The 43,650-nt window shown below is 66.5% G+C and carries 35 protein-coding genes (1 of these 35 only partly in view); 20 read left to right on the top strand and 15 right to left on the bottom strand.

Features of this window, described 5'->3' with window-relative positions:
- Positions 1–129 precede the first annotated feature (129 nt).
- Both ING98_14635 and ING98_14630 read right to left on the bottom strand, forming a co-directional pair.
- Positions 130–1,158: a restriction endonuclease subunit S gene (locus ING98_14635; protein MCA3103100.1), complete on the bottom strand. Its 1,029-nt coding sequence runs from the start codon at positions 1,156–1,158 to the stop codon at positions 130–132.
- Positions 1,155–2,609, bottom strand: a complete 1,455-nt coding sequence (locus ING98_14630) for an N-6 DNA methylase (protein MCA3103099.1) — start codon at positions 2,607–2,609, stop codon at positions 1,155–1,157. The genes ING98_14635 and ING98_14630 overlap by 4 nt, the downstream gene beginning before the upstream one ends.
- Before the next feature lie 996 nt (positions 2,610–3,605).
- On the opposite strand from ING98_14630, the gene ING98_14625 reads away from it, so the two are divergent.
- Positions 3,606–3,830, top strand: coding sequence for an AlpA family transcriptional regulator (locus ING98_14625; GenBank protein ID MCA3103098.1), 225 nt, complete (start codon positions 3,606–3,608; stop codon positions 3,828–3,830).
- Positions 3,831–3,840: 10 nt separating this feature from the next.
- Entirely contained in the window at positions 3,841–6,339 is a 2,499-nt protein-coding gene (locus ING98_14620; protein ID MCA3103097.1) for a DUF3987 domain-containing protein, read from the top strand.
- A 414-nt stretch (positions 6,340–6,753) separates the two neighbouring features.
- Here ING98_14620 and ING98_14615 read toward each other — a convergent pair whose 3' ends face one another.
- From ING98_14615 to ING98_14605, 3 genes are read right to left on the bottom strand one after another with little or no spacing between them, the layout of a single operon-like run.
- The gene (locus tag ING98_14615) at positions 6,754–7,581 is read right to left on the bottom strand and encodes an ImmA/IrrE family metallo-endopeptidase (protein MCA3103096.1); all 828 of its coding nucleotides are present in this window, start codon (positions 7,579–7,581) and stop codon (positions 6,754–6,756) included.
- On the bottom strand, positions 7,578–7,988 hold the full coding sequence (locus tag ING98_14610; GenBank protein MCA3103095.1) for a hypothetical protein: 411 nt from the start codon (positions 7,986–7,988) through the stop codon (positions 7,578–7,580). The genes ING98_14615 and ING98_14610 overlap by 4 nt, the downstream gene beginning before the upstream one ends.
- On the bottom strand, positions 7,985–8,578 hold the full coding sequence (locus tag ING98_14605) for a hypothetical protein (GenBank protein ID MCA3103094.1): 594 nt from the start codon (positions 8,576–8,578) through the stop codon (positions 7,985–7,987). The genes ING98_14610 and ING98_14605 overlap by 4 nt, the downstream gene beginning before the upstream one ends.
- 128 nt (positions 8,579–8,706) lie before the next feature.
- Between ING98_14605 and ING98_14600 the strand changes: the two genes are divergently transcribed.
- From ING98_14600 to ING98_14590, 3 genes are read left to right on the top strand one after another with little or no spacing between them, the layout of a single operon-like run.
- Entirely contained in the window at positions 8,707–8,979 is a 273-nt protein-coding gene (locus ING98_14600) for a multiubiquitin domain-containing protein (GenBank protein ID MCA3103093.1), read from the top strand.
- Positions 8,954–10,135 carry a ThiF family adenylyltransferase gene (locus ING98_14595; protein ID MCA3103092.1) on the top strand — a complete coding sequence of 394 codons (1,182 nt, stop codon included), beginning with the start codon at positions 8,954–8,956 and terminating at the stop codon, positions 10,133–10,135. The genes ING98_14600 and ING98_14595 overlap by 26 nt, the downstream gene beginning before the upstream one ends.
- A 35-nt stretch (positions 10,136–10,170) precedes the next feature.
- A complete protein-coding gene (locus ING98_14590) occupies positions 10,171–10,581 on the top strand; it encodes a hypothetical protein (GenBank protein ID MCA3103091.1) in 411 nt (136 codons plus the stop codon).
- Positions 10,582–10,597: 16 nt separating this feature from the next.
- Here the strand turns inward: ING98_14590 and ING98_14585 are convergent, their stop codons facing one another.
- Entirely contained in the window at positions 10,598–11,215 is a 618-nt protein-coding gene (locus ING98_14585) for an MGMT family protein (protein MCA3103090.1), read from the bottom strand.
- A 374-nt stretch (positions 11,216–11,589) separates the two neighbouring features.
- Between ING98_14585 and ING98_14580 the strand changes: the two genes are divergently transcribed.
- Positions 11,590–12,711, top strand: coding sequence for a hypothetical protein (locus ING98_14580; GenBank protein ID MCA3103089.1), 1,122 nt, complete (start codon positions 11,590–11,592; stop codon positions 12,709–12,711).
- Positions 12,712–12,822: 111 nt separating this feature from the next.
- On the opposite strand, the gene ING98_14575 is transcribed toward ING98_14580, so the two are convergent.
- The 6 genes from ING98_14575 to rpmH form a co-directional block, all read right to left on the bottom strand.
- The gene (locus ING98_14575; protein MCA3103088.1) at positions 12,823–14,028 is read right to left on the bottom strand and encodes a tyrosine-type recombinase/integrase; all 1,206 of its coding nucleotides are present in this window, start codon (positions 14,026–14,028) and stop codon (positions 12,823–12,825) included.
- 183 nt (positions 14,029–14,211) lie between these two features.
- Positions 14,212–15,573, bottom strand: a complete 1,362-nt coding sequence (gene mnmE / locus ING98_14570; GenBank protein ID MCA3103087.1) for a tRNA uridine-5-carboxymethylaminomethyl(34) synthesis GTPase MnmE — start codon at positions 15,571–15,573, stop codon at positions 14,212–14,214.
- Positions 15,557–17,263 carry a membrane protein insertase YidC gene (gene yidC / locus ING98_14565; GenBank protein ID MCA3103086.1) on the bottom strand — a complete coding sequence of 569 codons (1,707 nt, stop codon included), beginning with the start codon at positions 17,261–17,263 and terminating at the stop codon, positions 15,557–15,559. The genes mnmE and yidC overlap by 17 nt, the downstream gene beginning before the upstream one ends.
- A gap of 17 nt (positions 17,264–17,280) precedes the next feature.
- Positions 17,281–17,580 carry a membrane protein insertion efficiency factor YidD gene (gene yidD / locus ING98_14560; GenBank protein ID MCA3103085.1) on the bottom strand — a complete coding sequence of 100 codons (300 nt, stop codon included), beginning with the start codon at positions 17,578–17,580 and terminating at the stop codon, positions 17,281–17,283.
- Complete coding sequence (gene rnpA / locus ING98_14555) at positions 17,532–17,909, bottom strand: ribonuclease P protein component (protein MCA3103084.1); 378 nt, start codon at positions 17,907–17,909, stop codon at positions 17,532–17,534. Before rnpA ends, yidD begins: the two co-directional genes overlap by 49 nt.
- A 90-nt stretch (positions 17,910–17,999) precedes the next feature.
- Positions 18,000–18,134 carry a 50S ribosomal protein L34 gene (gene rpmH, locus ING98_14550; protein ID MCA3103083.1) on the bottom strand — a complete coding sequence of 45 codons (135 nt, stop codon included), beginning with the start codon at positions 18,132–18,134 and terminating at the stop codon, positions 18,000–18,002.
- Positions 18,135–18,356: 222 nt separating this feature from the next.
- Here rpmH and dnaA point away from each other — a divergent pair, with 222 nt between their 5' ends.
- The 3 genes from dnaA (at position 18,357) to gyrB (ending at position 23,647) form a co-directional block, all read left to right on the top strand.
- Positions 18,357–19,853 carry a chromosomal replication initiator protein DnaA gene (dnaA, locus tag ING98_14545; GenBank protein ID MCA3103082.1) on the top strand — a complete coding sequence of 499 codons (1,497 nt, stop codon included), beginning with the start codon at positions 18,357–18,359 and terminating at the stop codon, positions 19,851–19,853.
- A gap of 199 nt (positions 19,854–20,052) precedes the next feature.
- Entirely contained in the window at positions 20,053–21,165 is a 1,113-nt protein-coding gene (locus ING98_14540) for a DNA polymerase III subunit beta (protein ID MCA3103081.1), read from the top strand.
- Positions 21,166–21,223: 58 nt separating this feature from the next.
- The gene (gyrB, locus tag ING98_14535) at positions 21,224–23,647 is read left to right on the top strand and encodes a DNA topoisomerase (ATP-hydrolyzing) subunit B (GenBank protein ID MCA3103080.1); all 2,424 of its coding nucleotides are present in this window, start codon (positions 21,224–21,226) and stop codon (positions 23,645–23,647) included.
- Positions 23,648–23,659: 12 nt separating this feature from the next.
- On the opposite strand, the gene ING98_14530 is transcribed toward gyrB, so the two are convergent.
- From ING98_14530 to ING98_14520, 3 genes are all read right to left on the bottom strand, one after another.
- The gene (locus ING98_14530) at positions 23,660–26,440 is read right to left on the bottom strand and encodes a DNA topoisomerase III (protein ID MCA3103079.1); all 2,781 of its coding nucleotides are present in this window, start codon (positions 26,438–26,440) and stop codon (positions 23,660–23,662) included.
- Between the two features lie 100 nt (positions 26,441–26,540).
- Entirely contained in the window at positions 26,541–27,767 is a 1,227-nt protein-coding gene (gene dprA, locus ING98_14525; protein ID MCA3103078.1) for a DNA-protecting protein DprA, read from the bottom strand.
- Positions 27,768–27,866: 99 nt separating this feature from the next.
- Positions 27,867–29,192: a LysM peptidoglycan-binding domain-containing protein gene (locus ING98_14520; protein ID MCA3103077.1), complete on the bottom strand. Its 1,326-nt coding sequence runs from the start codon at positions 29,190–29,192 to the stop codon at positions 27,867–27,869.
- 208 nt (positions 29,193–29,400) lie between these two features.
- Here ING98_14520 and ING98_14515 point away from each other — a divergent pair, with 208 nt between their 5' ends.
- From ING98_14515 to ING98_14465, 11 genes are all read left to right on the top strand, one after another.
- Positions 29,401–29,907 (top strand): peptide deformylase, encoded by a 507-nt coding sequence (locus ING98_14515; protein MCA3103076.1) that lies wholly within the window; start codon positions 29,401–29,403, stop codon positions 29,905–29,907.
- Between the two features lie 75 nt (positions 29,908–29,982).
- Complete coding sequence (locus ING98_14510) at positions 29,983–30,996, top strand: methionyl-tRNA formyltransferase (GenBank protein ID MCA3103075.1); 1,014 nt, start codon at positions 29,983–29,985, stop codon at positions 30,994–30,996.
- Positions 30,996–32,420 carry a 16S rRNA (cytosine(967)-C(5))-methyltransferase RsmB gene (rsmB, locus tag ING98_14505; GenBank protein ID MCA3103074.1) on the top strand — a complete coding sequence of 475 codons (1,425 nt, stop codon included), beginning with the start codon at positions 30,996–30,998 and terminating at the stop codon, positions 32,418–32,420. Before ING98_14510 ends, rsmB begins: the two co-directional genes overlap by 1 nt.
- Positions 32,421–32,457: 37 nt before the next feature.
- Complete coding sequence (locus ING98_14500) at positions 32,458–32,997, top strand: DUF4390 domain-containing protein (protein ID MCA3103073.1); 540 nt, start codon at positions 32,458–32,460, stop codon at positions 32,995–32,997.
- Positions 32,994–35,243 (top strand): HAMP domain-containing protein, encoded by a 2,250-nt coding sequence (locus tag ING98_14495; protein ID MCA3103072.1) that lies wholly within the window; start codon positions 32,994–32,996, stop codon positions 35,241–35,243. The genes ING98_14500 and ING98_14495 overlap by 4 nt, the downstream gene beginning before the upstream one ends.
- 89 nt (positions 35,244–35,332) lie before the next feature.
- Positions 35,333–36,607: a sigma-54-dependent Fis family transcriptional regulator gene (locus ING98_14490; protein ID MCA3103071.1), complete on the top strand. Its 1,275-nt coding sequence runs from the start codon at positions 35,333–35,335 to the stop codon at positions 36,605–36,607.
- Positions 36,608–36,715: 108 nt separating this feature from the next.
- Complete coding sequence (gene tkt, locus ING98_14485; GenBank protein MCA3103070.1) at positions 36,716–38,740, top strand: transketolase; 2,025 nt, start codon at positions 36,716–36,718, stop codon at positions 38,738–38,740.
- A gap of 170 nt (positions 38,741–38,910) precedes the next feature.
- Complete coding sequence (gene gap, locus ING98_14480) at positions 38,911–39,924, top strand: type I glyceraldehyde-3-phosphate dehydrogenase (protein ID MCA3103069.1); 1,014 nt, start codon at positions 38,911–38,913, stop codon at positions 39,922–39,924.
- Between the two features lie 32 nt (positions 39,925–39,956).
- A complete protein-coding gene (locus ING98_14475; GenBank protein ID MCA3103068.1) occupies positions 39,957–41,141 on the top strand; it encodes a phosphoglycerate kinase in 1,185 nt (394 codons plus the stop codon).
- A gap of 51 nt (positions 41,142–41,192) precedes the next feature.
- Positions 41,193–42,629 carry a pyruvate kinase gene (gene pyk / locus ING98_14470; GenBank protein ID MCA3103067.1) on the top strand — a complete coding sequence of 479 codons (1,437 nt, stop codon included), beginning with the start codon at positions 41,193–41,195 and terminating at the stop codon, positions 42,627–42,629.
- A 46-nt stretch (positions 42,630–42,675) separates the two neighbouring features.
- Positions 42,676–43,650, top strand: partial view of a fructose-bisphosphate aldolase class I gene (locus ING98_14465; GenBank protein MCA3103066.1) — the 5' portion only. The gene runs 54 nt beyond the window's last position; only the first 975 of its 1,029 coding nucleotides appear in the window; its start codon is at positions 42,676–42,678; its stop codon lies beyond the right edge, outside the window.

Here is a 43,650-nt window from a genome sequence, read left to right as displayed (position 1 = left end):
TCAGTTTGCCATCGCGTACGGGGATCGGTTTACCGGCAGTGTTGCGTGAAAATCGGGGATCGACTTTCCGTGCCAAGCGGCGTTCGCCGCTCGGCAGAAAAGTCGCCCAAAAGCCTCACACACAAAAATTCAGACACGCCCGGCACCGTTTCCGCCATCGACCAGTTGCCGACGTATCCTTCCCGACTTCAAGAAGTGGCAAACGTACGCGGGGCGAATACACTTATCCATCAAACGCATCTTGATAGTGAAACCCGAGTGCGTAGTTTGCTCACCAACTGGCCCAACGAGAAGGCAACGCCCGATCAACGCCGGATTGCCATTGGAGCGAACAAAAACGATATCACCCTCGTTGAGTTGGTCAGCCTCATGAAGAGGGCCATCCAAGGTAACCCGGTCCAATGAATCCAAGGGCGCCCAAAACTTGCTTTGAAAGTCCTTTACCCCAATGACGAGCACTTCTTGGCCGCGACTCTCCTTGGTGTAGTTGACACCGTTCCGGAAACGCGCCACCTCCGCCAATCGCACTTGTCTTACGCCACCTGCCCGGAGCTCTCCAAAGCAGGCGTCCTTCAAGACTTCGACAACCTCCGCCGCATTCCGCAGATTCCTCTCGGCATGGTCCTTGGCGGTGGCAATGCCCTCGAAGGCTTCGTCGAGGATGGCGACGATGCGGCGCTGTTCGCTACGCGAAGGGAGCGGGACCGGATAGGCCTCAATGAACTCCTTAGCTACGCGCTTGTGCCCCACAGCGCCCGTCATCGACCGAGCACCTTCTTCGAGGAAACTCGGGCGAGCGAGGTAGTAGTAGAGAAACTCGGCTTCGAGCTCCGGACCCGGGCGCAACACAATGAACTCGCTGGAACCGAAGCCGATGCCGTTCACGAGGCCGCGAGCTACACCAAGTTTCCCGTTTTCGAAGCACGGGGTGATCTTCGCGAGCAGGACGTCGCCATCGGCGAAATAGGTGTAGCTCCCGCTGACCTCACCAAGTGATCTAGTGCGAGAGGGAATAAGCGATTTAGCTCCGACGCCCAAGTCCTCCATCGGCACAAAGGACACCGGATCGACATCGCGCAATTTGGATCTCGCCTCGGCCTTGGGCGGCTTGATCGTGCATAGCTCCCCAAGCGGACGAACGTCCCAGCCTTCGCTCACGCCACCAACCCCCGTATCCCCTTCAACACCTCTGCCGCCTCCGCATCCAACGCCTCGATTTCGTCGAGGACTTCCTGCGCCGTGCGCATCACCACCACGCCGCCGCCGTTGGGGTTCTTCACCGACAGATCCCAGGTGGCGATGTCGATGCCGCTCACGTCCACCGACCAGCTCTGCTTCGAGTCCGCAAAGGTCTTTTGCCGGGAGATGAAGTCCGCCAGATCGTCGTCGTTCAGCGGGTTGGTCTTGCCAAGGCTGCGGCCGGGGTCGAGCTGGTAGAACCACACACGGCGCGTGGGCGCGCCCTTCTCGAAGAACAGCACCACGGTCTTCACGCCTGCGCCCTGGAAGGTGCCGCCTGGGCAATCCAGCACCGTGTGCAGGTTGCAGCTCTCCAGCAGCAGCTTGCGCAAGGAGGTGCTCGCGTTGTCAGTGTTGCTCAGGAAGGTGTTCTTGATGACGATCGCCGCACGCCCGCCAGCCTTCAACGCCTTGATGAAGTGCTGCAGGAAGAGGAACGCCGTCTCGCCAGTCTTGATCGGGAAGTTCTGCTGTACCTCCTTGCGTTCCTTGCCGCCGAAGGGCGGGTTGGCGAGAATCACCTCGTAGCGGTCGCGGTCCTGGATGTCGTTGAGATTTTCGCCCAGCGTGTTGGTGTGGACGATGTTCGGCGCCTCGATCCCGTGCAGGATCATGTTCATCACGCCGATCACGTAGGCCAGGCTCTTCTTCTCCTTGCCATAGAAGGTGCGCGTCTGCAGCGTGGCCAGGTCGTCGGTGGTGGCGGCCTTCTGGCTCAGGTACTCGAAGGCCTCGCACAGGAAGCCGGCCGAGCCGCAGGCGGCGTCGTAGATGCGCTCGCCGATCTTCGGGTCCAGCACGCGGATCATGGCGCGGATCAGCGGGCGCGGCGTGTAGTACTCGCCGCCGTTGCGCCCGGCATTGCCCATGTTCTTGATCTTGGCTTCGTACAGGTGCGAGAGCTCATGCTTCTCGGTCTGCGAGCGAAAGCGCAGCTCGTCCACCAGATCGATTACATCGCGCAGGTTGTAGCCGCTCTGGATCTTGTTCTTGATCTCGCCGAACACCTCGCCGATCTTGTATTCGATGGTGTTGGGGCCGCTGGCCCGCTGCTTGAAGCCGGCGAGGTACGGGAAGAGCTGACCATCCACGAAGTCACGCAGGTCGTCACCGGTGACGGCGGCGTTGTGGTCCAGTCGGCCCTCGGCGTTCTTCGGCGCGGCCCAGCGCTCCCAGCGATAGGCCTCGGCCAGGATGTAGCCGTAGCGCCGGCCTTCGAGCTCAGCTTCGGCGGCCCGGTCAGCCTCCAGCGCGTCGAGGTACTTGAGGAACAGCAACCAGGACGACTGCTCGGTGTAGTCAAGCTCGCTGGTGCAACCGGCATCCTTGTGCAGGATGTCGTCGATGTTCTTGAAGGTCTGTTCGAACACGTGTTGTCCGTTTCCTGGGTAACTGCCTATCCGGCGTCGACGGCAGGCATGGTGCCGCCGAACGCCGAAGGGTAACGGTCATTCTCACGGAAAGCATCCCATAGCCGGTCAGCCCTGCCCCGGCCAGCCTGCCGCCGCAGCCTCGTTGGTGTCGTTCATTCAGGTAAGTGTTTCTGTCCGTCCCGATCGCCTGAGCGAATCGGGAACCACTGCGGACGCGGGACACCACTCCCGCTGTTGTGCCGACTTCCTCCTTCCTGGCCTGCCCGGCACGGCCTTGGCCTCGGTGACGCTCGCTGTGGCGAGTCGGTCCACCGATCGAGCCCCTGCCGCGTGAGCGGCGCCCCGGGGCTCGGGGGGTTGCGCCAGGTCGATCAGACCGTTGGGCGCCTGCACGACGAATCCCGCTTGTGGCGGGGTCATCGGGAACAAATTGCCGGGGATACCGGCTGCGGCAGGGAGCCCGTCACTTGGGTCCGTCACTTGCGCCTGCACCCCGCAATCGCTTGCTGGGCGCAGTTCTGGACGCGCCGTCACTACCGGCGCGCCGCGTAGTGACGGCGCGCATCGCTGGCGCAGCGGCTGGCCGCTGAAGGATTGCCGCAGCCGGCCGATGGGCTCGGCGGCTGGCGCAGGGGTCGACGCATTCTCCTGCCTTGCGGCAGCCGGCTCTCGGGAGACTTGCCGGCTCAGGTGCCCGAACTGCGGGCGGGCAATGCGTGACGGGCATCAAGCGGGCTGACTCAGCCAACGGGAATTGCTGCAGAGGCTACCGCCCTCGCCGACCGCGCGCATCCGCAGTGCGGACACCGCCGCCGCCGTGACTCGTGGCTTCCGCCAGCGACCGGCGCGCGCCGCCTGCTGCGATCGTCTGCCGAAAATATTTGCAGGGTACCCCGACACTTCGGCGCGGAAATCCGTATGCCTGAATAGGCCCACCTCTCCGCGACGATGACCGTCCCGGCGGGCCTCCCTCGACTACGGGAGTACACGACCATGAAACACGCAACACCGAGCAGCCCCGTCATCCTTCGTCGGCCGCAGGTCGAAGCGCGCACCGGGCTGTCGCGCAGCACGCTATACCAGTACATCCAGGACGGCCTGTTTCCGCGGCCAGTGTCGCTCGGCGCACGCGCCGTGGGCTGGCTGGAATCCGACGTCACCGCCTGGATCACCGCGCGAACCCGGGTCGCGCGGCCCGGCACGGCCCCCAGCCGCTGAGGGGGGCGCCATGTTCACGCCACTGCCGCCGCAGCGCGGCCTGCCCCCATCGGTGCCCGATGTCGCCCGGGTGCTCGACCAGTTCCGCGCCGCACTGCGCGCCCGCGACATCGTGCCGCCCGAGCCCCTCCTCGCCGACGGTCGACTGCACCGCTGCCATGCCGCCGGCCGGAACGGCCGGGGCGATGCGGCCTATCTGCTGCACCTGGACGGCATCCCCGCTGGCGGACTGGAAAACTGGCGCGACGGGCTCGGCTGGCAGACCTGGCGATGCGAGCTTTCGCGAGCGCTCACTGACGTGGAACGCCAGACTCTGCACGAGCGCAACCGGGCGGCTCAGGCCGAACGAGACCGCGAGACTGCAGACCGCAACGCCGCCGCCCGCGCAACCGCAGCCCGTTTGTGGGCCGCCGCCGCACCAGCACTGGCCGACTACCCTTACCTCGCCCGCAAGGGTGTGCAGCCGTTCGGGCTGCGGGTCTGGCGAGGTGTACTGCTCGTGCCGGTGCGCGACCTGGCCGACGAGCTGCACAGCCTGCAGTTCATCGGCACCGACGGCAGCAAACAGTTCCTGCGCGGCGGTCGGGTCCAGGGGCTGGGGTGCTGGGTCGGCCCGCCACCCGAACCCGGGGACACCCAGTCGCCCATCCTCATCGCCGAAGGCTTCGCCACCGCTGCAAGCCTGCACCACGCCACCGACCAGCCGGTGGCCGTCGCCTTCAACGCCGGCAACCTCGAACCCCTGGCCTGCGCCGTGCGCGACCGGTGGCGCAGCGCGCCGATCATCGTCTGCGCCGACGACGACCACCACACCGCCAGCAACCCGGGGCTCACCCATGCCCGTACCGCCGCGCGGGCCGTCGCCGGCCGGCTGGCCGTGCCCGATTTCGGCGACGCCCGCCCACCGGACGCGACCGACTTCAACGACCTGCACCGGCTCGCCGGGGTGTCCGCAGTGCTGACATCCCTCGCCAATGCTGCACCCCCCGCACCCGACGAGATCATCGCTCCGAAAAATGCTGCACCCTCGTCGCCTGACGACTGGCCCGAGCCCGAACCGCTCACCACGCCGCTCGATCCCTTGCCCTATCCGGTGCACGCGCTGCCGCCCTTGCTGCGCGAAGCCGTCCTTGAGGTACAGGCCTTCGTCCAGGCGCCGGCCGCGCTGGTGGCGTGCTCAGCCCTGTCCACACTGTCGGTGGCCGCGCAGGGACTGGTCAACGTGCGGCGCGACGCGCAGCTGGTCGGCCCGGTGTCGCTATATGTATTAGCGGTGGCCGAGTCCGGCGAGCGCAAGACCACCTGCGACCGCATCCTGGGCGCGGCCCTGCGCGAGTGGGAGCGCGACCGCACCCGGGCCGCCGCCCCGGAACAGGCAGCGCACGCCTCGGCTACCGCCGTGCTGCAAGCCAAGCGCGACGGCCTGCTCGAAGCCATCCGCCGCAAGCGGCGCGATGGGCAGGACACCGCCGAGGACGAGGCCGCCCTGAACGAACTCGCAGCCGACACGCCACAGGCTGCGCCGGTGCCCCGGCTGCTGTACGCCGACGCCACCCCCGAAGCGCTCTCGCACGCCCTGGCCAGCGGCTGGCCCAGCGGCGCGGTGATGTCGGCCGAGGCCGGCGCCGTCTTCGGCGCCCACGGCATGGGCTACGAGACGATCATGCGCAACCTCGCGCTGCTCAACGTGCTGTGGGACGGCGGCGAGATCGCGGTCGACCGCCGCAGCAAACCGTCATTTCGGCTGCGCGACCGTCGGCTTACCTTCGGGCTGATGGTGCAGCCCGAGGCGCTGCGCGGCTTTCTCGAACGCGCGGGTACGCTGCCCCGTGGCAGCGGCTTCATCGCGCGGTTCCTGATCGCGTGGCCGGCGAGCACGCAGGGCACGCGCGGCTATCGGCCCGCACCGGCGACGATGCCGGCGGTAGAGCGGTTCGAGGCGCGTATCCGCGAGCTGCTGGAAGTCCCGCTCTCAACCCACGCCGACGGCGGGCTGCAGCCGGCGGAACTGGCGCTGTCCCTCAAGGCACACGCGGCGTGGGTGCAGGCGCACGACCGCATCGAGCGCGCGCTGGCGTCGGGCGGGGAGCTGGCCGACATCCGCGACGTTGCGGCCAAGGCCGCGGAGAACATCACGCGCCTGGCGGCACTGTTCCATGTGCTGGCCCACGGGCCCGCCGGAGTGATCGACGCGGATAGCGTCGACGCCGCCGAAGCTGTCATCAGCTCGCACCTGCGCGAAGCGCGGCGCATGCTGTCCGCACTCGACACCTCGACCGAACTCGCCGCAGCCATCGGGCTCGACAACTGGCTGATCGCCGAGGCGCGGCGCACGGGCAGCAATCGAATTGTCACGAACCGTGTCTACCGATGCGGGCCATCACCCGTCCGGGACGCGAAAGACATGAGGACCGCGCTGGTGACACTCGCCGAACGCCGGCGTGCGCGGCTAGTCGAGGACGGCCGAAGGAGGTTCGTGGAAGTCAACCCGATGCTTATCGGCGAGTGACCCCTGCAACGGGACCCCAGGTGACGATCACTGCCCCAGCCCTGGGGGCCTTGCGACTGCTGCGACTCCTGCGACCGCTCGACTGCAGATGCTTGGCTCTGAGTCGCAGGAATCGCTGCAGTCGCAAGGGTTGGGGGACTCAACGACCTCTTGAGGAATCGACAGCCACCACTCGAGACTAGTTTCGACCTCGCGCAGCCATTCAAGGTCGCGTTCCGAGTGCCCCCTAAGCAGCGGGATCGGCCGTTCGATACTGCCGGTCTAATGACGGCTCTGGCGCAGACTGCAGCCGCTCACCCAACAACAGCGTCAGTACTTGAAATGCAGCGCTTGCCGCGCTTCGTTGCTGCCGGTCGCAGAGCGCCACGATCGCAGACCTGCGGTCGATTGCTCTGGTTCATCGTCACTTACCCGCTAGCGTCGCTTCACGTACGAGCCACTCTCGTTGTAGCGGCGCGCACCGACGTTCGGATCGAAGCGCGCATCCAGCATCGAGGACGACAGGTACAGCAGCACCAGCACCTCTCCTACCTTGCCAGGAATGCAATCCTCGATGACTTCATAGTTCTCGGCGTCGTCGTTCTCGAACCACACCTCGCCCGGCTGCTTGCGGGCCGATGCGATGCGTGTTCCGGCGGTTAGGAGGCCGTGGGCGAACGAGTCTTCGTCCAGCTGGCTGCGCAGCCACCAGCGAGCCGGCACGTGCTTGGCGCGTTTGCTCCATTTCAGCCCCTGCGCCGAGTAGCAGGCGACGATCACCGGCAGCGTGTCGATGTTGGCCAGGCGGATCACCGTCGCGAGCAGGCTCGTCTCGTACTCGGCCGACAATGCGTCGAGCTCCTTGAATCCCGGCCTTCCCAGACTCTTGACGGCGGGTGCGAAGAAGACGGTCGGCATGAGCAGATGCGCTGAGTACTCGTCGGCCTCGCGCTCGCGCGGCCTGTCGGAGACGAGGTTGCGGTCAGGGTCGTCAGCGCGGCAGGCGAACGACTTGCCGCGGTGCATCTCCCAGTGCCCGAGCTCGTGACCCACGGAGAATCGCTCGCGACCTCGGATGTTCGAGGGCCGTACGGTCGCGATCGCACGGTCGCCGGCACCGACCAGCATGGCCTCGCATCCCTCCAGCGCCTCGTACTCCACAAGCATGCGCGCGTCATAGGCGATCGCGTCGACGTCGATATCGCGTGGGTCGGTGATGCCAAGTTCCGCGATTCGGGCTTCGGCGCGCTCGCCGGGAGTCATTGTGGGTCGTCTTCCGATCGGGCCGGAACGACGCCCAGACGGACAAACTTGTTGTACAGCGCGAGCGCTGCCTGATCCGACAGTTCGTCGAGCTGTCGCGCCGCCATGGTGTATTCGCCGCTGTTCGCCGCTTCACGCAGGAATGCCTTTACGTCAGCGACGCTCAAGTCGCCGGTGCCCGGGGCACGCGGGCCAGCGCGGGACACAGCCAAACTCGCCTTCGCGGCGGAGAGACGACGCTTTGCGGCCTCCTGCTTCGCCGCACTCAGCAGCGTCAGTCCACGCGTCTGGACGGCGGCCGGTCCATTGCCGTCGAGCACCTGCTCATCGCTCATTCCCATCAACTCAGCAAGCAGTGCGTCGAGCAGGACGCTCAGGTCATCCTGCGGCTTCTGAGACGCAGTCATTTCGGTTTCCTCGCAGCAGCATCCGACTTGAGCTTGCGCAGCAAGCGCTGTCGCGCCGCATCAAATTGTTTGGCGTCGAGTCCGGTTTCCTTCCGGGCCTCGGCGCCGCTAATGCCCATGGCCCATGCCATCAGGACCAGCTCGGCCTGATGGTCGCCTTGGACGAGCTGCTCGATTGCCGCCAGTTGTTGGCGCCCTTCCAGGATGTCCTGTGGGCCTAGGTGCTGGACCGCTTGCACCGGCGGCGGACGCCCCTCTTCGGGCGCTTCCTCTTCACCGGTCGACACGACGGTGAACTGGTCGATTGGGGCGTTCTTGACCTTCTTCTTCGCGTTGCTGGCGACGCTGCGCATCGCCACCTTGAGCGTGACCAGCGGATGCACGCCGCGTTGCCACGTCCGATCCTCGCCGAGGAGGTCAGTCAGGGTCTCCTGCAGCAGATCTTCCCAGGTCATGTCCGTCAGCCCGAGTGCCGCCGCCCGCGCCAAGCTCTCGGCGCGGCCCCAGTCGCCGGGCGACATCGCGCCCAGCAACGCCTCGCGCTCGGCCTTGGACAGCGGCTCTTCGTCTGGTGGTTTGGGTTGTTCCATGGTTCGGCTTCCGATCCGTATGACTCCTGGCGCTCGCGATCTGGACGCGCGGCAAATGTTTTTGCAGCCGTCCTCGGCTGGGGCGCTGGGGAGTCCTACTGGGTATGAAACCACAAGGAGTAGACAGTATGAACACGGAAACAGGAGAAACCAACCCGGAGCTCCGCACCTTCGAGATCGTCATCAACGGCGAGCAGCACGTCGTGCTGCGCCGTCGCCTGACCTTCGAGGACATCGTCCGGCTGGCCTTCACCGACGCGATCTTCAACGACGAAATCGTCTACACGATCACCTACAAGCGTGGGCCCGACCAGAACCGGGAAGGCTCCCTAGTCGCCGGCGAGGCGGTGTTCGTCAACCGCGGGATGATCTTCAATGCAAAGCGCACTGATAAGTCGTAGCCCTGACCTGCTCAGGCTGCGCGACGAGGGCTACGAGCTCGAAATACGCTCCGGGCACCTGCTGGTGCACAGCGTCCCCTACGTCAACGCCGCCGGCGTTATCGGCTACGGCACGCTCGTGTCGGACCTGACGCTGGCGGGCGACTCCACCTCGCGGCCCGGTAACCACATGGCGTGGTTCATCGGCGAGCACCCGTGCGACCGCGCCGGGCGCACGATCACCGCGATCCGGCACGGCACGGCGAATTTCGATCTGGCGCATGACATCGCGGCGCAGCACGCCTTCTCGAACAAGCCGCCGACCGGGTACCCGGACTACCACGCCAAGATGACCCGGTACATCGAAATCATCAGCGCGCCGGCGCAGTCGCTGCAGCCGAGCCTGACTGCGCGCACCCACCGCCCAATGGCGGCCGATGAGACCGAGTCCGTGTTCTGCTACATCGACTCCGCCTCGAGCCGCGCCGGCATCACGGCCGTGGCGGGCAAGCTGTCGGGTGCGCGCATCGCCATCATCGGTCTGGGCGGCACGGGCTCGTACCTGCTGGATCTTGTCGCCAAGACGCCTGCCTTGGAGATCCATCTCTACGACGGCGACTTCTTCCTGCAGCACAACGCGTTCAGGGCGCCGTCGGCCGCGTCGCTGGAAGAGCTGCAGTCGATGCCGACGAAAGTGGGCTACTGGGCAGCGCTCTACGGCAAGATGCGCCGCGGCATCGTGCCGCACGAGGTCTTCGTCGACGAGACGAACGTGGGCGAGCTCGTCGGGTACGACTTCGTGTTCCTGTGCATGGATGGCGGGCCGGCCAAGCGTCTGATCATCGAGGCATTGCAGGCCACCAAGCGCTCGTTCATCGACGCCGGCATCGGCGTCGAGCTGCAGCAGGCCAGGCTGCAGCTCTGGGGCATCTGCCGGGTGACGACCAGCACCGCGGATCAGCAGGACCACGTCGCGCAGCGTGTGTCCTGTGCCGCGAACGACGAAGACGACCTCTACGCTCGCAACATCCAGCTCGCCGAGCTGAACGCGCAGTGCGCCGTGATGGCAGTGATCAAGTGGAAGAAGCTTTGCGGCTTCTACGCCGACGACGACCGGGAGCACGACTCGACCTACACGACGAACACCAACCTCCTAACGAGCGACGTGACGCGGTGAAACACCAGATCTACACAGTCCAGTTCGTCGAGTTCATGCCGAAGGTGCTCGACGAGGGCGTTCTCTACGTGTCGATGACCTACGCGACAGCGAGCCACCGATGCTTGTGCGGCTGCGGCATGAAGGTGGTGACACCGCTGTCGCCTACCGACTGGCGGCTCATCTTTGACGGTGACTCAGTGTCGCTTCACCCTTCGATCGGCAACTGGAGCTACCCGTGCCGCTCGCACTACGTCTTGCGCGGCAACCGCGTCATCTGGGCGGGACCGATGTCAGACACGGATGTTCGCGCGGTGCGCGACGCCGATGCTCACGACAAGCGGCGCTACTACCGCCTACGGCTCGATCCGCGACCGGCGCCGGTGCCGTCGGTCAAGTCACCGTCGGCTCCGGGCGATGCGGGCCGCCGACGGGGATGGCGACGCATTCTGGACTGGCTTGAATGAGGTTGGCGGACTTGCCTCAATCGAAGTACTGTTCTACCGCGAATAGCTCGGTGCCGCTCCATCGCGGTCCGGGCAGCGAGGTTGCGGCACTGACGACCCGACTTGAGATGTCGACAGGTAGCCTCGCCAGAACCTTCGGGAACGCCCGGCAGTATGCGTTGGCCACACCCGCCAGCTCGGCGAGCTGTCGGTAGGCGATGTACTGCCCGGCAGGCACCGCGCATGCGACGCCAAGAACCCGCGCCTGCCAATCATCGCTCATGGCAGGCAGGGAGGAACGCACCAGCGACACCTCGTCACCGACGCCGAACGACCCACCTCGCAAGACGCGGGCCAGCATGCCTCGGTGCTTTCCGATGGTCTTGACGGTTCCAGGCTGCCGACGCTCCAAGAGCCCGCAGGGCTCGCATTGGATCGTCAGCCACAGCACGACATCGGAGCCAAGGCGAAGAAGGTCGCCCGAAAGCAGATGTGAGGTAGAGCAGTCGATGCGCAGGTTTTCACGGAGTGTTGCTTCGGGCAGCCCAAACTGATCATAGGCAGCGTTCCCGGCGATTAGTAGCTGCCGTGGCGAGTGTGGGCAAGCGTGCCTGTCGCCGACGATGCCGTGGTTGGCAACTGCGTCGACTCGCAACAGACTCCTTGGCTTGACCCCTTTGGCAGCCCGGCTGTATGCGGCTTGCACGGAGCCAATGGTCTGCCAGACTGTTCGATCTCGCAGCGCTTGCCTGTTCGTCGGGTATGAGGTTGTGAGCAGTAGGCCTTGAATCATACGTCGGGTGTGTAAGTTTCCGCCACAATTGAGGTGGCTTTCCGCGAAGCTTTGCGGGCCACATCCTCGCTGCGAGGACGGTACCCCGCGACAGCCCCTTGAGGCCGCTCAGCGCCGACCACGGTGCCACGGTCAAGCCTAAGCTATGTGGCGATGCGCCGGGATAATCTGGTCTTACTTAAAAAACGCTAGGCAGATCCGCTGCAGCGCAGCAACCGCCTCCAGGAGAGTAAGGGATGGAAGTCGAACGCAGGGTCGGCGCCGCCGGCCGGATCGAGCTCTGGGGCTACGAATGGGATCTCGCACAGAAGCCCGCGAAGAAGACTGCACACAGGTTTCTGGGGTACGAGAAGCCGACTCAGGAACAGGCCCCCGTGGTTCGCGAGGCCATCTGCTGGTCGTATGGCAGGACGCTGGGCAACATTGCTGTGTCGAGCGAAGACCTGCTCGGCCTGTTTCCAGGAAAGGAAGGCGATGACGCACAACTCGACTGCGACATCGTCGGTGCAGGCAAGATGCGCAACGGGGCCGCTCGTTGGTGGTGTCGCACTCACCAGCGCCACTGGGGCACGAAAGGCGACATCGCAGGCGCCGAAGCAAATGGCAAGGTGCAGTGTGCAAATCACGACCAGCCGATGTCATACGTCGTCGACCCCGAGCACATCGACATCCAGAGTTTCGCAGAGGTCGGGATCTGGTGCTCGATGCCCCCAGCCCTAAGCCACAACGGCTCGTCGAAGCCTCGACGACCCAAGATCCACGTCCACATCCGCAAGGCGCCTGGCGAAGCCAAGGTGGTAGATCGCGATTTCAAGGCGCTATCTCTGCACTACAACGCAAACGACAACTTGTTCGGCAGCCACGAGATCACTAGGGTTCACCTTACACCACCCTCGGCTTTGGAGTTCGTTCTTGCCCTCGAAAGCGGCAAAGCTATGGGTTGCATCAACTGCTACGACTGCGGCTATCCGCACCTGGACTTGGGAGACTTCGCCCGCAAGCCTCATACGAAGCACCTCTGCGGCAACTGCGGACGGGACAACACACGTAGCAAAGGGGCAATCTCGTCCACCCCCCTGAAGCCGCTGCATGACCAATTCAGCAAGGCCAACAACTACGTGGATGTCGTCAAGGAAATCGACCTTGACGCCTTCCCGGGGCTACCTTTCCAAGTCTGGGCGTCCACCCCCGCCGTGCTCTGGACGGCTGATCGCCCGCAGGAGCGCGGCATCCATGTGCACGTCTACAAAGACGACAAGTACCTAGTCGACGACACCTTCGGCGTCGTGCGCTATCAGGGGAAGATCCTCGAACGCACGCAACTGCTGGAGGCGATGGTGGCAAGCACCATCAACTGAAGGCGTCCAGCGCGCCGGAGTGGCACGAGCCGTCCAACTTGGAATGGCCGGTTACGGCGGTCGCCGACACTCGCCTTAACGAAACGAATGACCGTCTCCAGTCTGTTCCAGTCACCCAGCACCACCCAAACTCTTCCTATCCGATCCCTCCCCCAACCCCTCCACATACTCCCCCCAGAACCCCAGCATCTCCCGCCGCTGCCCCGCATACTCCGCCCGGTTATACACGCCGCGCACCCCGCCGATCGTGTGGTTCAGCGCCTTCTCCACCACATCCGCCGGCCACCCATGCTCGTGCAGCAGCGTCGACGCGGTCCGCCGCAGATCATGAATGGTGAACGCCGGAATGTCCTGGCCGCGCAGCGCCACCTTCAGCGCATTGTTCATCGCGTTGTGCGCGAAGGGCTTGTCGAGCGACCCGCGCCCGGGCAGCACCAGCTCGCTGCCGCCGGCCAGTGACCGCAGCTCGGCAAACAAGGCCAGCGCCTGCGGCGACAGGTACACGATGTGCGGCTTGCCGGTCTTGGAGTTCTCGGCCGGAATGTGCCACTCGGCCTTCTCGACATCCACATGCTCCCAGCGCGCGAGCATCAGCTCCGACTTCCGCACCAGCGTGAGCAGGATGAGCCGCAGCGCCACCTTGAACTGCCGGCGCACGTTCGACTCCATCACCGCCTTAAGGAACACGCGGATCTCCTGTGGTGCCAGCGCCCGTTCGCGTGAGCGCGCGCGGTGCACATGCCGCATCGGCAGGGCCATCACCGGATTGGTCGCGGTCAGGCCAGCGGTCATGGCGTAGTCGAAGAGCCGCTTGAGCAGGCCGCGGATCACGCCGGCGGCCGCGTCGAAGCCCTCGTCCTTCTTGCGCCAGATGATGGCGCGCACATCCTCGGTGGTCACCTCGCCCACCGGCTTGCTGCCGATGGCCGGCACGATGGACTTGTCGAAGTAGCGCCGGGGGATAGTCGTGTCCTTGCGGTCGCGGTTGACGATCTCGCGGAAGAAGCGCTCGCCGAACTCGGAAACCGTCACCTCCGGCCCCAGCCCCTGCCGCGTGAGCCGCTTCTGCTCCGCCGGCGATTGGCCCTGCGCCACCAGTGCTTCGCGCCGGTCACGCTCCAGCCGTGCCTGGCGCAGCGACAGCGCCGGATAGCGCCCCAGCGTGACCCGCTCGGGCTTGCCGTTCACCCGGTAGCGGTAGTGCCAGAGCATGCCGCCGGTGGGGAACACCTCGATCACCAGGCCACGCTCGTCGGTGCGGCTGTAGCGCTTGGCCTCGGGCTTCAGGGCGCGGATGGCGGTGTCAGTGAGCGGCATGGGCGGGCTTCCATGTACACATTAGGGACTTTTGCGATCATATCCCTGATGTGTACTCATGCGTGTACATGAAACCGTTCGGCTCTTGCCGGAAGCCAGCGGCATGCAACAGCTATAAAAACCAATCATATCAGATGCTTGTACGATTTCCTCGGAAGCCTCCGGAACCCCTCGGACCCCCGCCTACTTCCCGATGCAGAACCTCCCGAAAATCTCCCCCAGCAACGCATCCGGCGTCATCCGCCCCACGATGGACCCCAGCGCCTCATGCGCCAGCCGCAGCTCCTCGGCCAGCAGATCCGCCGGCAACCGCCCCTCCGCCGCCGCACTCAGGTGATGCTCGGCCGCCTGAAGCGCCGCCAGGTGCCGGGTGCGCGCGAGGAACACGCCCTCGCCGGTTTCCGTCTGACCACCCAACCGCAGCAAGGCTGCGCGCAGCTGGTCGATGCCCTCCCCGGTCCGCGCCGACAGCCGGATCGTCCATCCGCCTGCGCCGTCGGATTCCGCAGCCGCTTCGCCGGTCAGGTCGATCTTGTTCACCACCTGCAGACGCGCGACCGACGCCGGCAGGGCTTCCAGCGCGCGCGCCGCCACGCTGGACAGGAGCGCTTCGCCCTCCACCGCGTCGGCTGCGCTCACCGATATCACCAGGTCGGCCCGCGCCAGTGCATCGCGCGTACGCTGCATGCCGAGCTGTTCCACCGGGTCGTCGCTGTCGCGCAGGCCGGCGGTGTCCACCAGGTGGATCGGCAGACCTTCGACCACGATCGTCTGCCGCACGGTATCGCGCGTGGTGCCCGGGTGTTCGGTCACGATCGCCACCTCGTCGCCGGCGAGCCGGTTGAGCAGGCTCGACTTGCCGACATTGGGTGCGCCCGCCAGCACGACGACCAGCCCCTCGCGCAGCGCGCTGCCCTGCCGCGCCGCGCGAAATACCGCCGCCAGTTCGCTTCGTACGGTGGCCAGGCGCTGCAGCGCGTCGGACTCGGCGAGGAAGTCGACGCCATCTTCCTCCGGGAAATCGAGGGTCGCTTCCACCAGGATGCGCAGGTCGAGCAGGGCATCCGCCACCCGGTCGACCGCCGCAGAGAACTCGCCGGACAGTGACCGCAACGCGCCACGCGCCGCCTGTTCGCTCGCGGCATCGATCAGGTCGGCGATCGCCTCCGCCTGCGCGAGGTCGATGCGATCGTTGACGAAGGCGCGGCGGGTGAACTCGCCGGGTTCGGCCAGGCGTGCGCCCAGAGCGAGGCAGCGTTCGAGGACGCTGCGCAGGACGACCGCCCCGCCATGGCCGTGCAACTCGAGCACGTCCTCGCCGGTAAACGAGCGTGGGCCGGCAAACCAGAGGGCGACGCCGATATCCAGTGCGCCGCCCTCACCGTCGCGGAACGTGCGCAGCGATGCCTGCCGTTCTGCGGGCAGGCCACCGATGATTCCCTCGGCGACCCGGGCCGCGCCTGGCCCGGACACCCGTACGATTCCTACCCCTGCGCGGCCCGGGGCCGTCGCGATGGCCGCTATCGTGTCAGCGCTTGCCCGCATTGGCCGGCTTGGCCGCATCCGTCTCGATCTGGCGCGTGATGTACCACTGTTGCCCGATCGACAGGATGTTGTTCACCAGCCAGTAAAGCACCAGGCCGGCGGGGAAGAAGAAGAAGAACGCGCCGAAGATGAACGGCATGACCTTCATGATGCGCGCCTGCACCGGGTCGGGCGGCTCCGGCGACAGGCGCATCTGCACCACCATCGACGCGGCCATCAGCAAAGGCAGGATGTAGAACGGGTCGGGTGCCGACAGGTCGATGATCCAGCCGAAGAACGGCGCATGGCGCAGTTCGACCGAGCCGAGCAGCACCCAGTACAGTGCGATGAACACCGGGATCTGCACCACGATCGGCAGGCAGCCGCCGAGCGGGTTGATCTTCTCGGTCTTGTACAACTCCATCATCGCCTGCTGCAGCTTCTGCCGGTCGTCCGGATACAGCTCCTTGATACGCTGCAGCTTCGGTGCGACCACTCGCATCTTGGCCATCGACCGGTAGCTGGCTGCCGACAGCGGGAAGAACGCCAGCTTGATCAGCACCGTCAGCAGGATGATGGCCACGCCCCAGTTGTGCACCAGTGCGTACAGCCACTTCAGCACCCAGAACAGCGGCGAGGCGAAGATCGTGAACAGGCCGTAGTCGACGGTGAGATCGAGCCCGGGCGCGATCTGTCCGAGCTTCTCCTGCTCCTGCGGGCCGGTATACAGCGGTACCTGGATCACGGCCGTGGCGCCGGGGGCGATCGCCGGCACCGGCATCACCGCGCCGGCGGCGAACAGTCCGTTGGCGAGCGGCTTGGCGAAGTATTCGCGCGGCTGCTTCGGACCGGGCAGCCAGGCGGTGACGAAGTAGTGCTGGACCATGCCCACCCAGCCGTTGTCGGCCTGGGTGACGAACTTGGCTTTCTTCTTCTCGATGTCGTCGAACGAGATCTTCTCGTACTTGCCCTCGTCGGTGTAGACCGAAACGCCGGTGTACGTCGGCACGAACCAGGAATCGCCGATCGGCACCGACCGGTCGCGTATCACCTGGAAGTAGGCGAACGGCGACTGCGGCTCGGCGCGGCCGTTGGTCACTTCATAGGCCACGTCGATCAGGTAGCTGTCGCGCTTGAAGGTGAGCCGCTTGATGACCTTGAAGCCTTCGGTGTCGAGCGCTTCGAGCTTCACCACCAGTTCGTTCTGGCCGTCTTCGAGCTTGAGCGGGCCGGGCAGCAGGCGGTACTTCGTGAGGTGCGTCGGCAGGCCGGGCCCGATCAGGCCGCTCTGGGCCACATAGGTGTGCTGGGCCGTTTCATCGAGCAGCACGAAGTTGCGGTCGTAGGCGTAGGTCTGCTTGTGCTTGAGCATTTCGAAGCGGCGCAGATCGCCACCGACGGTATCGAGTTCGATCTTCGCCAGGTCGGTCTCGATGCGGATGCGTTCGCCACCCGGCAATGCACCGCTGGGCGTGGCCGGCGCGGCACCGGTCGCGGCGGGTACTGCCGCCGTCGCGGACGGCGCGGCGATCGTCGGTGCGCCCGGTACCGGAACAGCGGGGGCCGCAGCGCCCTTGCCATCGGTGGCCGCCGACCCGGGGGCGCCGGCGACTTCAGCGGCCGGGGGCCGTTGCGCCTTGGTCCAGGCGTCTGCCAGCATCAGGACCGAGAAAGCGAAGATGAAGAACAGGACCAGCTTGCGGGTATCCATGCGACGCTCGGGAACCTTTACAGTGCGGAATCGCCGCCCGGCACCTGCCGTGCGGATGCCGGGACGAAACGTGGGGCCGGCTGCCCTGTCTCGGGACGACCGGTCGGATCAGGCACCGGGTCGAAACCGCCCGGATGCCACGGATGACACTTGCACAGCCGGCGAGCGGACAACCACCCACCGCGCACGGCGCCGTGAGTATGCAACGCCTGCGTTGCATATTCCGAACATGACGGCATGAACCGGCACCTCGGGCCCAGCAACGGGCTCAGGAAGTAGCGGTAGAACCGGAGCAGTCCGATTGCGATGCGTACCATGCGGCGACATCCTCGAGCCGGGTGCAGACTTCACTGGCGGCCCGATCGACCCCGGCCCCGGGTTTGCCGCGCAACCGGACCACCACCTGCAGCCCGGGCAGTGCGGCCAGCAGAACACGGAAGCGGCCGCGGATGCAACGCTTGAAACGGTTGCGGTCGACCGCCCTGCGCAGCGCCTTGCGTCCGACGATGAAACCCAGCATGCCGAGGGTTGCGGCCGGGTTGCAGCGGACGTGGATCGAGCAGTCGGGTGTCGACCAGCGTACCCGGCTGGCCATCACCCCGCGGAATTCGTGCTCTCCGAGCAGGCGGTGCGGACGGGCCAGCATTTGATTCTTTCACGCACACAGGGGCCGGGCATCGCCTGGGGCTTGCCGAATGCCGGTGGGTTGCTACCGGCCTGCCTGCGGGAACGATCCTCAGACGGCGAGGCGCGCGCGGCCCTTGCGACGGCGGGCGCGCAGGATTGCCTGCCCGGCAGGCGTCGCCATGCGGGCGCGGAACCCGTGGGTGCGCTTGCGGCGCACGACTGAAGGCTGGAATGTGCGTTTCATGGGAATGGGTCTCGGCGAAAAAGCCCTCGATTAAACGAGTTACCACAGCCGGTGTCAAGCTTCACGGGAAGGGCGGCGTCTGACGGATGGTCATCCGATGGAAAAGCGCTGTGGATAACTCACCCGCGGATGGTAGAATCCACGGTTCCGCAAGCGCTTGCATCGAGCCCCTCCACAGGGGTCCGGCCGGGTGCTGCACCGCCGCCGAGAACCCCGATACTAATGTCCGAATTCTGGTCCGATTGCCTGTCCCTGCTGAAACAGAAGCTGTCCGTTCAGCAATACGACGCGTGGATCCGGCCATTGTCTGCCCGAGAGGCAGACGGGAAGATCCTGGTCACCGCGCCGAGCCGCAAGGCGCTCGAGTGGGTGAAAGAGCAGTACCTGCCCGACATCCAGAAGTTTGCCGAGCAGCGCGGCGATATGCTGGTGATCGAGATCGATGTCGGTACGCGCAAGCCCGCCAACGGGGCCCGGTCTGCGGCACACAATGGTTCCGCGACCCCGACCGTGCCCCAGACCGCGTCTGCGGGCACGTCCGCAGGTGCGTCGCTCGATGTTCGCGACGACGATGACCCCGCGGGCGCGGAAGACCTGCGCGAACCGGCCGCAGCCGCCGCGATGCTGGTCGAACCCGCGCTGTCGCCGCGCCCCAACGGCGGCCTCGGAAGCACGACCGATCCGACGCTCGCGCAGACCATCGGCACGCTGAGCGACGGCTTCACCTTCGACACCTTCGTGACCGGCAAGGCCAACCAGTTTGCCCGGGCCGCAGCCCTGCAGGTAGCGGAGAACCCAGGCCGCGCCTACAACCCGCTGTTCCTGTATGGCGGCACCGGGCTGGGCAAGACCCACCTGGTGCAGGCGATCGGCAACTTCGTGCACGAACGCAACCCGGCGGCGGTGATTCGATACATCCATGCCGAGAAGTACGTGTCGGACGTGGTGCGCGCCTACCAGAACAAGTCGTTCGACGCGTTCAAGCGCTTCTACCATTCGCTCGACCTGCTGCTGATCGACGACATCCAGTTCTTCTCCGGCAAGAGCCGCACCCAGGAAGAATTCTTCTACGCGTTCAACACGCTGACCGACCAGCGCAAGCAGATCGTCATCACCTGCGATACCTACCCGAAGAAGATCGAGGGCATGGACGACCGGCTGCTGACCCGCTTCGCGTGGGGCCTGACGGTCGAGATCGAACCACCCGAACTCGAGATGCGTGTGGCCATCCTGCTGAAGAAGGCCGCCGCGATCGACATGGATATCTCGGAAGAGGTGGCCTTCTTCGTCGCCCGGCATTTCCCCTCGAATGTGCGAGAACTCGAGGGCGCGCTGAACCGGATCCGCGCCTATTCTCGTTTCAATGCCTGCACGGTCAGCATCGATTCTGCCCGCGATGCGCTGCGCGACATACTTGCCGTGTCCATGCGGCAGGTCTCGATCGAGCAGATACAGAAGGCAGTCGCCGACTACTTCAAGATGAAGGTGTCAGAGATGCATTCGAAGCGTCGCTCGCGCGCCGTGGCACGTCCTCGCCAGGTCGCGATGGCGCTGGCCAAGGAGCTCACCACGCATTCGCTGCCCGACATCGGTGGCGCCTTCGGGGGCCGCGACCACACCACCGTGCTGCACGCCTGCCGGCAGATCGCCCGGCTGCGCACGATCGACACCGAACTGGGTCGCGACTACCAGACCCTGCTCCAGCAGTTGCGCCATTGACCACCTTCAAACCCTGCGCGTTTCCTGTGGACAGAATCTGTCAGGAATGGCCGCCGCAGAAGTTATCCACATTCGTGTACAGCTTGTCCTGTTTTCCTCAACAGCAGCAGATTGACGGCAACCCCGCGACTGGCCGTGATCGAGGCCGGTTATCCCCCGTTTCTCCGTGCCTTATCTATCAGTCTTATTCATATACCCAATGAAACTTCTCAATATAGCTCGCGACACGCTGTTGAAACCCCTGCAGGCGGTGACCGGCATCGTCGAGCGCCGGAACACGTTGCCGATCCTGTCCAACGTCCTGCTCGAAGTCGACGGTGACCGGCTGAGCCTGCTCGCCACCGACCTCGAGATCCAGGTCGCGACCAGCATCCTGGTCGAAGGCAAGGGCAAATCGGAAAAGCAGGGCGTCACGGTGTCGGCGCGCAAACTGCTCGACATCCTGCGAGCGCTGCCCGAATCGGCGCAGATCGAACTCGACGCAAAGGATGGGCGATTGCAGGTCAGCGCAGGCAAGAGCCGCTTCAACCTGCAGACCCTGCCGGCCGATGACTTCCCGAAACTGGCTGCGTTCGAATCGACGCAGCCGGCCATCACGCTGCACCAGGCTGCCCTGCGTGCGCTGCTGAATCGCGTGCAGTACGCGATGGCCCAGCAGGACATCCGCTACTACCTGAACGGCCTGCTGCTCGAGACCGACCAGACGACCCTGAAGGCCGTGGCCACCGATGGGCATCGGCTGGCCTACACCAGCCTCGAACTGCCCGAGGCGCTCGACAAGCGCGAGTCGATCCTGCCGCGCAAGGCGGTGCTGGAACTGTCGCGCCAGCTCGAGTCGAGCGAATCGCCGGTCACCATCGAATTCGGCGCCAACCAGGTCCGCTTCCGCTTCGGCGAGATCGAACTGATCAGCAAGGTGATCGACGGGCGTTTCCCCGATTACACCCGCGTGATCCCCACCCACTACCAGGATCATTTCCAGATCGAGCGCACGGTGCTCGGCAGCGCGCTGCAGCGGGCAGCCATCCTGTCGAACGAGAAGTTCCGCGGCGTGCGCTGGGTGCTCACCGGCAACAGCCTGCGCATCGTCTGCACCAACAATGAGCAGGAAGAGGCCGAGGAAGAACTCGAGATCGAATACGCCGGCGCGGCGCTCGATATCGGCTTCAACGTCACCTACCTGCTCGATGCGCTCAACAACGTCGAGTGCGACACCGTGGTGTGTTCGCTGGGCGATGCCAACAGCAGCGTGCTGATCACCCATGGCGAAGACGCGAGCTTCCGCTATGTGGTGATGCCGATGCGCATCTGAAGCCGTTTCAGTCGTACTCACGGGCCACCCGGCCCGGCAGTCAGCACAGGACTCATCGATGATCTCCCCGGACTCGAACTCGACCTACAATTCCGAAAGCATCAAGGTGTTGCGCGGCCTGGAGGCCGTACGCAAGCGTCCGGGCATGTACATCGGAGACACCAGCGATGGCACCGGGCTGCATCACATGGTGTTCGAGGTGGTCGACAACGCCGTCGACGAGGCGCTGGCCGGGCATTGCGACGACATCCTGGTCACGATCCACGCCGACCATTCGATCTCGGTCGCCGACAATGGACGAGGCATCCCGACCGACATCAAGGAAGACGACGAACTGCGCCGGTCGGCGGTCGAGATCGTGATGACCGAACTGCACGCCGGCGGCAAGTTCGATTCCAACTCGTACAAGGTCTCGGGCGGGCTGCATGGCGTGGGTGTGTCGTGCGTGAACGGTCTGTCCGATTGGCTGAAGGTCACGGTGCGGCGCAACGGTGAAGTGCACCAGATCGAATTCCGCCGCGGCGTGCCGGTATCGCCGCTGGTGAAGACCGGCACCACCGACCGGCGCGGCACCGAAGTACGCTTCATGGCCGATGCCGAGATCTTCGGAACGGTGGAATACCATTACGACATCCTGGCGCGCCGGTTGCGCGAACTCTCTTTCCTGAACAACGGCGTGCGTATCCGCCTGATCGACGAGCACAACGACCGAGAAGAGAATTTCGCGTTCGTCGGAGGCGTCAGCGGTTTCGTCGAATACATCAACCGCTCGAAGCAGACGCTGCATCCGCATGTGTTCCAGGCGTCCGGCGAGAAGGATGGCATCAGCGTCGACGTGGCGATGCAGTGGAACGACGCCTACCAGGAGTCGGTGCTGTGCTTCACCAACAACATCCCGCAGAAAGACGGCGGAACGCACCTGACCGGGCTGCGCGCGGCCATGACCCGCACGCTCAATGCCTACATCGAGGCGAATGAAACCGCCAAGCGCGCGAAGGTAGAGACCACCGGCGACGACATGCGCGAGGGCCTGGCCTGCGTGCTGTCGGTGAAGGTACCCGAGCCCAAGTTCTCGTCGCAGACGAAAGAGAAGCTGGTGTCCTCGGAAGTGCGCGCGGTGGTCGAAGAGGTCGTCGCACAGAAGCTGTCCGAATACCTGCTCGAGCGTCCGGTCGACGCGAAGATCATCGTCGGCAAGATCGTCGATGCCGCGCGTGCGCGCGAGGCGGCTCGCAAGGCGCGCGAGATGACCCGGCGCAAGGGCGTACTCGACGGCCTCGGGCTGCCGGGCAAGCTGGCCGATTGCCAGGAGCGCGATCCGGCGAAGTCAGAACTGTTCATCGTCGAGGGTGATTCCGCAGGTGGCTCGGCCAAGCAGGGCCGCGACCGCAAGAACCAGGCGATCCTGCCGCTGAAGGGCAAGATCCTGAACGTCGAGAAGTCGCGCTTCGACCGTGTCGTCTCGTCGCAGGAGATCGCGACGCTGATCACCGTGCTCGGCACCAGCATCGGCACCGCCGAATACGACATCAGCAAGCTGCGCTACCACCGTGTGATCCTGATGACGGATGCCGACGTCGACGGCTCGCACATCCGCACGCTGCTGCTGACCCTGTTCTACCGCCAGATGCCCGAACTGGTCGAGCGCGGCCACGTCTACATCGCACAGCCGCCGCTCTACAAGGTGAAGCACGGCAAGGACGAGCGCTACATCAAGGACGAGCACGAGCTCAAGCAGTACCTGCTGCGCGTCGCACTGGAAGGCGCGTCCCTCGATCCGGGAAAGGGTCCCGATACGGTTGCCGCGCAGGTGCTCTCCGGCGAGGCGCTCGAGGAACTCGCGCGCGAATACCTGCTGGCCGAGGCGGTGATCACCCGCCTGTCGCGCCGGTTCGACACGCTGTTCCTGCATGCGCTGATTTCCGAGACTGACATCGATGTCTCGACTTATGCGAACGCGCGCGCGTCGGTCGACCGCATCAACAAGCGGCTCACCGGCAGCCAGGTCGAGATCGCGCAGGAAGCCGAGCCCGACAGCGAGGCGATCCGCCTGCACGTACGCCGCAACGAGCACGGCAACTGGCGTACCACCGATGTCGATTCGTCGTTCTTCGAGGGCGGCGATTACCGGCAGCTGCGCAAGACCGGCCTGGTGCTGCAGGGTCTGCTCGGGCCGGACGCGCGCATCCGCCGCAACGACAAGGAGCATCCGGTCAGCGTGTTCAAGGACGCGCTTGACTGGCTGCTCGAGCAGGCGAAGACCGGCCTGACCCTGCAGCGCTACAAGGGGCTCGGCGAGATGAACCCCGAGCAGCTGTGGGAAACCACGATGGACCCGACCACGCGCCGCCTGCTGCGGGTACAGATCGAAGACGGTATCACCGCCGACGAAGTGTTCACCAAGTTGATGGGCGAACTGGTCGAGCCGCGGCGCGAGTTCATCGAGCAGAATGCGCTGGGCGTGAAGAACCTGGACGTCTGAGCTGCTACACGGTCACGCGGCGGCCTTCTTCCGCGCGGCCGCCGTCTTCGCGCCAGCCTTGGCAACCGCACGCCTGGTGACCGTCTTCGCGGGCTTCCGGGCACCTGCACTCGCGCCGGCAGCAGCGGTATCCTCGGCATCGGCTGCCGCTGCAGCCGCCTTTGCTGCCGCGACCTTCGCCACCACCTTCGCAGCGGTCTTCGGCACCCGAGGCTCGAACTCGAAGCTCACCTTGCCATCGCCGCCACGCACCAGGTAGGCGGAGAACGGACGGCCCTTCTTCGAGATGAACTTGTGCAGCAGGTCGGTCTTGCCGGTGGTGAGCAGTCTCTGCATCTGCGCCTGCTCGATCTCGCGCTGCAGGATGATCTTGCCCGAGCGGAAGTCGCACTGGCGATCCGGGCCCACCGATTTCTCGCACTGGTAGGCAAGCCCGGTGTCGTAGACCTTGTGGTGGCACTTCGGGCATTCGCCCAGTGGCGTCTTGTCGGAGAAGTCGACCGGTTCGCCACTGTCGGCAGCCGACTGGCCGAAGTCGAACTCGGTCGAGAACTCGGCGTTGAGCTTGATCATCGCCGCGAACGGACGGCCGAGGCGGCTGCGGAACCCTTGCAGCGGACCGATCTTGCCGGCGACGATCAGTTCCTCGATTTCGATCGGCTCGAACTGCCGGCCGGACAGGATGCGCCACACCGAGAACTCGCACTTCTGGCACTGGAACTTCTTGTAATTCTCTTTCACCACGCCGCCGCATTTCGGGCAGGGTGCATCGAGCGTCGTGTAGTCGCCCGGGACGGTATCGGTTTCGTGACCTTTCGCCCGCTCGACCAGGTTGCGGGTCATCGCGGCGATCTCTTCCATGAACGCCGGCCGGCCGATGCGTCCCTGTTCCATCTCGGCCAGCTTGAACTCCCACTCTCCGGTCAGCTCCGGCGAACACAGTTCGGCGATATCCAGCCCCTTGAGCAGGGTCATCAGCGAGAACGCCTTCGGGGTCGGCCTGAGTTCCCGGCCTTCGCGTACCACGTACTCTTCGTAGATGAGCTTCTCGATGATGCCGGCACGCGTGGCCGGTGTACCGAGGCCGCGCTCTTTCATCGCGTCGCGCAGTTCTTCATCGTCGATCAGCTTGCCGGCGCCTTCCATCGCGGACAGCAGCGTCGCTTCGTTGTAGCGCGCGGGTGGCCGGGTCTGCTCGGCGCGTGCATCGATCTCGATCGTCGTGACCGTCTCGCCGGCGGTCACCATCGCCAGCGAGGGCGAATCTTCGTCCGCGACATCCTTGCCGTAGACCGACAGCCAGCCCGGGTTCACCAGCACCTTGCCTTCGGTCTTGAACGGCTCGCCCTCGACCCGTGTGATGCGCGTGGTCAGCAGGTATTCGGCCGGCGGGAAGAACACTGCCATGAACCGTTTGGTGACGAGGTCGTAGATCTTCTCTTCCGCCTCGGACAACGACTTGGGCGTCATCGGGGTGGGAATGATCGCGAAGTGGTCGCTGACCTTGGCGTTGTTGAAGATGCGCTTGTTCGGCTTCACCCAGCCCGACTTCAGGATCTGCCCGGCCGGCTTCGCATAGCGGGTGCCGGACATGGCTTCCAGGGTCGCATGCACGGTGTCGACATAGTCTTCCGGCAATGCGCGGGAATCCGTCCGCGGATAGGTGAGTGCCTTGTGTTTCTCGTAGAGCGCCTGCGCGATCGACAGCGTCGTCTTCGCCGAGAAACCGAAGCGCCCGTTGGCTTCGCGCTGCAGGCTGGTGAGGTCGTACAGCAGCGGCGACAGCTGGGTCGACGGTTTCGTCTCTTCGGTCACCACGCCTGGCTTGCCGCGGCACTTCTCGGCGATCGCCGTGGCGCGCGCTCCATCCCACAGCCGCTCGGCCTTCAGTTCCGGGTCGCGCACCTCGCCGCCGGGCAACTCCTTGCCCCTGGCGAACGTCTCGTCGAACCAGCGGCCGGGGTAGGTACCCTTCTCGGCTTCGAACACGCCGTGAATCTCGAAGTACTGGCGCGACACGAAGCGCTTGATCTTCTCTTCGCGGTCGACCAGGATCGCCAGCGTCGGCGACTGCACGCGCCCGACCGTGGTCTTGTGGAAACCACCGGTCTTGGAATTGAACGCGGTCATCGCCCGCGTGCCATTGATGCCGACGAGCCAGTCGGCTTCCGACCGGCAGACCGCGGCATCGGCCAGCGGCAGCAGGTCGCTGTCGTCGCGCAGGTTCTCGAAGCCCTCGCGGATCGCGGCCGGGGTCATCGATTGCAGCCACAGACGCCGGATCGGCTTGTCGACCTTCGCGTGCTGCACGATGTAGCGGAAGATGAGTTCGCCTTCGCGCCCCGCGTCACAGGCGTTGACCAGCGCGGTGACGTCCTTGCGCTTGAGCAGGCGCACCAGCATCTTCAGCCGGTCTTCGTTCTTCTCGATCGGACGCAGCCCGAAATGCGGCGGGATCACCGGCAGCTGCGCGAACGACCACTTGCCGCGCTTGACCTCGAACTCGTCGGGCACGATCAGCTCGAGCAGGTGGCCGACCGCTGACGACAGCACGTACTGGTCGTTCTCGAAATAGTCCTGGTGCTTGTCGAAGCCGCCGAGGACCCGGGCGATGTCGTTGGCGACCGAGGGCTTCTCGGCAATGATCAGCGTCTTGCCTTCGCCAGCCGGTGCGGCGGTGCTCGCCGTCTTCGACGATTTCGTCCGGCCGGAGCCCTTCGCAGGCGGGCTGCTGGAGATCGTTTCGGTAGTCGATTTGCGAGTTCTGGTAGCCACGGTATCCGTTCGAAGCATGGAATTTCGCGCGGTTGACGGTCATCGGCAGCCGGTGTACGCGAAAAAAGTGCGTTTGATCATAAGGGGATTCGGCCGACAGCGGAAACCGGCGTCGATTTCAGCCGCCCCTCGCGAATTCAAAGCCCGGATCCGCCAGTCGCTGGAAAAGCCCGTGCCCGGCTGGTGCGATGCGCGCGGCGAGCTCGAGTTCGACCAGTGCGGCGTTGACGCGTTGTGGCGTCCAGCCGAGCACCATACAGAGCGTATCTGCAGAAACGGGATCGTGGGTGACTACCGCAAGCATAGTCTGTGGATCGGCATCGAGTGGTGGAACCTGGCCTGACCCTGTCGGTGACCCTGCCCCTGCCCCTGCCCCGGCGCGGTCGGTAGCCGCGCGATGGGCGGCTTCGTGCGTGTCGGGCACGGTCGCCGGCGCCCGCGCCCAGCCCAGTTCCTCGATCACGTCGGCCGTGCTTTCGGTGAGCTTCGCACCCTGGCGGATCAGCAGGTGGCAACCCCTCGCCATCGGGGAATGGATGGATCCGGGGACGGCGAACACCTCCCTGCCCTGTTCCGTTGCGAGCCGGGCGGTGATCAGCGAGCCGCTGCGCAGGTTGGCTTCGACGACCAGGCAGCCCAGTGCCAGCCCGCTCAGGATGCGGTTGCGGCGCGGGAAATGGTCTGCCCGAGCGGTCATGCCGAGCGGGAACTCCGATACCAGCGCGCCTTCGAGGGCGATGCGATGGGCGAGATCGCGGTTGCGGGCCGGGTAGACGATGTCCAGGCCGGTCCCGACCACGGCGACGGTCGAGCCGGCACCGCCCAGCGCGCCGCGATGCGCCGCAGCGTCGATGCCCAGGGCGAGGCCGCTGACCACCGTCAGCCCGGCTTCGGAGAAGCCGCGCGCGAAGCCCTCGGCGGTCTGGGCGCCGAGGGCCGAGGGATTGCGGCTGCCGACCATTGCCAGGGCCGGCCGCTGCAGCAGGTCGAGTCGGCCGGCCACATACAACAGGACCGGCGGATCATCGATCTCCTGCAGCAGGCACGGGTAGGCGGGGTCGTCGAGCGACAGCAGGTGGTGGCCCGGTTCGGCCAGCCAGCCGAGCGCCAGCGCTACCCGCGGGTCTGCGCCCCCGAGCTGGAGCGCCCGGGCGAGATCGGGCGGGTTGCCTCCGCGTGCACGACCGCCCTGCGCGCCGGCCAGCCTGGCCGCGGCGATCGCGGTGCGCGACGGCCAGTCGAGTTCCGGCCCGCCGGCGTCCGCCAGCACACGACGGATCCGATCAGTGATGCCGGGTGCAAAGGCGGCCGCGAGCCAGCCGATCGTGTTGCTGCCGACGGGCATCGGTGGTGCTCCTCTGTCCTGAGTGGAAGACCGGACCGGCGCAAGCCGGTACGGAGAGCCCACCCGGCGACCGGCACAGCCGGTCGCACTACGGCCGGATCAGGGGTTGCGCACGACGTCGCTGACGTTCACCGGGCGAGAGGTGTCCATGATGATCGCGTAGCTGACGCGATCAAACGTGCGAAACACCATCAGCACGCCATAACGTTCCTCGGGCACACCCTTGCCGGTGCGCATGCTCTGTGCCGGGGGCTTGCCCGCATTGTTGGAACCCAAGGGCGCAGCCTGCCCGGTCGGGCCGACCCGGCCCCAGATGATGTCGCCGCGCAGGTTGCTCATGTCGAGATCTTCGCGCTGCTGGCGCTGGCTCTCCAGAGGGGCATCGCTGCCGGACGGGCCGACGCGGCCCCAGAGCACGTTCGGCCGGTTGCTGGCGCGCTCGGCAAGCGGATTGCGGAACATCGCCAGCACGCTGCCCACCTCGAGGCCGTCATTCCTGCCGCGGTTGAGCGTCACGATGTCGTACTGCGCCACCTCGACCACGTTGGCGCGGCCGTAGACACCGATGATGCGGCCGTTGACCGGCTGCGCCGGCGGACGCGGGATGTACTCCGGGAACCCGGACGGCGGCACCGGTACCAGCCGGTCGCCGATCACGATCTCCTGCGTGGAGCGCACGATCTCCACGGTGGAGACTTCGCCGAAGCGGGTAACCTTGACTTCGCCGAGGTAGAACGCCTCGCGCCCGAGCGGCTGCTTCGTGTCGGGATCGATCAGCATCTCGCCCGGACGGAAGACCTGGAAACTGCGGCCCAGCTTTTCGTCCAGTCCCCTCACGTAGGCGACGTTGCCGGCGCCGATGACCACGCGGTTTTCCTGTGTTTCGATGATGGTCGCCGCGGCTGCGATCTGCTCGTTCGTCACGATGAACGGACGCACCAGGAACGGTTCGATCTTCTGCGACGGAATGGCCGGGATCGCCCTCGGCCCGATCGCCTCGACGCGAATACCCGGCGACAGCTTCGTGACCTGCTCCGCCTGGATCAGCCGGGCGGCCGGTTGCCCCGGCTCGGCCCGGCGATTGATCACCACGATATCGCCGGGGAAGATCCGGTGCGGGCTGCGGATCTGATCCTTGTTCATGTTCCAGAGTTCGCCCCAGCGCCACGGGTCTTTCAGGAAGCGGCTGGCGATCGACCACAGCGTGTCGCCGGCGACCACGACATGGCGGTCCGGTGCGTCTTCGCGCAGCTCGAGCGGCGTTGCGGTGGTCGCCATGGTCGCTGTCGCGGCGGCTGCCGGCTGCCGGGGTTCGCCCGGCGCGGTCGCCTGTGCAGACGCGCTGCTGGCAAATACCAGAGAGGCGCCGGCAATCGCGAGCGATATAATGGTGGATGTCATCGGCTTGTCTATCTGGCGCATCATGGCAGTCGCCTCCCCCGCCGCGGCGCGGTGGTGTAAGAAGTCTGACCTCCGGACGAACGCGCGAGCCGCCGCCGCATGCGGTGTGCTGGGCAGGAGTCGGGCCGGGGCACCGACCGAGCGCCAGATCACCGTTGGGCGACCGGATGCACTCCGGAGTTAAAACGTTGCGTGAGATTCTGCGGTTAATGTATTAAATTAGCAAGCAATTATGGCCCTGCTCCCGATCCTCCACTTCCCCGATCCCCGGCTCCAGAAAGTCGCTGCTCCGATCGAGCGCATCGACGACGAGGTGCGTCGGCTTGCTGCCGACATGGCCGAGACCATGTATGCGGCACCGGGCATCGGGCTGGCCGCAACGCAGGTCGACGTACACCGGCGCCTGATCGTGATCGATATCTCCGAGGCGCACGACCAGCTGCTTACGCTGATCAACCCGCGCATCCTCGGGCAGTCCACAGACACCCAGGAGTGTGAGGAAGGATGCCTGTCGGTACCGGGCATCTTCGATGAAGTCGAGCGGCCTGCCCAGGTCGAGATCGAAGCACTCGGCCTCGACGGACAGTCGTTCCGTCTCAAGGCCGAAGGGTTGCTGGCGGTCTGCGTCCAGCACGAGATGGATCATCTGGATGGGATCGTTTTCGTCGATCATCTGTCCCGGTTGAAGCGCAATCGTATCGTGAGCAAGCTGCGCAAGCAGCAGCACAAGGTTCTCTAGTCCCGCTCGGTAGCGGCGCAATCCGGCCTGTGCTTGAACGGGCGGCTGCGGAAAGTCCCACCCGGCCCTGATCCGATGCGACTGGTCTTTGCAGGTACTCCCCCGTTTGCAGCCGCCGCACTGGCTGCGCTGGCCGATGGCGGCCATGAGATCGCCTGCGTGCTGACCCAGCCCGACCGGCCGTCCGGTCGCGGCATGAAGCTCACGGCCAGCGCGGTCAAGGCGCTTGCGCTGCAACGTGGCCTGCCGGTGGCGCAGCCGGCGACGCTGCGCGATGCGGCCGTCCAGGCCGATCTCGCCCGCCTTGCGCCGGACGCGATGGTCGTTGCCGCGTACGGCCTGCTGCTGCCGCCGGCCGTGCTGGCAATCCCCCGCCTCGGTTGCCTGAACATCCATGCATCGCTGTTGCCGCGCTGGCGCGGCGCTGCACCGGTGCAGCGTGCCCTGCTGGCAGGCGATGCGGAAACAGGGATCAGCATCATGCAGATGGACGCTGGCCTCGATACCGGCCCGGTCTGGTCGCGCCGCGCACTGCCGATCGGCGCGCGCGAGACGGCGGGCATGCTGCTCGAGCGCCTGACCGCCCTCGGCGCAGCGATGATCGTCGAGAGGCTCGGCGCCGCAGGCGGTTCCATCGTGCCGGAGCCGCAGTCCGACAACGGTGTCACCTATGCACACAAGATCGAAAAGCGCGATGCCGCGATCGACTTCTCGCAGCCTGCGTCGTCGATCGATCGCCTGGTGCGGGCGTTCGACCCGGTGCCCGGAGCGTTCTGCGAGTCGGGTGGCCAGCTGCTGAAGATCTGGCGGGCGGTTCCGGAAGACCGGACGTTCCCGGAAGGCACCCGGCCGGGCAGCCTGCTGGCGATCGATGCGGAGGGCTTCTCGGTGGCCTGTGGGTCCGGTTGCCTGCGTGTGCTCGAAGTGCAGCGCGCGGGCGGCCGGCGCCAGGCCGCGTCTGCGTATGCGCATGCGGCTGGCCTGCACGAGGCCAGCCTGCTCGGTGCCGGGTCTGCCGTGCTGTCGCCGGTGTCGCCGGTGCCTCCTGCAGCGGCCGCGGCAGCCGAGACAGCTGGACGTCCTCGCTGATGGAGGCTGTACAGGTCCGTGCGGCGCGCACGGTTGCGGCAGTGCTCGCAGGCCGCAGTCTGTCGAGCGAACTGATGGCGGCGCTCGACCGCTCGCCCGCGCTGGCCGGCGGCGAACGTGGCCAGCTGCAGGACCTGTGCTACGGCACGCTGCGCCACCTCGGCGAACTGCGCGCGGTCGCCTCGGCGCTGGTCGACCGCCCGCTCACCGACGCACTGCTGCAGGCGCTGGTGTGGGTCGCGCTCTATCAGCTGCGCCACACGCGCGCCGCCGCGTACGCCGTCGTCGACGGTGCGGTGGAAGCCTGCGCCGCGCTCGGCAGCCCGCGCGCACGCGGGCTGGTCAACGCAGTGCTGCGCAATGCACTGCGCCGCAGCGCCGAACTCGACCGGGTTGCGGTGGCCGACGACAGCGCGCGTTACTCGTTCCCGCAGTGGTGGATCGAACGGGTACGCAAGGATTATCCGCAGCACTGGCGCGATGTCCTGGCCGCCAGCAACGGCCATCCGCCTTTCACCCTGCGCGTCAACCGGCGGCGCACCGACACGGAAGCATTCATCGCCGCGTGCGCTGCGCGAGACATCGAGGCGGTGCGCATCGACTCGATCGAGGCCTTTCCGCTGGCGCCGTCGCTGCGGGATGGTGCCGCGGCCCTGATGCAGCCGGTGCGGATTCCCCTCGACGCCTGCGTGCGCCTGCCGCGGGCGCTACCGGTGGAATCGCTCCCGGGGTTCGACCAGGGCTGGTTCAGCGTCCAGGATGCCGGCGCCCAGCTGGCCGCCCTCCTGCTGTCGCCCCGGGATGGCGACCGGGTGCTCGACGCCTGCGCCGCGCCGGGCGGCAAGTCGACCCACCTGCTCGAAGGCGCCGACATCGAACTGGTCGCGCTCGACAGCGATGCCGGGCGCCTGCGTCGCGTGTCCGACAACCTCGGCCGGCTGGGCCAGATGGCCACGCTGGCTGCCGCCGACGCTGCCCACCTCGCGTCGTGGTGGGACGGCAGGCCGTTCCAGCGCATCCTGCTCGATGCGCCCTGCTCGGGATCCGGCGTCGTGCGTCGCCATCCCGACATCAAGTGGCTGCGCCGCGCGTCCGACCTGCCTCGCCTGGCCGCGCAGCAGCGGCGGTTGCTCGACGCCCTGTGGACGGTGCTCGCGCCCGGCGGCTCGCTGCTGTATTGCACGTGTTCGGTGTTCCCGGCCGAGAACGAGGCCGTGCTGGAGGCCTTCCTTGCCGACCAGCCGGGCGCGCGTCGGGTATCCTGCGTGCAACAGGCGCACACCCCGGCCGTCCGGGGTGCGGGCGATGCATCGGATATCGCCGCGGCGCGCGGCGATGCCGATCGATCGTCGACCGGAGATCTGAGGCTGCTGCCTGATCCTGACCACGATGGGTTCCACTACGCATTACTCAGCAAGCCTTGACCCGCGCCGCGGCGGAGTTCTGCGGTGGCTGGTCGCCATGGTCGCGACGGCGGCCGTGCTGCTGCTCGCGCTGTCGTCGTCCGTGGCGCGGGCGGACGGGATCGTCGCGCGCAATGCCTCGCTGGAGGCGAGCGATGACGGCTGGCTGCTGTCGACCGATTTCCAGATCACGCTGTCGGCGCCCGTCGAGGAGGCACTGTCCAAGGGCATCACGCTGTTCTTCGTCCTCGAACTCGAAGTCAGCCGTGGACGCTGGTACTGGTTCGACCAGCGGGCAGGGGTCTCCGCACAGACGTACCGTCTCGGCTACAACACACTGACCCGCCAGTACCGGCTGGCGGCCGGCACGCTGTTCCAGAACTTCGCGACGCTCGAGGAAGCGCTCGCCGTGCTCGGGCGCGTCCGGCGCCGGCCCGTGCTCCCGCTCGCCGCGCTGGCGCGCGGCAACACCTACGCTGCGGCAGTGCGCATGCGCCTCGACCTGTCGCAACTGCCGCGGCCGTTCCAGGCGAGTCCTTTCGCAACGCGCGAATGGACCCTCACGTCGGACTGGTACCGGTTCGCGGTGACGCCATGAGCGCATCCGTGACCCCGGGCCGTTCATGGTTCTCGTCGCGTCGCTTCAAGTACGTCTTCGTGCTGCTGGTCGGGTTTGCGGCGGTGCTGCTGTTCCTGCTGTCGACCGCGACCGCGAACACGCAGCTGTTCGCCAATCATTACCGCCAGCTGCTCGCGATCAACGCCGGGCTGGTCGTCGCGCTGCTGGTGCTGATCGGCTTCCAGCTCTACGGGCTGCGGCGCAAGCTCAAGTCGGGTGTGTTCGGGTCCAAGCTCGCATTCCGGCTGGCGATCTTCTTCTCGCTGGTGGCGGTACTGCCGGGCGCGCTGGTCTATGCGGTGAGCGTGCAGTTCATGGCGCGCGGCATCGAGTCCTGGTTCGACGTGAAGATCGACAAGGCGCTCGATGGTGCGCTGGCGCTCGGCCGCTCCACGCTCGACGGCTCGCTGCGCGATCTCTCCGCGCGGGCGCAATCCATGGCGGCGGCGCTGTCCGAACAGGCACCGACCCAGCAGTCAGCCGCGTTGAATCGCCTGCGCGACCAGTACCGCGTCGATGAGGCGGCGCTGTTCAGTCCGCGTGGCACGGCGCTGGCGGTGGCCGGCACCGGCATCGCCGTGATGCCCGAGCTGCCGGTCAGTGCGGTGATGCGGCAGGTGCGTGCGCAGCAGCCGTATTCGTCCATCGAGGCGCTGCCCGACAAGGGGCTCTACCTGCGTGTGGTGGTGCCGGTCAACACGCTGTCGCTGACCGATGACATTCGCGCGCTGCAGGTGCTGCAGCCGGTGCCGCCGGCACTCGCGGCCGCGGCCGAGGCGGTGCAGGTCGGTTACCAGGACTACCAGCAGCTGCAGTTGTCGCGCATCGGGCTCAAGCAGCTGTACGGGTTGACGCTCACGCTGACCCTGCTGCTCGGCCTGCTGGGCGCGTTCGCACTGGCGATCTTCCTGTCCGAGCAGCTCGCCTCGCCGCTGTCGATCCTCGCCGAAGGCACGGCAGCGGTCGCGCGCGGCGACTTCAGCCAGCGCGCGACCGTTGCGAGCAGCGACGAACTGGGCGTGCTCACCGGTTCCTTCAACCGGATGACCCGGCAGCTCGACGAGGTACGCGCCGCCAACCAGCGCACGCAGGCGGAGATCGAGACCGCCAAGGCCTACCTCGAGAGCGTGCTCGGCAACCTGTCGTCGGGCGTGATGTCGTTCGATGCCCAGTTCCGGCTGCGCGCGGCCAACCGCAGTGCCAGCCTGATCCTCGGCGTCGAGCTGGGCGACCTGCTCGGTACGCAGCTGAGCCGGGATGCGGACGGCGCCTCGCCGCTCGCACTGCTGGCGCACGAGCTGCAGTCGCGCTTCCAGCTCGGCGAGCCGGGTGGCGCCTCGCCGGTCTGGGAGGCTCAGGTCGAGTACGGCGCGAAGGGTGCGCGACGCATGCTGCTGCTGCGCGGCTCTCACCTCCGGGTCGACCGCGAGCAGGATGCCGATGTCGGCCATGTGGTCGTGTTCGACGACGTGACCGGGCTGATGCAGGCGCAGCGCGATGCAGCCTGGGGCGAGGTGGCCCGCCGGCTCGCGCACGAGATCAAGAACCCGCTGACGCCCATCCAGCTGTCGGCCGAACGGCTGCACCACAAGCTGTCGGCGAAGCTGGATACGGCCGACGCGCAGATGCTCGAGCGTTCCACTCAGACGATCGTCAACCAGGTCGCAGCGCTCAAGAGCATGGTCGACGCGTTCTCCGAGTACGCGCGCAGCAAGCCCGACATGGCGACCAGCGAGATCGACCTGAACCAGCTCGTGCGCGAAGTGCTCGGCCTCTACGAGGCGGGCGCGCGTACGATCGCCATCGACACCGACCTCGCCACCGGCCTGCCGAAGGTGGTTGGCAGCCCGACGCAGCTCAGGCAGGTGCTGCACAACCTGTTGCAGAATGCACAGGATGCGCTGGGCGACGTGGCGACGCCTAGAATCGTGGTGCGGACCGAGCTGGCAGCAGCCGGTGCCGGGCAGCGTGCATGCGTACGGCTTTCGGTGGTCGACAATGGCTGTGGATTCCCGCCGTCGATGCTCGAGCGGGTGTTCGAGCCCTACGTCACCACCAAACCGAAGGGAACCGGCCTCGGGCTGGCGATCGTCAAGAAGATCATCGAGGAACATCGCGGTTCGATCGAGGCGGGCAATGCAGAGTCTGGCGGTGCCCGCGTCAGTTTCACCGTGCCGGTGGCCGCTGCACGCAGCGACCGGAGCGGGTTGAGTGCAGCAGCCTAGGCCGGCCACGCCCGTCCTGCCCGAACGGGCCAGGCAGGCTGCGGCCCGAGGAGGTCCAGCATGAACGCCAGTACAGTTGACGGAACCGAATGAGCGACATCCTGGTCGTAGACGACGAGATCGGCATCCGCGAGCTGCTCTCGGAGATCCTGCGTGACGAGGGCTACAACGTGCGCCTCGCCGAGAATGGCGACCAGGCCCGGCGCGAGCGCGCCCGCGCCCGGCCCGACCTGGTGCTGCTCGACATCTGGATGCCGGACACCGACGGCATCACGCTGCTGAAGGAATGGGCGCGCGGCGGCCAGCTGACAATGCCGGTGGTGATGATGTCCGGCCACGCGACCATCGATACTGCGGTCGAGTCCACCAAGCTGGGTGCTTCCGATTTCCTCGAGAAGCCGATCGCGCTGCAGAAGCTGCTGTCGACCGTCGGCCGCGTCCTGCGTCGATCCGAGGCAGCGCCGATGCCCGAGCTCTCGCTCGACAGCCTCGGCCGCTCGCCGATGATGGCCGAGCTCAAGCAGCGCCTCGCGCAGCTTCGCGCCGCGCGTGGCCCGGTCGTGCTGGTGGCCGAATCGGGCTGCCGCGCCGAGCTGTGCGCGCAGTACCTGCATATCCCGAACACGCCCTGGATCGAGGTCGAGGACGCGCGCCCGCTGCTCAATTCGCCGCTCGATCTCGCAGCCAGCGCAAACGAAGGCGTGCTCTACATCCCGTCGCTCGGCCAGCTGTCCCGCGCCGAGCAGAAGGGCCTGGCGCTGGTGATGGGCCGCTCCGATCGGCACCGGGCGCGGGTGGTGATCGGCACCGAGCGCGACCTGGCCGATCAGGTCGCAGCCGGCCTGGCCGAGCCGCGCTTGCTCGAGGCGGCGCCGGTCACCCTGCAGGTGCCGCCGTTGCGCGACCATCGCGAAGACGTTCCCGAACTGGCGACGCTGCTGCTTACCCGCATCGTCGAAGCGAGGGAAAGCCCGCCGCGCAGCTTCGACACCGCCGCGCTGAATGCACTGCGCAACTATGAATGGCCGGGCAACCTGCGCCAGCTGGAGCAGATCGTGCGCTCGCTGGCGGTGACCTCGCTCGGCACGGAAGTGACGGCCCAGGACGTCGCGCGCCTGGTCGTCCAGCAGGACGTGCTGCCGGTCGTCAGCCTGCCCGCGGCACAGAATCCGGCCTCCGGGCTCACCTTCGATGCGCCGCTGCGCGAGGCGCGCGATGCCTTCGAGAAGTCCTACCTCGAGCACCATATCGCGCTCGAAGGCGGCAACATGAGCCGCGTCGCGGACAAGGTCGGCCTCGAACGCACCCACCTGTACCGCAAGATCAAGCAGCTCGGCATCCGTACCCGGCGCGCCGACGACTGACCGTTGCAGCACGCGGCGAACGCCGACAGGCCCGATGCGGGATAATCGCGGATTGCCGATCAGGCACCGAACCCCCGACCCGAACGCGCTCCCGGGCGCGCACTGCACATGCCCACTCGCACCGAACTCGCCAACGCGATCCGCGTCCTTTCGATGGACGCGGTGCAAAAAGCCAACTCCGGGCATCCCGGCATGCCGATGGGGATGGCGGACATCGCCGAATCGCTCTGGCGGCATCACCTGAAGCATGACCCCGCCGACCCGCGCTGGGCCGACCGCGACCGCTTCGTGCTGTCGAACGGGCACGGTTCGATGCTGCTGTATTCGCTGCTGCACCTGACCGGCTACGACCTGCCGATGTCGGAACTGGCCGCGTTCCGGCAGCTGCACTCGAAGACGCCGGGTCATCCGGAGTACGGCATCACCGCCGGCGTCGAGACCACGACCGGGCCGCTCGGGCAGGGGCTCGCCAATGCAGTCGGCATGGCACTGGCCGAAGCCCTGCTCGCTGGCGAATTCAACCGCCCGGGGCATGCGATCGTCGACCACCACACCTGGGTGTTCCTCGGCGACGGCTGCCTGATGGAAGGGATCTCGCACGAGGCATGTTCGCTCGCCGGCACGTTGAAGCTGGGCAAGCTGATCGCCTTCTACGACGACAACGGCATCTCGATCGACGGCAAGGTCACCGGGTGGTTCACCGACGACACGCCGAAACGCTTCGAAGCCTACGGCTGGCAGGTGATCCCGGCGGTCGACGGACATGACGGCGAAGCCATCGATCGCGCCGTGGCTGCCGCGAAGGCCGACACCGCGCGCCCGACACTGATCTGCTGCCGCACCGTGATCGGCAAGGGCGCGCCGACCAAGCAGGGCTCGGCCGACACCCACGGCTCGGCGCTCGGCGACAAGGAAGTCGCGGCGACCCGCGATGCGCTGGGCTGGACGTCCGGCCCGTTCGAGATCGGTGCGGATGTGCGTGCGGCCTGGGACGCGCGTGCCCAGGGCGGCGCGGCCAATGCCGCGTGGCGTGCCCGGTTCGCGGCGTATGCGGCCGCCCATCCTGACCTCGCCGCGGAGTACGAGCGCCGGACGGCTGGTGTCCTGCCGGCGGGCTTCCAGGCTGCGGCAGACGCGGCGATCGCGGCGGCCCAGGCGAAGACCGACGCCTTCGCGACCCGGAAGGCCTCGCAGAACACCTTGAACGCGATCGCCCCGGCGCTGCCGGAGCTGATCGGCGGCTCGGCCGACCTCATGGGCAGCGTGTTCACCGACTGGTCCGGCAGCCGCGTGGTGCTGCCCGACGACCATGGCACCTTGCGCGGCAACATCGTGAACTTCGGCGTCCGGGAATTCGCGATGGCGGCCATCACCAACGGCCTGGCGCTGCACGGCGGGTTCATTCCCGAGACCGGGACCTTCCTGACCTTCTCCGACTACTCGCGCAACGCGCTGCGGATGGCGGCGCTGATGGGCCTGCGCAACGTGTTCGTGTTCACCCACGACTCGATCGGGCTGGGCGAGGACGGGCCGACGCACCAGTCGGTGGAGCAGGTCTCGTCGCTGCGCCTGATCCCCAACCTCGATGTGTGGCGTCCGTGCGATGGCGCAGAGACTGCGGTGGCGTGGAAGTCTGCGCTCACCTGCACGACGCGTCCGACAGTGTTCGCGCTGTCCCGCCAGGGCCTCGCACCGCAGCCGCGCAGCGCCGACCAGCTGGCCGGCATCGCGCGCGGCGGCTATGTGCTGGCCGAGGCGGACGGCGGCAAGCCGGCGGTCGTGCTGATCGCCACCGGGTCCGAAGTGGCGCTGGCCATCGCCGCGCGTACCCTGCTGGCGGCGGAAGGCATCGCCGCCCGCGTGGTGTCGATGCCCTGCACGTCCGTGTTCGATGCCCAGGACGCCGCATGGCGGACAGCCGTGCTTCCCCGCAACATCCCGCGTGTGGCGATCGAGGCAGGCGTCTCCGACTTCTGGCGCAAGTATGTCGGTGCCGCCGACGATGGGCGCGGTGCCGTGCTCGGGCTGGACCGCTTCGGTGAATCTGCGCCGGCCGGAGTGCTGTTCAAGCACTTCGGATTCACGGCAGAGGCTGTCGCCGGGCTCGCCCGGTCGGTGATCGCGGCGGGCTGAGATCGCTCGCGCCCCGCAGCGGGCCGTCCCGGTCGTTGCGGTAGACTTGCCGGCTCGCAGGGGCGCCCGGCGCGCCCCATTCCCGCGCCAGGGCGTGCGTTGCGTCTTGCCGCCGCCCCCGCTGACATCCCAGTCTCCCAGACTGCCAAGAAGACTTTCCGGAGGTTTCCATGGCGATCCGTGTTGCAATCAACGGCTACGGCCGCATCGGCCGAAACATCCTGCGTGCGGTGTATGAATCGAACCGCACCAGCGAGATCCAGATCGTGGCGATCAACGACCTCGGAGATGCGCAGACCAACGCCCACCTGACCCGCTACGACACCGCCCACGGCAAGTTCCCGGGCAAGGTCGAGGTCGACGGCGATTGCATCGTGGTCAACGGCGACCGGATCAAGGTGTTCGCGATCCGCAACCCGGCGGAGATTCCGTGGGGCGCGCTGAACGTCGACGTGGTGCTCGAGTGCACCGGCTTCTTCACCACCAAGGAAAAGGCTTCGGCCCACATCAAGGGTGGTGCGAAGAAGGTGATCATCTCCGCCCCGGGCGGCAAGGACGTCGACGCCACCGTGGTCTACGGCGTCAATCACTCGGTGCTGAAGGCGAGCGACACGGTCATCTCGAACGCGTCCTGCACGACCAACTGCCTGGCACCGGTCGCCAAGGTCCTGCACGACCGGATCGGCATCGTGAACGGGCTGATGACCACCATCCATGCCTATACCAACGACCAGGTCCTGACCGACGTCTATCACGAAGACCTGCGCCGGGCGCGCTCGGCCACGCAGTCGATGATCCCGACCAAGACCGGTGCCGCGGCCGCCGTCGGCCTGGTGCTGCCGGAACTCAACGGCAGGCTCGATGGCTTCGCCATGCGCGTGCCGACGATCAACGTGTCCATCGTCGACCTGTCGTTCGTCTCGGCACGCCCGACCACGGTCGACGAGATCAACGGCATCATGAAGGAAGCCGCCGCGATGCCGGGCTGGAAAGGCGTGCTCGGCTACAGCGACGGCCCGCTGGTTTCGGTCGACTTCAACCATGACGCGCATTCGAGCACCTTCGATGCGACGCTCACCAAGGTGTCCGGCAACCTCGTGAAGGTCTGCAGCTGGTACGACAACGAGTGGGGTTTCTCCAATCGCATGCTCGACACCACCCTGGCCCTGATGGCGGCGAAGTAACGCCGGACCCCCGGCGACGTGAGGACAGCACGATGAACATCCGGCGGATGACCGACCTCGATCTTTCCGGCAAGCGGGTGTTCATCCGCGCCGACCTCAACGTGCCGCAGGACGACGCCGGCGCGATCACCGACGACACGCGCATCCGCGCGTCCGTGCCCGGGATCGAGCTGGCCCTCAAGGCCGGGGCACGGGTGATGGTCACCTCGCACCTCGGCCGCCCGACCGAGGGCGAGCTCAGGCCCGAGGATTCGCTGGCCCCGATCGCCGAGCGGTTGTCGCAGCTGCTCGGCCGGCCGGTCGCGCTGCGGCGCGACTGGATCGATGCGGGCGAGGTGGCGCCGGCCGCCGGCGAGGTCGTCCTGCTCGAGAACTGCCGCTGCAACAAGGGCGAGAAGAAGAACGACGAGGCGTTGTCGAAGAAGATGGCGGCGCTGTGCGACATCTACGTGAACGATGCGTTCGGTACCGCGCATCGGGCCGAGGCGACCACCCACGGCATCGCGCGCTTCGCGCCGATCGCCTGCGCCGGCCCGCTGATGGCCGAAGAAGTGAGTGCACTCACCCAGGCGCTCGCACAGCCGAAGCGGCCGCTGGTGGCGATCGTGGCGGGTTCGAAGGTGTCCACCAAGCTCACCATCCTGATGGCGCTGGCGCAGAAGGTCGATCGCCTGATCGTCGGCGGTGGCATCGCCAATACCTTCATGCTGGCCGCCGGCCTGCCGATCGGCAAGTCGCTGGCCGAGCCCGACCTGGTCGAGGATGCGAAGAAGGTGATCGCGATCCTCCGGGCCAAGGGTGGCGATGTGCCGATCCCGGTCGACGTGGTGGTCGCGAAGGAGTTCTCCGCCACGGCGCGGGCGACCGAGAAGGCGTCGACCGAGGTCGCGGCCGACGACCTGATCCTCGACATCGGTCCGAAGACCGCCGCGATGCTGGCCGGGCAGCTGCAGTCGGCCGGTACCATCGTCTGGAACGGGCCGGTGGGCGTGTTCGAGTTCGATGCGTTCGCCGGTGGCACACGGGCGATCGCCGAGGCGATCGCGCGCAGCCCGGCGTTCTCGCTCGCCGGCGGTGGCGACACCATCGCCGCGATCAACAAGTTCGGCATCGCCGACAAGGTCGACTACATCTCGACGGCCGGCGGCGCATTCCTCGAATTCCTCGAGGGCAAGGAACTGCCTGCGCTGACCATCCTGCAGCAGCGCGCCGCCTGATGCACAACGCCGTGGTGCCGGCAGCAGACCGCGACAGATAACGGAGTTCCCATGACCCGTCGTACGAAGATCGTGTGCACGCTCGGACCGGCGAGTACCGATCCCAAGGTGCTGGCTCGGATGATCGAAGCCGGCATGGATGTCGTGCGCATCAACTTCTCGCACGGCACCTCGCAGGAGCATGCCAAGCGGGTCGAGATGATCCGCTCACTGGCGCGCGCGGCCGGACGCACGATCGGCGTACTGATGGACCTGCAGGGGCCGAAGATCCGCATCGGCAAGTTCGAGCATGGCAAGACCGTGCTCAAGCCGGGTGCGAAGTTCATCCTGGACGCCAGCTGCAAGCTGGGCAACGACGAGCGCGTCGGCCTCGATTACGAAAGCCTGCCGCAGGACGTGCGGCCGGGCGACACGTTGCTGCTCAACGACGGCCTGATCGTGCTCACCGTGACCTCGGTCGAGGGGCCGCAGATCCACACCATCGTCGACCAGGGTGGCGTGCTCTCGAACAACAAGGGCATCAACCGCAAGGGCGGTGGCCTGTCCGCGCCGGCACTCACCGCCAAGGACATGGAAGACATCCGAACGGCCGCGGAACTGAAAGCCGACTACCTCGGCGTGTCGTTCCCGCGCTCGGGCGAGGACATCGAGTGGGCGCGCAGCCTGCTGCACAAGGCCGGCGGCAAGGCGCTGATCTGCGCGAAGATCGAGCGCGCCGAGGCGATCACCGCGCTGGAAGAGATCATCGACGCCTCCGACGTGATCATGGTGGCGCGCGGCGACCTCGCGGTCGAAGTGGGCGACGCGGTGATCCCTGCGTTGCAGAAGCGGATGATCCGGCTGTCGCGCGCGCAGAACAAGCTGGTGATCACGGCGACCCAGATGATGGAGTCGATGATCAACTCGCCGATCCCGACCCGGGCGGAGGTCTCCGACTGCGCGAATGCCGTCCTCGACGGCACCGATGCGGTGATGACCTCCGCCGAGACCGCAGCCGGGCAGTTCCCGGTCGAGACGGTGCATGCGATGGCCCGTGTCTGCATCGAGGCCGAGAAGGCCGATCTCGTGGCCAGCGAACAGCGCCGCACCGGCGACGATGCCCCACGCGACGTCGAGAGCGCGATCGGCCGCGCAGTGATGTCCACCGCGAACTATCTGCCGATCAAGGCGATTGCCGCATTGACCCAGAGCGGCAAGACTGCGCAGCTGATGTCGCGCAACGATTCGATGGTGCCCATCTATGCGCTGACGCCGCTGGTCGAGACGCGCCGCCGGGTGACGCTGTTCCGGGGTGTGTATCCGGTGAATTTCGCGGTCAAGTCGAAAGACCCCGAAGAGACGCTCAATGCGGCCGAGGACGAACTGCTCAAGCGCGGCGCGGTGCAGGTCGGCGACCTGATCATCATCACGATCGGCGAGCCGTTCGGCAAGGCCGGCGGCACCAACACGATGAAGATCGTGCGCGTCGGCGAACACCGCAAGCCCTGACCAACCGTATCCGGACCCTTCGTACAACCGTCACAGGAGAACATCGATGGACAAGAAGCTGATGGCCGCCACCGCGGCAGGCATGGTCGCCGCGGGCAAGGGCCTGCTGGCTGCCGACGAGAGCAGCGCCACCGTCGCCAAGCGTTTCGCCGGCGTCAATGTCGAGAACACCGAGGCGAACCGCCGTACCTACCGCGACATGCTGTTCACGACGCCGGGCATCGGCAAGTACATCAGCGGCGTGATCCTGTTCGACGAGACCATCAAGCAGCAGTCGCTCGGCGGGGTCGCGTTCCCGAAGCTGCTCGAAGACCAGGGCATCATCCCGGGCATCAAGGTCGATGGCGGCGCCAAGGACCTGCCGTCGCACCCGGGTGAACTGGTCACCGAGGGCCTCGACAACCTGCGCGGCCGTCTCGCCGACTACTTCAAGCTGGGCGCCCGCTTCGCGAAGTGGCGTGCCGTGATCACCATCGGCAAGGACATGCCGTCGTGGGGCTGCGTCGAGGCCAATGCCCATGCGCTGGCCCGCTACTCGGCCCTGTGCCAGGAGGCGAACATCGTCCCGATCATCGAGCCCGAGGTGCTGATCGATGGCGACCACACGATCGAGCGCTGCTTCGAGGTCACCGAGGCCACGCTGCGCGCGACCTTCCAGGCCTGCTACAGCCAGCGCGTGTCGGCAGAGCACCTGATCCTGAAGGCGAGCATGGTCATCTCGGGCAAGGGCTGCGCGGTGCAGGCGTCCGAAGCCCAGGTGGCCGAGATGACCGTCACCGCGCTGCGCCGCTCGGTGCCGGCCGCGCTGCCGGGCGTGGTGTTCCTGTCTGGCGGCCAGAGCGACGAGAAGTCCGCCGCCCACCTGTCGCTGATGAACGCGACGCACAAGGCCGAGCTGCCCTGGCCGCTCACCTTCTCGTACTCGCGCGCATTGCATCAGGCCGCGCTCAAGGCCTGGTGCGGCAAGCAGGAGAACTGGAAGTCCGCACAGCAGGTATTCGCGCATCGCGCCCGCATGTGC

It is taken from the genome of Rhodocyclaceae bacterium (assembly GCA_020248265.1).
Lineage (GTDB): Bacteria > Pseudomonadota > Gammaproteobacteria > Burkholderiales > CAIKXV01 > CAIKXV01.
The sequence above is the reverse complement of the archived record's forward strand: the minus strand, read 5'-3'. Positions and strand labels throughout refer to the sequence as shown.

Bases quoted from the DNA above. Each gene is read 5' to 3' on its own strand.
- dnaA (MCA3103082.1), top strand. From the start codon at position 18,357: ATGTCCGAATTCTGGTCCGATTGCCTGTCCCTGCTGAAACAGAAGCTG.
- ING98_14515 (MCA3103076.1), top strand. From the start codon at position 29,401: ATGGCCCTGCTCCCGATCCTCCACTTCCCCGATCCCCGGCTCCAGAAA.
- ING98_14510 (MCA3103075.1), top strand. From the start codon at position 29,983: ATGCGACTGGTCTTTGCAGGTACTCCCCCGTTTGCAGCCGCCGCACTG.
- ING98_14615 (MCA3103096.1), bottom strand. From the start codon at position 7,581: ATGACTCCCGGCGAGCGCGCCGAAGCCCGAATCGCGGAACTTGGCATC.
- ING98_14600 (MCA3103093.1), top strand. From the start codon at position 8,707: ATGAACACGGAAACAGGAGAAACCAACCCGGAGCTCCGCACCTTCGAG.
- ING98_14540 (MCA3103081.1), top strand. From the start codon at position 20,053: ATGAAACTTCTCAATATAGCTCGCGACACGCTGTTGAAACCCCTGCAG.
- ING98_14495 (MCA3103072.1), top strand. From the start codon at position 32,994: ATGAGCGCATCCGTGACCCCGGGCCGTTCATGGTTCTCGTCGCGTCGC.
- ING98_14605 (MCA3103094.1), bottom strand. From the start codon at position 8,578: ATGGAACAACCCAAACCACCAGACGAAGAGCCGCTGTCCAAGGCCGAG.
- ING98_14490 (MCA3103071.1), top strand. From the start codon at position 35,333: ATGAGCGACATCCTGGTCGTAGACGACGAGATCGGCATCCGCGAGCTG.
- ING98_14530 (MCA3103079.1), bottom strand. From the start codon at position 26,440: ATGCTTCGAACGGATACCGTGGCTACCAGAACTCGCAAATCGACTACC.
- ING98_14620 (MCA3103097.1), top strand. From the start codon at position 3,841: ATGTTCACGCCACTGCCGCCGCAGCGCGGCCTGCCCCCATCGGTGCCC.
- ING98_14520 (MCA3103077.1), bottom strand. From the start codon at position 29,192: ATGATGCGCCAGATAGACAAGCCGATGACATCCACCATTATATCGCTC.
- ING98_14500 (MCA3103073.1), top strand. From the start codon at position 32,458: ATGGTCGCGACGGCGGCCGTGCTGCTGCTCGCGCTGTCGTCGTCCGTG.
- gap (MCA3103069.1), top strand. From the start codon at position 38,911: ATGGCGATCCGTGTTGCAATCAACGGCTACGGCCGCATCGGCCGAAAC.
- ING98_14575 (MCA3103088.1), bottom strand. From the start codon at position 14,028: ATGCCGCTCACTGACACCGCCATCCGCGCCCTGAAGCCCGAGGCCAAG.
- ING98_14580 (MCA3103089.1), top strand. From the start codon at position 11,590: ATGGAAGTCGAACGCAGGGTCGGCGCCGCCGGCCGGATCGAGCTCTGG.
- dprA (MCA3103078.1), bottom strand. From the start codon at position 27,767: ATGCCCGTCGGCAGCAACACGATCGGCTGGCTCGCGGCCGCCTTTGCA.
- ING98_14475 (MCA3103068.1), top strand. From the start codon at position 39,957: ATGAACATCCGGCGGATGACCGACCTCGATCTTTCCGGCAAGCGGGTG.
- gyrB (MCA3103080.1), top strand. From the start codon at position 21,224: ATGATCTCCCCGGACTCGAACTCGACCTACAATTCCGAAAGCATCAAG.
- yidC (MCA3103086.1), bottom strand. From the start codon at position 17,263: ATGGATACCCGCAAGCTGGTCCTGTTCTTCATCTTCGCTTTCTCGGTC.
- tkt (MCA3103070.1), top strand. From the start codon at position 36,716: ATGCCCACTCGCACCGAACTCGCCAACGCGATCCGCGTCCTTTCGATG.
- ING98_14610 (MCA3103095.1), bottom strand. From the start codon at position 7,988: ATGACTGCGTCTCAGAAGCCGCAGGATGACCTGAGCGTCCTGCTCGAC.
- ING98_14595 (MCA3103092.1), top strand. From the start codon at position 8,954: ATGCAAAGCGCACTGATAAGTCGTAGCCCTGACCTGCTCAGGCTGCGC.
- rsmB (MCA3103074.1), top strand. From the start codon at position 30,996: ATGGAGGCTGTACAGGTCCGTGCGGCGCGCACGGTTGCGGCAGTGCTC.
- ING98_14590 (MCA3103091.1), top strand. From the start codon at position 10,171: ATGCCGAAGGTGCTCGACGAGGGCGTTCTCTACGTGTCGATGACCTAC.
- mnmE (MCA3103087.1), bottom strand. From the start codon at position 15,573: ATGCGGGCAAGCGCTGACACGATAGCGGCCATCGCGACGGCCCCGGGC.
- rpmH (MCA3103083.1), bottom strand. From the start codon at position 18,134: ATGAAACGCACATTCCAGCCTTCAGTCGTGCGCCGCAAGCGCACCCAC.
- ING98_14625 (MCA3103098.1), top strand. From the start codon at position 3,606: ATGAAACACGCAACACCGAGCAGCCCCGTCATCCTTCGTCGGCCGCAG.
- pyk (MCA3103067.1), top strand. From the start codon at position 41,193: ATGACCCGTCGTACGAAGATCGTGTGCACGCTCGGACCGGCGAGTACC.
- yidD (MCA3103085.1), bottom strand. From the start codon at position 17,580: ATGGTACGCATCGCAATCGGACTGCTCCGGTTCTACCGCTACTTCCTG.
- rnpA (MCA3103084.1), bottom strand. From the start codon at position 17,909: ATGCTGGCCCGTCCGCACCGCCTGCTCGGAGAGCACGAATTCCGCGGG.